Origin of the sequence: Nocardioides sp. SYSU D00065, from assembly GCF_017916425.1 — a bacterium.
Taxonomy (GTDB): Bacteria; Actinomycetota; Actinomycetes; order Propionibacteriales; family Nocardioidaceae; genus Nocardioides.
Genome location: NZ_JAFMSX010000001.1, coordinates 167,745 through 225,415, shown reverse-complemented (window position 1 = coordinate 225,415; position 57,671 = coordinate 167,745). Strand labels below are relative to the sequence as shown.

Sequence of the window (57,671 nt, the reverse complement as noted above, 5' to 3'; positions counted from 1 at the left end):
TGGCGCCGCAGCACCGTGACGCCGTTGCGGTCGACGTCCTCGGGCAGGAACGGGTCCGAGCCCACGAGCTCGCGGTGCCCGAGCAGTCGCATGTGCACCAGGTTCTCCCCGATGCCCGAGCCGATGTCGATGACCGACTCCCGAGGCGAGATGCCGGCGTCGCGCACGAAGCGCAGCCCGAGGCCGCGGCCGGTGCGCCGGTGCACCGCACCCATCGTACGAAGAAGGGCGCGCGAGAGCGGGTTCTGCACGAGGGGCCGGTCGACCAGCGACGTCTTCACGGCGAAGCTGCTGTAGCTGGAGGCGTCGTAGTACCGGCCGAGGTCGTCGGGGACCTCGTCGATCTGGAGCGAGCCGCACCCCTGGCACAGCCGGTAGACGAAGGTCTCCCCGGTCATGTCCTGGGTCTCCCGCGCCACCAGCCGCGGCGCGTCGCGCCCGTCGGTGCCGCACGCCACGCAGTCGTCGGTCAGCTCGTTCACTGCACGCCTTCCTGTTCCGGCCGCCCCCGTGCGGCGTCGGGAGCGTAGCGGCCCGATCGCTCCGGCTGCTGCAGGCTCGTCGTCGAACGGTAGCCTGCGGCCGTGCTCGACAGGTTCAAGCAGTTCTGGCAGGGCGTGGTGCTCGCCCCCTTCGTCAACCTCTTCCTCCGCCTGGGGATCAGCCCCGACGTGGTGACGCTGGTCGGCACGCTCGGCGTGAGCTTCGGCGCGCTGTTCTTCTTCCCCCGCGCCATGGTGTGGGAGGGCGTCCTGTTCATCACCGCCTTCGTCTTCAGCGACCTCGTCGACGGGGCGATGGCCCGCAAGAGCGGTCGCACCGACGACTTCGGAGCCTTCTTGGACTCCACCCTCGACCGGATCGCCGACGGCGCCCTGTTCGCCGGGCTGGCGCTCTACTTCGCCTGGCACGCCGAGAGCCGCCTCTACCTCGTGCTGTGCCTGGTCATCCTCGTGATGGGCGCGGTGACGTCGTACGCGCGCGCCAAGGCCGACCACCTCGGCTACGACGCCAAGGTCGGTATCGCCGAGCGCCCCGACCGGCTCGTCGGCATGCTCGTGCCGGCCTTCTTCGCCGACCTGCTGGACCTGTGGATCCTGCTCCACGTCGCCTTGTGGGCGCTCGCGGTCGCGGCCACGGTGACCGTGGCGCAGCGGATCTGGGTCGTGCGCCGCCAAGCGCTGGCCCGGGCCGCCGCCCAGTCCTAGCCGTCGCGGCGGGCGCCCCGCGGGTAGGATCGGCGCGGTCCGTCACGGCCCCCGATGGTCGACCTCGTCCCAACCGAGGTCGGCGTCGGTGCGCTCGGCCTGACGTCCGACACACGCAGCACCGCACCGATCAGCAACGGATAGAGGGACTCATGTCAGGCCACTCCAAGTGGGCAACGACCAAGCACAAGAAGGCCGCGATCGACGCCAAGCGCGGCAAGCTGTTCGCCAAGCTCATCAAGAACATCGAGGTCGCCGCGAAGCAGGGCGGCGGCGACCCGGCCGGCAATCCGACCCTCTACGACGCCATCCAGAAGGCCAAGAAGAGCTCGGTCCCCAACAAGAACATCGACTCGGCGGTCAAGCGCGGCTCCGGCGCCGAGTCCGGCGGCGTCGACTACCAGGGCATCTCCTACGAGGTCTACGGCCCGCAGGGCGTCGCCTTCCTCGTCGAGTGCCTCACCGACAACAAGAACCGCGCCGCGATGGAGGTCCGCACCGCGGTCACCCGCAACGGCGGCACGATGGCCGACCCCGGGTCCGTCTCGCGCCTGTTCACCCGCAAGGGGGTCGTCGTGGTGCCGAAGGCGCAGGAGGGTCGTGAGGTCACCGAGGACGACGTCCTCGAGGCCACGCTCGACGCCGGCGCGGAGGAGGTCAACGACGTCGACGAGGCCTTCGAGGTGCAGAGCGAGGCCACCGACGTGGTCGCCGTACGCTCCGCGCTGCAGGAGGCCGGCATCGATTACGACTCCGCCGACGTGCAGTTCGTCCCGAGCCTGGAGATCCCGGTCGACGCCGAGGGCGCCGGCAAGGTGATGCGCCTCGTCGACGCCCTCGAGGACCTCGACGACGTCCAGGACGTCTACACCAACGTCGACATCCCCGCCGACGTGATGGCCGAGCTCGAGTCCGCCGACGCCTGACCCGCGCCCGCCGCGCCCGCTGCACCCCCACGCGCCTTGTAACGCCGTGTTGGTGCTTGTTCTACCCATCGCGTGCGGGGGTGACCACAAGCATGAACACGGCGTTACATCGCCCGGGCGGCCCCCGCGACCGCCGGCCCGCGCGGGACCGCGCCCACTCCGCGATCCGGCAGCCGCTCAGAGGCGCGCGTGCCGCCTGCTCGCCGGGAGCACGTACGGTCGCAGGTCGTCGAGCGACGTCCCGAACCGCTGGCAGGTGTCGGAGAACTCCCGATGCAGGCGGGCCAGCGCGGCCGAGTGGCCCGCGCCGCAGTCGTACGCCGTGATCCGGGAGACCCCGATCTTGAACCCGCCGATGAAATCCTGGCGCGTCTTCTCCCGACGCAGTGCAGCCCGCGACTCCGCGGCACCCGCCGGGTACTTGTCGAACCCGTCGACCTCGAAGACGTGGCGGTCCACCCGCAGGTCGCACCACACCTCGCGCCGGCCGTCGCTCAGGCCGAACTGGGTCTGCGGCGTGCCGATGCCGAGCTCCAGCACGAGCGCGCGCCCCAGCGACTCCAGGTAGCTCTCGGCGCCGCCGTCGGCGTACTGGGCGCACCAGCGCATGACCTGCGTGCCCGGCCAGCAGTGCATGGTCGCCAGCACGCGGCGCAGGTCGTCGCGGGTGCTGCCCAGCCGCAGCGCGGCGTCGCAGCCCGCCAGGCCCGCGCTGCGGCCGTGCTCGCGCGCCAGGTCGAGAGCCGTACGAGCCGGTGGCAGGACGCGCAGGCCATCGACCTCGCGCACGTCGGCGGGGTCGAAGGGGGCGCGGTGGTGCTTGATGCCGGCCCGCACGGCGTCGCCGTGGACCTTGTGCCGGGTGACGTGCACCAGGGCGGTGGTCGGTGCCGGCGCCCCCATGCTCAGCAGGATCGCGGCCGAGTCGTGGCTGAAGACGTACGCCGTCGAGCGCAGCACCATGGCGGCGGCCCGGATGCGCATCACCGGCTGCCCCCGGTGCGGGTCGGCCGCCCACGCCTCGGCGTCGGCGTAGACGCCGCGACGCACCCGGACCAGCCGGCCGGTGCGGACCAGCCGGTCCACCGTGATCCGGTCGCAGCCGAGGTCGAGCAGCTGCCGGGAGGCCAGCAGTCCGTGCTGCCGGTCGAGAAGGGCAACGGCGGGGAGGTACATGCGAGCACGGTCCCGGCCCCGGCCTCGGGGCGCCGACGAGTGCGAGCGGCCCTGTGGACAAGGCTCGCCGGCGAGTACCTGTGGACGCCGGCCGGTCCGCCTGCGCGGCCGCTCCCAGCCCCGGCATCGGCCGTACGCCCCATGTAACGCCCGGTTAGTGCTTGTTCTACCTACCGTGGGCGGGGGTGCCTACAAGCATCAACACGGCGTTACAAGCCGCGTGCCGCGGGTCGCCCGCTGCCCGGGCCGACCAAGCCGCCGCAGCAGGAGCGGTGGCGGCGGGCCGCGTGTCGTACGCCGACCCGCGTCCGCCGCGGGTAGCGTGGTCGCACGAACAAGTGTTCGGACGGTCCGGTCGGCGAGAGGGAGCAGCGTGCGTGTGCTCGGCATCGACCCCGGCCTCACCCGGTGCGGCGTCGGCGTGGTCGACGGCAGTGTCGGCCGCCCCCTGTCGATGGTCGACGTGGGCGTGGTCCGCACCAGCTCGACGCTACCGGTCGCGGAGCGGCTGGTGACCATCGAGCGTGGCCTGGACGCGTGGATCGAGGAGCACCGGCCCGACGCGGTGGCGGTCGAGCGGGTCTTCGCCCGGTCGGACTCCAGCACCATCATGGGCACCGCCCAGGCCAGCGGGATCGCGCTGGTCGTGGCGGCCCGCCGCGGGCTGCCGATCGCGATGCACACCCCGAGCGAGGTCAAGGCCGCGGTCTCGGGCAGCGGGCGCGCCGACAAGGCCCAGGTCGGTGCCATGGTGGTCCGCATCCTGCGCCTGTCCGAGCTCCCCAAGCCCGCCGACGCCGCCGACGCCCTGGCCCTGGCCATCACCCATGTCTGGCGCGGCTCCGCGCAGAACCGGCTCGAGGCCGCCGTGGCCCAGGCCCGATTCCACCAGCGACACCCCACGAGGTCCTCATGATCGCCTTCGTCCGCGGCGAGGTCGCCGCCGTCACGCTGTCCAGCGCCGTGCTCGAGGTCGGCGGCGTCGGCCTCGAGCTCATGTGCACCCCGGGCACGCTCGCCACCCTCCGCGTCGGCCGGCCCGCCACGCTGCCCACCAGCATGGTCGTGCGCGAGGACAGCCTGACGATCTTCGGCTTCCGCGACGAGGACGAGAAGCAGGTCTTCGAGATCGTGCAGACCGCGTCGGGTGTGGGTCCCAAGGTCGCGCAGGCGATCGTCGCGGTGATGAGCCCCGACGACGTACGCCGCGCCATCACCACCGAGGACGTCAAGGCGCTGACCCGCGTCCCGGGCATCGGCCAGAAGGGCGCACAGCGCATCATCCTCGAGCTGAAGGACCGCATCGGCCCGCCCGTCGGGGCCCACTCCGCGGCAACCGAGGCGTCGACCGCGCCGTGGCGCGACCAGGTGCAGCAGGGGCTGGTCGGGCTCGGCTGGTCGGCCAAGGAGTCGGAGAAGGCGGTCGAGGCGGTCGCCCCCGAGGCCGGCGACACACCCGATGTCGGCGCGCTGCTCCGGGCTGCGCTGCGCACGCTGAGCAAGGCCTGAGCGGACGACCATGGACTGGGACGACACCGACACCGACACCGACGCAGAGGTCGAGCTGACCTCTGCCGAGCTCGGCCACCTCCAGCGGCTGACCGACGCCGAGGCCGACGGCGACGAGCGAGCCGTCGAGGCGGCGCTGCGTCCGAAGACCCTCGACGAGGTGGTCGGGCAGGTGCGCGTCCGCGACCAGCTCGGGCTGGTCCTCGAAGCAGCCCGCCGTCGCGGTCGGGCTCCCGACCACGTCCTGCTCTCCGGTCCGCCCGGGCTCGGCAAGACGACGCTGGCCATGATCATCGCCGCGGAGATGAGCACCCCGCTGCGGCTGACCAGTGGACCGGCCATCACGCACGCCGGCGACCTCGCCGCGATCCTGTCCGGCCTCAACGAGGGCGACGTCCTCTTCGTCGACGAGATCCACCGGATGTCGCGGCCGGCGGAGGAGATGCTCTACATGGCGATGGAGGACTTCCGGGTCGACGTCGTCATCGGCAAGGGCCCGGGCGCCACCGCCATCCCGCTGGAGATCCCGCCGTTCACCCTGGTCGGGGCCACCACCCGCGCCGGGCTGCTGCCGGGACCGCTGCGCGACCGGTTCGGCTTCACCGCCCACCTGGAGTTCTACGAGCCGGAGGAGCTCGACCGGATCGTGCACCGCTCCGCCGGCCTGCTGGGCGTGCACCTCACCGCGGAGGGTTCGAGCGAGATCGCCTCCCGCTCGCGCGGCACGCCGCGCATCGCCAACCGGTTGCTGCGGCGGGTCCGCGACTACGCCCAGGTGCGCGCCGACGGCGTGCTGTCCCTGCCCGTCGCCCAGGCGGCGCTGGAGCTGTTCGAGGTCGACGAGTCGGGCCTCGACCGTCTCGACCGGGCGGTGCTCGACGTGCTGTGCCGCCGCTTCGGCGGGGGACCGGTCGGGATCTCCACCCTGGCGGTGGCGGTGGGCGAGGAGCGGGAGACCGTCGAGGAGGTCGCCGAGCCGTTCCTGGTCCGCAGCGGCCTGCTCGCGCGTACGCCGCGCGGCCGCGTCGCGACGCCGGCGGCGTGGCACCACCTCGGGCTGACGCCACCGGCGCTGCCCACGGTCGACTCCACCCTCTTCGACGATGTCTGAGCCAGGCCGCCGCGCGCGTCCGCGTAGACTCCACGCGCTCGTCACCCCACAGTCCCGAGGAGAACCCCGACCGTGAACGACCTCGCCGCCCTCCTGCCCCTGGTCGCCATCCTGGCCCTGTTCTGGTTCATGGTGGTCCGCCCGCAGCAGCGCCGGCAGAAGGAGGTCGTCGCCCTCCAGCAGAGCATCCAGGTCGGCCAGCGCGTGATGATGTCCTCGGGCGTGTTCGGCACGGTGGTCTCGCTCACCGACGACCGCGCCCGCCTCGAGGTCGCGCCGGGCACGCAGATCGAGATCGCTCGCGCGGCGATCGCCAAGGTGGACTCGCCGGTCGCCGGCGAGCCCGGCGATGCCTGATCGGCGTACCGCCCAGGAGGCGCTCGAGCGGCTGACCGTCGACGTGCCCGACTGGCCCGAGCCGGGCGTCACGTTCAAGGACATCACGCCGGTCCTGGCCGATCACCAGGCGTTCTCAGCGATCATCACCGCCCTCGCGGCGGCCGGCCGCGACGACCACGGTGCCGTCGTGGTGGACAAGGTCGTGGGCATGGAGGCCCGTGGCTTCATCCTCGCCGCCCCGGTGGCGCTCGCGCTCGGCGTCGGCTTCGTGCCGGTGCGCAAGGCCGGCAAGCTGCCCCGCGAGGCGCACGCGGTGACCTACAGCCTGGAGTACGGCCAGGCCACGCTGGAGCTCCACCGCGACGCGATCTCGCCGGGGGAGCGGGTGCTGCTGGTCGACGACGTGCTCGCCACCGGCGGCACCGTCGACGCGACGCGTCGGCTCATCGAGGCGTGCGGAGGCACCGCGACCGGCGCCTCGGTGCTGATGGAGCTCGGCTTCCTGGAGCCGCGCAGGCTCACCGGCGACCTGCCCGTCGCGACGCTGCTGACGATCTGAGCGGGCGGCCGGTGGCATCGGGGTACGGAGGCGCCCGACTCCTCACTAGACTGGGCCAATGACAGAGGAGCAGGCACCCGCGCAGGAGGCCAAGGCCCCCCTGACCGCGCGAGGCATGCGGGCCCGGCTCGCCCGCGTCGGCACGCGGCCGCCCTCGTCCAACCCGGTCCTCGAGCCCCTGTTCCGGGCCGTGCGCGCCAACCACCCCAAGGCCGACCTCGCGCTGCTCGAGCGGGCCTACGCCGTGGCCGACAAGTGGCACACCGGCCAGATGCGCAAGAGCGGCGACCCCTACATCACCCACCCGCTCGCGGTCACCACGATCCTCGCCGACATCGGCATGACCGAGCCCACCCTGGTGGCGGCGCTGCTCCACGACACCGTCGAGGACACGCCGTACACCCTCGACCAGCTGCGCGCCGACTTCGGCGACGAGGTCGCGCTGCTCGTCGACGGCGTCACCAAGCTCGACAAGGTGCAGTACGGCGACTCGGCGCAGGCCGAGACGATCCGCAAGATGATCGTGGCGATGTCGCGCGACATCCGCGTGCTCGTCATCAAGCTCGCCGACCGCCTGCACAACATGCGCACGCTGCGCTACGTCCCCGCCGCCTCGCAGGAGCGCTCCTCGCGCGAGACGCTCGACATCTACGCGCCCCTGGCCCACCGCCTCGGCATGAACACGCTGAAGTGGGAGCTCGAGGACCTCGCCTTCGCGACGCTGCACCCCAAGATCTACGACGAGATCGTGCGGATGGTGGCCGAGCGTGCGCCCTCGCGCGACCAGTTCCTCGCCGAGGTGGTCGCCGAGATCGAGCAGGACCTCAAGGCGGCGCGCATCAACGCCAAGGTCACCGGGCGCCCCAAGCACTACTACTCGATCTACCAGAAGATGATCGTGGGCGGCCGCGACTTCTCCGACATCTACGACCTCGTCGGCATCCGCATCCTCGTCGACGAGGACCGCGACTGCTACAGCGCGCTGGGCGTCATCCACTCGCGGTGGAACCCGGTGCTCGGGCGGTTCAAGGACTACGTCGCGATGCCGAAGTTCAACATGTACCAGTCGCTCCACACGACGGTGATCGGCCCCCAGGGCAAGCCGGTCGAGGTGCAGATCCGCACCTTCGCCCAGCACCGCCGTGCCGAGTACGGCGTCGCGGCGCACTGGAAGTACAAGGAGAACAGCAAGGCCGGCGTCGACACCGACCGGCTCGGCGACAAGGACGACCTGACCTGGCTGCGCCAGCTGCTGGACTGGCAGAGCGAGGTGGAGGACCCGGGCGAGTTCCTGGAGTCGCTGCGCTTCGAGATGAACCAGGCGCAGGTCTACGTCTTCACCCCGCGTGGCGACGTCATCCCGCTGCCGATGGGCTCGACCCCCGTCGACTTCGCGTACGCCGTCCACACCGAGGTCGGGCACCACACGATCGGCTCGCGGGTCAACGGGCGACTCGTGCCGCTGGAGTCGACCCTCGACAACGGCGACGTCGTCGAGGTGTTCACGTCCAAGTCCCCGACCGCCGGCCCCTCGCGCGACTGGCTCAACTTCGTCCAGTCGCCGCGCGCCCGTTCCAAGATCCGCCAGTGGTTCACCAAGGAGCGGCGCGAGGAGGCGATCGAGCAGGGCAAGGACCAGATCGCCAAGCTCATGCGCAAGGAGGGGCTGCCGCTCACCCGGCTGATGAGCCACGACGTGCTGGCGCTCGTGGCCGAGCACTTCCACCACGCCGACGTCTCCGCGCTCTACGCAGCCGTGGGCGAGGGCAACCTCAGCGCACAGGCCGTCGTACGCCGCGTCATCGACCTGCACGGCGGCGACGAGGGCGCCCAGGAGGACCTCTCCGAGGGCGTCACCATCACCGGCCGTCGCTCGCGTGCCAAGCCCGCTCCGACCGACTCCGGCGTCGTCGTGCCCGGTGTCGACGACCTCTGGGTCAAGCTCGCCAAGTGCTGCACACCCGTGCCGCCGGACCCGATCCTGGGCTTCGTCACCAAGGGCGGGGGAGTGTCGGTGCACCGCAGGGACTGCACCAACGCCTCCAGCCTGCTTGGCCAGCCGGAGCGGGTGCTCGAGGTGGAGTGGGCGCCGACCTCGCAGTCGACGTTCCTCGTCAACATCCAGGTGGAGGCCCTCGACCGCGCCCGGCTGCTGTCCGACATCACCATGGCGCTGTCCGACGCCCACGTGAACATCCTCAGCGCGACGCTCTCCACCACGCGCGACCGCGTCGCGAAGAGCCGGTTCTCCTTCGAGATGGCCGACGCCGCCCACCTCGACGGCGTGCTGCGGGCCGTGCGCGCCGTGCCGGGCGTGTTCGACGCCTACCGCGTCACCGCCTGAGCGTCAGCGCCTGAGCGCGCGGCTCAGCTGCCGAAGTCGGCCGAGGCCCGGCGCGCCATCTCGAGGAACGCCTCCTTGTTGGCCAGCTCGCTCTCGAGGTCTGCGACCTTGCGGGCGTCGCCGGCCGCGGTGGCCTTCTCCAGCTTGGCCCGGGTCTCGGCGATGCCGGCCTCGAGCTTGACGATGATGTCGCTGGCGCGGGCGGACTTCTCCGGGTCGCTGCGGCTCCACTGCTCGTCCTCGACGGCGCGGATGGCCTGCTCGACCTTGCGCATCCGTCCCTCGAGCTCCTTCATCCGGTCGCGCGGGACCTTCCCAGCGGCGTCCCACCGGTCGGCCAGCTCGCGGAACGCGCGCTTGGCGGCGTCGAGGTCGGTCACCGGCACCAGGGCCTCGGCCTCGGCCAGGATCTGCTCCTTGACCTCCGCGTTGGCGGCGAACTCCTGGTCGAGGGCGGCGTTGGCGGCGTCGCGGGCGCCGAAGAACGCGTCCTGGGCGCCGCGGAAGCGCTGCCAGAGCTGGTCGTCCACCTCACGCGGCGCGGGCCCGGCGGCCTTCCACTCCCGCATCAGGTCGCGGTAGCGGCCGGCGGTCGGTCCCCACTCGGTCGACGAGGCGAGGGCCTCGGCCTCCTTGGCCAGTCGCTCCTTGATCACGCGCGCGGCGTCACGACGCTCGTGCTCCTCGGCGAAGTGCGCCTTGCGGCGACGGGTGTACGTCGTCCGCGCGGTGGAGAAGCGACGCCACAGGGCGTCGTCGGTGGCCCGGTCCAGCCGGGGCAGCTCCTTCCACGTGGTGAGCAGGTCGCGCAGGCGGTTCGCGCCGTTGCGCCAGTCGGTGCTCTCCGCGAGACGCTCGGCCTCCGCGACGAGCTTCTCCTTCTGCGCCTTGGACTCCGCGGCCTTCTGCGCGCGCTCCTCGCGACGAGCCGCCCGCTGGGCCGCGATGACGGGGGCGAGGGCGTCGAGCCGGCCGGCGAGCGAGACCAGGTCGCCGACTGCGTGCGCGTCCACGACCTGCTCGCGCAGCGCCTTGGCAGAGGTGGCCGCCTCCTCCGGCGAGAGCCGGCCGGAGGCGACGCGCTGCTCGAGCAGGTGCACCTTGCCCTCGAGCTCCTCGAAGCGCTTGGTGAAAAACTCCAGGGCCTCCGCCGGCGTGCCGGCCTCGTAGGACCCGACGGAGCGCTCCCCGTCGGCGGTGCGGACATAGACGGTGCCGTCGTCGGCCACCCGACCCCAGGGGGCCGAGTCGTCCCGTGACTGCTTGTCGGAGCTCATGGTCGCCCATCGTAGTCATGGCGCCGACCGCCCTCGGTAGGCTTCCCTGCGACAACCACCTCTGTGCACCGATGCAAGGACTGACACCTGTGTTCATTGCTGGCTTCCCCGCCGGACCCTGGGGGACCAACTGCTACGTGGTGGCGACGGGTCCGGGGGCCGAGTGCGTGGTGATCGACCCGGGCAAGGACGCCGCCGACGGTGTCGACCAGGTGGTGCGCGAGCACCGGCTCAAACCGGTCAGCGTGCTCGTCACCCACGGGCACGTGGACCACATGTGGTGCGTGGCCCCGGTCGCCGGCAGCTACGACGCGACGGCCTGGATCCACCCCGCCGACCGGCACCTGCTCACCGACCCGATGGCCGGGATGAGCCCCGAGACGACGCAGATGCTGCTGGGCGGCAGCTACGCCTGGGCCGAGCCCGACGACGTGCGCGAGCTGTCGGACCTCGCCGAGCTCGAGCTCGCCGGCCTGCGCTTCGTGGTCGACCACACGCCCGGGCACACCGAGGGCTCGGTGACCTTCCGGACGCCGTACGCGCAACAGGACGTCTCGGAGGTCATGTTCTCCGGCGACCTGCTCTTCGCGGGCTCGATCGGCCGCACCGACCTGCCCGGCGGCGACCACGCCACCATGCTGCGCAGCCTGACCGACAAGGTGCTCCCGCTGGCGGACGATGTCGTCGTCCTGCCGGGCCACGGCGAGCAGACCTCGATCGGTCGCGAGCGCGCCACCAACCCCTACCTCCTCGACCTCACCCAGGACCTGTGATGAGCAAGATCAGCCCGCTGAGCGGGTTCCCCGAGCTGCTGCCCGCCCAGCGTGCCGTCGAGCGGGAGGTCATCGCGTCGCTGTCACGCACCTTCGAGCTCCACGGCTTCGCCAACATCGAGACCCGGGTCGTCGAGCCGATCGAGCGGCTTGCCAAGGGTGGTGAGGTCGACAAGGAGATCTACGTCCTCCAGCGCATCGCCGCCGAGCCGGACGCCCGGGCCGAGCTCGGACTCCACTTCGACCTCACCGTGCCGTTCGCCCGCTACGTCCTCGAGCACGCCGGCCACCTGCAGTTCCCGTTCCGCCGCTACCAGGTCCAGCCGGCCTGGCGGGGCGAGCGTCCGCAGGAGGGGCGCTACCGGCAGTTCACCCAGGCCGACGTCGACGTCGTGGGCCGCGACGAGCTGCCCTTCCACCACGACATCGAGGTGATGGCGGTGATGGTCGACGCCCTCGGGCGGCTGCCGATCCCGCGCGTCAGCTTCCAGTTCAACAACCGCAAGCTCATCCAGGGCTTCTACCGCGGGCTCGGCATCGACGACGTCACCGACGCGATCCGTGTCATCGACAAGCTCGACAAGCTGCCGCCCGACGAGGTGGCCAGGCTGCTGGTCGAGCGGGTCGGCACCACGCCCGAGCAGGCCCAGCGGTGCCTGGAGCTCGCCACGATCCGTGTCGAGGACACCTCCTTCGTGGAGCAGGTGCGCGCCCTGGGCGTCGCCGACGAGCTGCTCGACCAGGGCCTCGAGGAGCTCGCGGCCGTCGTCGAGGGATGCCGTGCCGTCGCCGGCGACCGGGTCGGGGTGGAGGCCAACCTGCGCATCGCCCGCGGCCTGGACTACTACACCGGCACCGTCGTGGAGATCTTCATGGACGGCTACGAGCGCCTGAAGTCGGTCGGCGGGGGAGGGCGCTACGACGCGCTGGCCAGCGACGGCCGTACGACCTACCCCGGCGTCGGGGTCTCGTTCGGGGTCTCCCGCACGCTGCTCCCGCTCCTGGCCGACGGCGTGCTCGCCGGCAGCCGCCCGGTGCCGAGCGTCGTGCTGGTCGCCCTCAACACCGAGGAGGACCGCGCCGCGAGCACCCAGGTCGCCGCCGCCCTCCGGGACCGGGAAATCGCTTGCGAGGTCGCCCCCGCACCGGCCAAGTTCGGCAAGCAGATCCGCTTCGCCGAACGGCGCGGCATCCCCTACGTCTGGTTCGTCCAGGCCGACTCCAGCACCGGAGCGGTCCGCCACCAGGTCAAGGACATCCGCAGTGGCGAGCAGCTCGACGCCGACCCCCAGACGTGGACCCCGCCCGCGGCCGACCTCCGGCCCGGCACCATCAGCAGCTACCCCAAGGAGAACCAGTGATCCGCACCCATGACGCCGGCGCCCTGCGCGTCGAGCACGTCGGCCAGACCGTCACCCTCGCCGGGTGGGTGGCGCGGCGGCGCGATCACGGTGGCGTGGCGTTCCTCGACCTCCGCGAGGCCAGCGGCGTCGTCCAGGTCGTCGTGCGCGACGAGGAGGTCGCGCACAGCCTCCGCAGCGAGTTCTGCCTCAAGGTGACCGGCGAGGTGGTCGCTCGCAAGGAGGGCAACGAGAACCCCAACCTGGCCACCGGCGCGATCGAGGTCGTGGCCAGCGAGGTCGAGGTGCTGTCCACCTCCGACCCGCTGCCGTTCCCGATCGACGACGCCTCCGGTCACAAGGGCGGCGAGGTCGGCGAGGAGGCGCGCCTCAAGCACCGCTACCTCGACCTGCGCCGCTCCGGCCCCAACGCGGCGCTGCGCCTGCGCTCGAAGGTCAACAAGGCGGCTCGCGACGTTCTCGACGAGCGCGGCTTCGTCGAGGTGGAGACGCCGACCCTCACCCGGTCGACCCCCGAGGGCGCGCGCGACTTCCTCGTGCCCGCGCGCCTGGCGCCGGGCAGCTGGTACGCCCTGCCGCAGAGCCCGCAGCTGTTCAAGCAGCTGCTGATGGTCGGCGGCATGGAGCGCTACTACCAGATCGCGCGCTGCTACCGCGACGAGGACTTCCGCGCCGACCGCCAGCCGGAGTTCACCCAGCTCGACATCGAGATGAGCTTCGTGGACCAGGAGGACGTGATCGAGCTGATGGAGGACGTGCTCGAGGCGATGTGGGCGCAGGCCGGCCACACGATCCCGCGACCGATCCCGCGGATGACGTACGCCGAGGCGATGGCGCGCTACGGCTCGGACAAGCCCGACCTGCGCATGGGCCTCGAGCTGGTCGACTGCACCGACTACTTCAAGGACACCCCGTTCCGGGTGTTCTCGCCGGAGAACGCCGCCTACGTCGGTGCCGTCGTCATGCCCGGCGGCGGCAGCCAGCCGCGCCGGCAGTTCGACGCGTGGCAGGACTGGGCCAAGCAGCGCGGCGCCAAGGGCCTGGCGTACGTCACCATCGGTGAGGACGGCGAGCTCGGCGGTCCGGTCGCGAAGAACCTGAGCGAGAGCGAGCGCGAGGGCCTCGTCGCCCACGTCGGCGCGTCGCCCGGCGACTGCGTCTTCTTCGCCGCCGGTGCGGTCAAGAGCAGCCGCGCTCTGCTCGGTGCCGCCCGCCTGGAGATCGGCCGTCGCGGCGGCATGCTCGACGACTCGCAGTTCGCCTTCACCTGGGTCGTCGACGCGCCCCTGTTCGAGCCGAGCTCCGACGCCGTCGCCAGCGGTGACGTCGCCGTGGGCGCCGGCGCCTGGACGGCGGTGCACCACGCCTTCACCAGCCCCAAGGCCGAATTCCTCGACACCTTCGACACCGACCCGGGCAGCGCGCTGGCCTACGCCTACGACATCGTCTGCAACGGCAACGAGCTCGGCGGCGGGTCCATCCGTATCCACCGCGGCGACATCCAGAAGCGCGTCTTCGCGGTGATGGGCCTGGGCGAGGAGGAGGCGCAGGAGAAGTTCGGCTTCCTGCTCGACGCCTTCAAGTACGGCGCGCCCCCGCACGGCGGGATCGCGGTCGGGATGGACCGCATCGTCGCGCTGCTGGCCGGCACCGACTCGATCCGCGACGTCATCGCCTTCCCCAAGTCCGGCGGCGGCTACGACCCGCTCACGGCGGCCCCTGCGCCGATCACCGCGGAGCAGCGCAAGGAAGCCGGTGTGGACGCCCGGCCCGCGGAGGAAGTGCCGTCCGCCGACTGATCGCCGGGAGGTTCGGCAGGGCTGTCGGGTGAATGGGTCGTAACTGGATCGTTACGCGCCAGTGATCGTCCCTGCGTCGCGGGTCACATAGAGTCCCGTCTCGGCGCAGGCCCCCGGGGACACCCCGGGACCGCGCCGGACAGGTCCCGAACCCAGATGGGGAGAGCATGTCGGCACAGACCGCAGGCCCGGAGACGCTCGGCTCGCTGAGCACCGAGCCGGACCCGCAGGATCCCACGAGCCAGCAGGCCAAGGAGATCGCGGGCAAGTCGCCGATGCGCATCGCGCTCGGGCGCCTGGCCCGCGACAAGATCGCGGTGGTCTGCGCGCTGGTCGTGCTCTTCTTCATCATCTGCGCCGTCTTCGCGGGTCCGATCTCGAGCCTCTTCGGGGTCAGCCTCGACACGCCGCTGGCCAGCGAGCGGGTCGACGGGCTCAACAACGGCCTGCCCAAGCCGGAGATGGGGCCGCCCAACGGGCCCTTCACGTGGGAGCACCCGATGGGCGTGGCCCCCCGGACCGGGCAGGACAACCTGGCCTACTGGCTCCACGGCTGCCGCGTCTCCCTCCTGATCGCCACGGTCGCGGCCGTCTTCGCGTCGGTGGTGGGCGTCGTGGTCGGTCTGCTCAGCGGGTTCCTCGGCGGTGCGGTCGACAAGGTGCTGTCGTTCTTCATCGACATGTTCCTCACGATCCCGTTCCTGCTGGCCGCGCTGACGCTGGCGCCGATCCTCAACGAGCGGTTCAACACCTCCGACAACTACGGCACCATCCAGAAGATCAGCCTGATCTGCGTCCTGGCGCTGTTCGGGTGGATGGGCACGGCACGACTGATCCGCGGTGAGGTCCTCTCGCTGCGCGAGCGGGAGTTCGTGCAGGCGGCGCGCGTGATGGGCATGCCGACCCGGCGCATCCTGTTCAAGGAGCTGCTGCCCAACCTGGCCGCGCCGATCATCATCAGCATCTCGCTGATGCTGCCGGCCTTCGTCGCCCTCGAGGCGGGTCTGGCGTTCCTCGGCATCGGCGTGACCGACGGCGTGTCGTGGGGCCAGATGATCCTCGACGCCGCGTCGCCGGTCTACTTCCGCGACTACCCGCAGTACCTGTGGCAGCCGATGGTCGGCGTCGTCGCGCTGGTGCTCTCCCTCAACCTCCTGGGCGACGCGATCCGCGACGCCCTCGACCCCAAGACGCGACGCTGAGGCGTCACGGTCCCACGCACGTCGCCGGAGACGCCGTCCTCGGTGAGAACAAAAAGGAAAGGCTGGACAGCATGAAGCGGAACAAGCCGCTCGCGCTCGTCGCTGGTGCCGCTCTTCTGACGCTCGCTGCCTGTGGCGGCGGTTCGTCGGACGACGGTGGCAACGGCGGCGAAGGCACGGAACGTGAGTTCGGTGAGCAGGGGGGAGGGACCAAGGACGCGGAGCGTCAGGGCCCGGCTCCTGAGATCGAGGGCGCCAGCACCGGCGGCACCATCACGGTGTACCTCCCCGGCGACCCGGGTCCCGACACCCTCGACCCGACCGGTGGCTGGTCGGTGACGGGCAACTCGATCCAGCAGGCGCTCACGAGCCGCTCGCTGACCCAGTACGCCCGTGACGAGAACGGCCAGCCCGTGCTGGTGCCGGACCTCGCCACCGACCTCGGCACGCCCAACGAGGACTACACCGAGTGGACCTTCACCATTCGTGACGACGCCACGTGGGAGGACGGCAAGCCCGTCACCGCCGAAGAGGTCGCGTTCGGCATCTGCCGCTCGCTCGACTCCGAGGCCTTCCCGTCCGGCCCGGGCACCGAGTACTCCAAGCACTACTTCGCCGGCGCCGAGGAGTACGAGGGCCCCTACACCGGCAAGGACCCCAACTGCGAGAAGTGGGACGGCGTCACGGTCGACGGCCAGGACATCACCATCAAGATGTCCACCCCGTTCCCGGACATGGACTACTGGGGCGCCTTCATGGCGATGGGCCCGGCCCCGCTCGGCAACGCCTCCAAGCCGCCGAACTACGGCCAGAAGCCGCTGGCCAACGGCCCTTACAAGATCGAGAGCTACAAGCCCAACGAGGAGCTCGTCCTCGTCAAGAACGACCAGTGGTCCGCTGACTCCGACCCGGCCCGTCACCAGTACGCCGACGGCTTCGTGTTCAAGTTCAACCAGGACCAGGCCAAGGTCGACGAGATCATGCTCTCGGACAACTCCGACAGCCAGACCGCCGTCGCCACCTCGCTGGGCTCGGGCAACTACAACGACGCCAACAGCCAGCTCGGCGAGCGGCTCGTCCAGCAGACCTCGCAGTGCGTGTCCACGCTGACGCCGGACTACGAGAAGATCGACGACATCAACGTCCGCAAGGCCCTGGCCTACGCCTACCCCTACGAGGACGCGTGGATCGCCGGCGGCGAGGTCCCCGGCGTGACGCGCATCCCGGCCAACTCGGTCATGCCTCCCGGCATGGCGGGCAAGCGGGACTTCCAGGTCGACGGTGAGCAGATCACCTACGACCCGGAGAAGGCCAAGGAGCTCCTCACGGAGGCCGGCTACGGCGACAAGCCGTACCCGATCACCATGGTCTACTACGAGGTCGACCCGCTGGCCGTCGACGTGCAGGACCAGGTCACCAAGGGCTTCGAGGCCGCTGGCTTCTCCGTGAAGGCCATCCCGGTCCAGGAGTCGCCGTACAACGTCTTCTTCGACCCGGACAGCAAGGTCAACAAGCAGCTCAACCTGCGTCTGGTGAACTGGTGCTCGGACTGGCCGTCGGGCTCCACCATGATCCCGGCCCTGCTCAAGACCGGTGCGGTGTACAACACCGCCGGGTTCTCCGAGCCGGAGATCGACGAGGAGATGGACGCCATCTCCACGCTCCCGCTCGAGGAGCAGCCGGACGCCTGGGGCGCGCTGGACGAGAAGATCATGACGGAGTACTTCCCGATCATCCCGACCGCGTTCCGCAACGACCTGTTCGTGTTCGGCTCCAAGATCGGCAACCCGACCGGCGACGGATCCATCGGCGCGCCGAACTACAAGGATCTCTACGTCATGCAGTGATCCCGGTGCTCGCTCGTTCCTGAGCACCACGTAGCTCCCCAGCAGTACTGACGGGTGGGGGCCCTCGCGACACGAGGGCCCCCACTCGCCAGCCCGGCCCCAGTAAGCTTCTCGCCCCAGGGTCCGACTCATCCACCATCCCGGAAGTGACCTGCGATGTTCGCCTATGTCGTCAAGCGGCTGATCTCGGGAGTCCTCGTCGTGACCTTGGTCTCGATGGCGATCTTCCTGCTGTTCTGGTACGGCCCGTCGAGTCCTGCCCAGCCGATCTGTGACCGCGAGACCAGCAACCGCTGCGGCAACAAGATCGAGATCTACGAGAAGACGCTGGGCTACAACAACCCGGTCCACGAGGAGTACGCCAAGTTCGTCAAGGGCGTGTTCGTCGGGCGCACCCTCACCATCGCCTCCAACGACTACGAGTGCAGCGCACCGTGCCTCGGGGTCAGCTTCCGCACCAAGGAGCCGGTCAAGGAGGAGCTGCTCTCGCGGGTGCCGGCGACCTTCTCCGTGGCCATCGGCGGCGCGTTCCTCTACCTCCTCTTCGGGATCCCGATCGGGGTCGCCGCCGCGCGGCGCCGCGGCTCCGTGGCCGACAAGGCCTTGGTCTCGAGCTTCCTGTTCATCAGCTCGATCCCCTACTACCTCTTCGCCCTGCTGACCTGGCTCTACCTCACCGTCACGTTCGAGATCCCCCTCTTCAGCAACACCGGGTACTTCTCACCGATCACGGAGGGGCCGTGGGCCTGGTTCAGTGGGCTCTTCCTCGCCTGGGTCGCGCTCGGCATCTTCGGCTGCACGCAGTACACGCGATTCACCCGCGGCGCCATGGTCGAGGCGCTGAGCGAGGACTACATCCGCACCGCCAAGGCCAAGGGCCTGCCGTCGCGTACGATCGTCTACAAGCACGGTCTGCGTGCCGCCCTGGTGCCGGTCGTCACCATCTTCGGCATCGACTTCGGCACCCTTCTGGCCGGCACGATCTTCACCGAGCGGATCTTCGAGATCCAGGGCATCGGCTGGTGGAGCCTGCAGGCCGTGCAGGGCATGGACCTGCCCGTGGTCCAGGCGACCGCGATCTTCAGCGCGGTGATCCTGATCATCTCCAACCTGCTCGTGGACATCGTCTACAGCGTGCTCGACCCGAGGGTGAGGCTTTCGTGACCAGTGTTCCCGTGACCCAGTCGGCTGCCACCGCGGCGGAGGTCGTCGACGGTCCCTACCTGCAGGTCGAGGACCTGCAGGTGACCTTCCCGACCGAGGACGGCCCCCTCACCGCCGTCAAGGGACTGTCCTACTCGGTGGAGAAGGGCAAGACCCTGGGCATCGTGGGCGAGTCCGGGTCGGGCAAGTCCGTGTCCAGCATGGCCGTGATGGGCCTGCACGACCCGAAGTCGGCCCAGATCTCCGGATCGATCCGCGTGGGCGGCACCGAGGTCGTCGGGCTGAGCGAGGCACGCATGCGCAGCCTGCGCGGCAACTCGATGGCGATGATCTTCCAAGACGCCCTCGCCGCGCTGCACCCGTTCTACAAGATCGGCGCGCAGCTGGAGGAGGCCTACCTCGTCCACCACTCCGGTGCCTCCAAGCGCGACGCCCGCCGCAAGGCCATCGAGATGCTCGACCGTGTCGGCATCCCGCAGCCCGACCGCCGGGTGGACGACTTCCCGCACCAGTTCTCCGGCGGCATGCGCCAGCGCGCGATGATCGCGATGGGACTGGTCAACGACCCGTCGCTGCTGATCGCTGACGAGCCCACGACCGCGCTCGACGTGACGGTCCAGGCGCAGATCCTCGACCTCCTGCAGGACCTGCAGCGCGAGTTCAACTCCGCCGTCATCATCATCACCCACGACCTCGGCGTCATCGCCGAGATGGCCGACGACGTGCTCGTGATGTACGCCGGGCGCTGCGTCGAGTACGGCACGACCAAGCAGATCTTGACCTCGCCGGAGATGCCGTACACGTGGGGCCTGCTCTCGAGCATCCCCGACGTCACCGCGTCCACCGACGCGCGCCTCATCCCCATCCCCGGCAACCCGCCGAGCCTGCTGAACCCGCCGACGGGCTGCCCGTTCCACCCGCGGTGCGTGCACTCCGACAAGGTTCCCGGCGACCTCTGCGTCACCGAGCTGCCGGCCCTGACCCCCGCGACCGGTCCCGGCCACCTCAAGCGCTGCCACATCGCGGACCCGTCCGCGGTGTACCGGACCGAGGTGCTGCCCGAGATCGCCCCCGAGCTCCTCGAGGAGACCCGATGACCCAGGACCCCAACGCCGAGGCGCTCACCCAGCCGACCGAGGTGGGCGCCAACGCCGCCGAGACGGGGGACCGGCGCCTGACCCAGGAGGCCAGCGACGCCTACGGTCAGCACGAGGCCGGAGTCGAGGACCTCGACTTCGCCACGGTCGCCGAGCACGGGCACACGGCGAGCGAGCTCGACCCCGAGGCCCCGGCCGTCCTGACCGTGGACAACCTCAAGATGTACTTCCCGGTGCGGTCCACCGGGCTCGTGCGGCGCACGATCGGTCACGTCCAGGCGGTCGACGGCATCTCGTTCGAGGTGCCCAAGGGCGGTTCGCTGGGCCTGGTCGGGGAGTCCGGCTGTGGCAAGTCGACCACCGGTCGCCTGATCACCCGGCTCTACAAGCCGACCGGCGGCTCGATGATGTTCGACGGGCACGACCTGGCCAAGCTGTCCAACCGTGAGATGAAGCCGCTGCGCCGCGACGTGCAGATGATCTTCCAGGACCCCTACACCTCGCTCAACCCGCGCCACACCGTCGGCGCGATCGTCGGCGCGCCGCTCGAGGTGCACAACATCGTGCCCAAGAACAAGGTGCTGCCGCGCGTGCAGGAGCTCCTCGAGATCGTCGGTCTCAACCCCGAGCACTACAACCGCTACCCCAACGAGTTCTCCGGCGGCCAGCGCCAGCGCATCGGCATCGCTCGCGCCCTCACCCTGAACCCGAAGGTGCTGGTGGCCGACGAGCCGGTCTCGGCCCTCGACGTGTCCATCCAGGCGCAGGTCGTCAACCTGCTCCAGGACATCCAGCGCGAGTTCGACGTGGCGTTCCTCTTCATCGCCCACGACCTGGCCATCGTCCGCCACTTCTGCCCCGAGGTCGCGGTGATGTACCTCGGCAAGATCGTGGAGATCGGCGACCGCGAGACGATCTACTCCCGCCCGCACCACCCCTACACCCAGGCGCTGCTGTCCGCGGTGCCCGACGTGAAGCAGGCGGCGGTCGGGGGTCGTCGCGAGCGCATCCGCCTCGAGGGCGACGTGCCGAGCCCGATCAACCCCCCGTCGGGGTGCCGGTTCCGCACCCGCTGCCAGTTCGCGCAGGAGATCTGCGCCAAGGTCGAGCCGCCGCTGCTGCAGATCGGCAAGCGCCACAAGGTCGCCTGCCACTTCGCCGGCGAGCTGGGCGAGCACCCGGCCACTCCGGTGACGACCGAGCTGCTCGGTGTCGACGACCAGGGGAGCCCCGTCCCGGGCGCCACGCCCACCAACACCCAGTTGACCATCCCGGGCTACGAGAACACCTGGTACGACCTGCGCACCAAGCAGACCACCGGGGTGTGAGCGGACCTCCGCGGCTGGCGGGGGATACTTCCGACGTGGACGGCTTGTTCGAGATCCCGGGCGCGGAACCGTCCGCGCCCGGGATCGCGCCCCAGGGCGGCGCGACCCCGGGAGCGGGGTCGCTGGGCGCCAACACGCACGCCTCGGCGCCGCTGGCGGTGCGGATGCGTCCGCGCACCATCGACGAGCTGGTCGGTCAGCAGCAGCTGCGCGCCGCCGGGTCCCCGCTGCGACGCCTCATCGAGGGCGACCAGTCGATGTCGCTCCTGCTCTGGGGTCCGCCCGGCACCGGCAAGACGACGATCGCCGCGATCGTCAGCCAGCAGACCCGACGGCGCTTCGTCGAGGTCTCCGCCGTCGCGGCCGGCGTCAAGGAGGTCCGCGCCGCGATCGACGGTGCCCGCGCCGAGCTCGCCCGGGGTGGTCAGGAGACGGTGCTGTTCGTCGACGAGGTGCACCGCTTCACCAAGGCGCAGCAGGACGCGCTGCTGCCCGGTGTGGAGAACCGCTGGGTGACCCTGATCGCGGCGACCACCGAGAACCCGTTCTTCTCGGTGATCAGCCCGCTGATGTCCCGCAGCCTCCTGCTGCGCCTGCAGTCGCTCACCGACGACGACATCGGCGAGGTGATCGACCAGGCGCTGGCCGACGAGCGCGGCCTGGGCGGTGCCACGCGGCTCGACGACGACGCCCGCGCCCACCTCGTACGCCTCGCCGGCGGTGACGCCCGTCGGGCGCTGACCTACCTCGAGGCGGCTGCAGGTGCCGCGGCCAGCAACGGGCTGGACGCCATCGACCTCGCCACGGCGGAGACCGCGGTCGACGTGGCAGCCGTGCGCTACGACCGCCAGGGCGACCAGCACTACGACGTGATCTCGGCCTTCATCAAGTCGATCCGCGGCTCCGACGTGGACGCCGCGCTGCACTACCTCGCGCGGATGATCGAGGCGGGGGAGGACCCCCGCTTCATCGCCCGCCGGCTGGTGATCAGCGCCAGCGAGGACATCGGCCTGGCCGACCCCACCGCCCTGCAGACCGCCGTCGCGGCCGCGCAGGCGGTCCAGCTCATCGGGATGCCGGAGGCACGGCTCAACCTCGCCCAGGCCACCATCGCGCTGGCCGTGGCGGCCAAGTCCAACGCGGTCATCACGGCGATCGACGCCGCTCAGGCCGACGTGCGGGCGGGCCGGATCGGCGCGGTCCCGCCCCACCTTCGCGACGGCCACTACGCCGGCGCCGCGAAGCTGGGCCACAACTCCGGCGCGCCCACGCCCTACGTCTACAGCCACGACGCCCCCTACGGCATCGCCGAGCAGCAGTACGCCCCCGACGAGCTCCTCGACGCGACCTACTACCGACCGACCTCGCTCGGCGCCGAGGCAGCCGTCAAGGAGCGCTGGGAGCGGGTGCGCCGCATCGTGCGCGGGCGCGGCTGAGCGCATGGTCGCGCGCCTATAGGGTGTCCCGGTGACGACGGAGCAGGTGTGGCTGGGCGCGACGGCCGCCGCCGCGGTGGTGCTGGCGCTCGTGGCGCTCGTGCTCGCCCAGCGTGCACGCCGGCGCGCGGCCCGCGCGGAGGCGCTGTCGGTCACCCTCGCGGGGCGCCTCGACGCCCTCGCGGCTCCCGCCGCGGACGCGCCCCGTGCCCCGTCGCCGGTGTCGTCCGCGACGGAGGACGCCGACGCCTACGTCATCACCCACCTCGATCCGGCCGACCGGCTGGCCGATCCCGCGCCTGAACCCGTGGCCGCGCCCGTGGACGGTCGCCTGTTCGTCGACCTCCTGGCTCGCGAGAGCGTGGTCAAGGCGGCTGCGTGGAGCCACGGGCTGCGTCGCGCCCTGTCGCCCGATAGCCGCAACCGCATCCGGTTCGAGGTGCGCCAGCAGACCCGCCGCGCCGGTCGCGACCGACGCGCGGAGATGAAGCAGGCCCTGCGCGAGTACCGCTCGCGCGAGCGCGCCGACGTACGGGCCGCCGACGTACGGGGTGCCGACGTACGAGGTGCCGGGGAGGACGTCGCCTGATGGGTCGCCCACTCTGGTTCGTCGCCGGGGCGGGGGTCGGGGTGTACGCCGCCGCCCGGGCCCGCCGCGTCGCCGAGAGCCTGACCCCCGACGGTCTGCGCGACCGGCTGCGGGGGTGGCAGGCCGGCGCCCGACTCTTCGCCGAGGAGGTCCAGCAGGGCCGCACCGAGCGCGAGGCCGAGCTGCGTGAGCAGCTCGGCCTCAGACCACCCGCACGTGCCGAGCTGACCAGCAGCCCGAGCCGAACCACCGAGCAGCAGGAGGACCCCCGCTGATGGACACCGCCGAGATCCGCCGCCGCTTCCTCGCACACTTCAAGGCCGCCGGACACGCCGTGGTGCCCTCCGCCTCGCTGCTCGCCGACGACCCCAACCTGCTCTTCGTGCCGGCCGGCATGGTGCCCTTCAAGCCCTACTTCCTGGGCCAGGAGACGCCGCCGTTCGACCGGGCGACCAGCATCCAGAAGTGCGTGCGCACTCCCGACATCGAGGACGTCGGGCGGACCACCCGGCACGGCACGTTCTTCGAGATGTGCGGCAACTTCTCCTTCGGCGACTACTTCAAGCAGGGCGCGATCGAGCTGGCGTGGGACCTGATCACCAAGCCGGTCGCCGACGGCGGCTACGGCCTCGACGCGTCGCGGCTCTACCCGTCGGTGCTGGTGGGCGACGAGGAGGCCATCGGCTACTGGATGCAGGCCACCGGGCTGCCGCGCGAGCGCATCGTGCAGCTGGGGCCGAAGGAGAACTACTGGTCGATGGGTGTCCCCGGACCCGGCGGGCCGTGCTCGGAGATCCTCTACGACCGCGGTCCCGAGTGGGGTCCCGACTTCGACCCCGCCACCCTCGGTCCCGACATGCCGGTCGAGCTGGAGGACCGGCTGCTGGAGATCTGGAACCTCGTGTTCATGCAGGACGAGCTGAGCGCCGTGCGCTCCAAGTCCGACTTCGACATCGCCGGCTCCCTGCCGAAGAAGAACATCGACACCGGCATGGGCCTGGACCGCGTCGCGCTGCTGCTGCAGGGCAAGCAGAACATGTACGAGATCGACGTGGTCCACCCGGTGATCGCCAAGGCCGAGGAGCTCACCGGCAAGCGCTACGGCAGCGGCTCGGCCGACGACGACGTCCGCTTCCGCGTCGTCGCCGACCACGTCCGCTCCTCGATGATGCTCATCGGTGACGGCGTCACCCCCGGCAACGACGGTCGCGGCTACGTGCTGCGCCGCCTGCTGCGCCGTGCCGTGCGGTCGATGCGGCTGCTCGGCTGCGAGGACCGCGTGCTGCCCGAGCTGATGCCGGTCTCGCGCGACAAGATGGGCGAGACCTACGACAACCTCCTCACCGACTGGCCGCGCATCTCGCAGGTCGCCTTCGCCGAGGAGGACGCCTTCCGCAAGACGCTGCAGGCCGGCACGCAGATCTTCGACCTCGCCGCCGGCGAGGTGAAGAGGTCGGGCGGTTCGACGCTGTCGGGTGAGCGCGCCTTCGCGCTGCACGACACCTACGGCTTCCCGATCGACCTCACCCTGGAGATGGCCGCCGAGCAGGGCCTCGCGGTCGACGAGCAGGGCTTCCGCGGCCTGATGGCCGAGCAGCGCGAGCGCGCCAAGGCCGACGCCCGTGCCAAGAAGGGCGCGCACGGCGACACCGCGGTCTACCGCGGGATCTTCGACGAGCACGGGCCGACCGAGTGGTTGGCCTACGAGACGCTGGAGACCGAGTCCCGCCCGCTGGCGCTGCTCAGCGGCGGCGCAACCGTGCCCCGGCTCGCGGAGGGCGAGATCGGCGAGCTGGTGCTCGACCGCACCCCGTTCTACGCCGAGTCCGGCGGCCAGGTGGCCGACGCCGGCACCATCGTCTTCGACGGCGGCCGGCTCGAGGTGCTCGACGTCCAGCGCCCGATCAAGGGCCTCGTCGTGCACCAGGTGCGCGTCCTGGAGGGCGAGCTCGACCCCGCCCGCGAGGTGCACGCCCGGGTCGACCCCGAGTGGCGCATCGGCGCCCGCCAGGCCCACTCGGGCACTCACGTCGTCCACGCCGCGCTGCGCGAGGTGCTCGGCCCGACCGCGCTGCAGTCCGGGTCCTACAACCGGCCCGGCTACCTCCGCCTCGACTTCGGCTGGACCCAGGCGCTGAGCCCCGAGCAGGTCCGCGACATCGAGCTCGTCTCGCAGCAGGCGCTGCGCGCCGACCTCCCGGTCTCGTGGGACTACATGACGCTGGAGCAGGCCAAGGAGTGGGGCGCGATCGCTCTGTTCGGCGAGACCTACGACAACACCAAGGTGCGCGTCGTCGAGATCGGCGGCCCCTGGTCGCGCGAGCTCTGCGGCGGCACGCACGTCGACCACTCCTCGCAGATCGGCACCGTCGTGGTCACCGGCGAGACCAGCGTCGGCTCGGGCAACCGGCGCATCGAGGCGCTCACCGGCGTGGAGGGGTTCGGCTACCTCGCCCGCGAGCGCGACGTCGTCGCGCAGCTGACCGGCCTGCTCAAGACGCAGCCCGACGACCTGGTCAGCCGCGTCCAGGCCCTGACCGAGCGCCTGCGCTCGGCGGAGAAGGAGCTCGAGAAGGCCCGCCTGGCGCAGCTGCTCGGCGCGAGCGCCGAGCTGGCGGCCGGGGCGATGCAGATCGGCTCGGTCAAGGTCGTGGCGCACCGGGCCGACGGCGCGGCCGCCGGCGACGTGCGCAACCTCGCGATGGACGTGCGGGGCCGGCTGCCGCAGGGCGAGCCGGGCGTCGTGGTGATCATCGGCTATGCTGCCGGCAAGGTCTCCGTCGTCGCCGCGACCAACGACGAGGCGCGTGCCCGCGGCCTGTCGGCCGGCGAGCTGGTGCGCGCCGTCGGGCCGCTGCTGGGCGGCAAGGGCGGCGGCAAGGACGACGTGGCCCAGGGCGGCGGCACGGATGCCTCGCGCATCGACGAGGCGCTGGACCTGGTGGCCAGCGAGGTCGCCGGTCGAGCGGGCCAGGGCTGAGCGTGCGGCCCGGAGTGCGGCTGGGCGTCGACCCGGGGGACGCCCGGATCGGCGTCGCGAGCAGCGACCCGTCGGGTTTCCTCGCCACCCCGGTGGAGACGGTGCGGCGCGGTGGCGGCGACGTACGCCGTCTCGCGCAGCTCGTCGCCGAGCTCGGGGCGGTCGAGGTGGTCGTCGGGCTGCCGCGATCGCTCGACGGCTCGGAGGGTCCCGCCGCCGCGAAGGCGCGGCAGCTGGCGGGACGGCTGGCGCGCCGGGTTGCACCCGTGCCCGTCAGGATGTGTGATGAGCGACTGACCACGGTGTCGGCCGAGTCGATCCTGCGCGAGCAGGGCCGCCACGGTGCCAAGCGACGCGCCGTGGTGGACCAGGCCGCCGCTGTGCTGATCCTGCAGACTGCCCTCGACACGGAGCGGTCGAGCGGACAGGCACCGGGAGAGATCGTCGAGGTGACAGATGAGTGAGCACGAGGGCCGGCCCGACGTGGCGGCTCCCGACGCGGGAGTCGAGCGGGACGAGGCCTACGAGTACGTGCCCGGGGGCAAGCGGCGCAAGGGCCGCGGGTCGAAGGGCTGCCTCGCCGTGCTCGTGGCGCTGGCCGTGCTCCTCGGCGGCTTCTACGTCGCGCTGACCCAGGGCGTGTCCTGGGTCTCCGAGCAGTTCCAGGGTCCGGACGACTACCCGGGCCCCGGCACCGGCTCGGTCGAGTTCACCGTCAACGAGGGCGACACGACGGCCCAGATCGGCCGCAACCTCAAGGCCGAGGGCGTCACCAAGTCCGTGCAGGCCTTCATCGACGCCTGCCAGGAGGACTGCACCGGCATCCAGGTCGGCGCCTACGAGCTCCAGAAGCAGATGAGGGCCGCCGACGCGCGCGAGGTGCTGGTCGACCCCGCGAACCTCATCGGCTTCCCGACGGTGACCATCCCCGAGGGACTCCGCCTCGTCGACATCGTGGCGACGCTGGCCGAGAACACCGACTTCCCCGAGGCCGCCTGGAACCGCGCCCTGGACCAGCCGGACAAGCTGGGTCTGCCCGACTACGCCGAGGGCAACGCCGAGGGCTACCTCTTCCCGGCCACCTACGAGATCAAGCCGGGCATGAAGCCCGTCGGCATCCTCAAGATGATGGTCGACCGGTGGCGGCAGGCCGCCGAGGAGGCCGGCCTGGAGGAGAGGGCGGCCGAGCTCGGTCGCACGCCCGCCGAGCTGATGATCATCGCCTCGCTGGTGGAGGCCGAGGGCCGGGGCGAGGACATGTACAAGATCTCCCGCGCCATCTACAACCGCCTCGACAACCCCGACAACGGGATCACCAACGGCCTGCTGCAGATCGACGCGTCGGTGAACTACGGGCTCAACCAGGACCTGGGCGTCGGGCTCACCTCCGAGCAGCTCCAGCAGGACACGCCCTACAACACCTACACGCGCCCGGGCCTGCCGCCGACGCCGATCGAGGCGCCGGGGGAGCAGGCGATCGACGCCGCGGCGAACCCGGCGGAGGGGCCCTGGCTGTTCTGGGTCACGGTGGATCTCGAGACGGGGGAGACGAAGTTCACCGACTCCTACGACGAGTTCCTCGAGTTCGACGAGGAACTGTGCCAGAACGCGCCCGAGACCTGCTGAGACCCGTGCGCTGCGGGGTGCTGGGCGACCCGGTCGCCCACTCGCTGTCGCCGGTCCTGCACCGCGCGGCGTACGCCGAGCTGGGGCTGGACTGGACGTACGACGCCCACCGGGTCCCGGCGGGCGGGCTGCGGGACTTCGTCGACGGGCTGGGACCGGAGTGGCGGGGGCTGTCGCTGACCATGCCCCTGAAGCGCGAGGCCCTGCCGCTGGTCGACCGGCTCACCGACCGGGCACGCCTGGCCGGCGCGGTCAACACGCTCGTCCTGCACGAGGGTGAGCGCGTCGGGGACAACACGGACCTGCCGGGGGCGGCCGCCGCGATCCGCGAGCGCACGTCGGCGCCCCTCGCCTCGGCGGCGGTCCTCGGCGGCGGTGCCACGGCGAGCTCGGCGGGACTGGCGCTGGCCGACCTCGGAGTGACCTCGATCGAGGTGCTGGTGCGCGACGAGTCGAGGGCGGCGGAGACGGTGGCCGCGCTGCGTGCCCACCCGGCGGGGGTCGACGTGCGCACGGGGCCGCTCGACGCCCCCGCTCCCGTGGTGGCCGACATCGTGGTGTCCACCGTCCCGGCCGGCGCCCAGACCTTCAGCCTGGTGGCCCGGTGCGCGGGGGTGCCGGTCGTCTTCGACGTGCTCTACGACCCGTGGCCGACGCCGCTGGCCGCCGCGGCGGGCGAGCGCGTCCTCGTCGGAGGGCTGGACCTGCTCGTCCACCAGGCCGCGCTGCAGCTGCACCTCTTCACCGGTCGCCCGGCGCCGCTGGAGGCGATGCGCTCGGCCGGCCTGCGGGCGCTCGCCTCCCGGAGCCGCGCGTGAGCGACACCCTCCCCGCGGCGATGCTCGCCGCCGTGCTCACCGCGCTCGGCGGGCTGCTGGTGCCCGGGCTGATCGGCCGCGTGCCGGAGCCGGAGCCCGCTGCGGACAGCGACGAGCCGCCGAAGCGGACGTACGCCGACATCGCCGCGCAGCCGGGGCTGCGGTGGCGCAGCGCCGCGATCTCCGCGGTGTGCGGCGCCCTGCTCGGTGCCGCCACCGGGCTCGACTGGCCACTGCTCTGGCTGGTGCCGCTCGTCCCGGTGGCCGTCGCCCTGTCCGTCATCGACTGGCACACCCGCCTGCTGCCGCGGGTCGTCGTCGTGCCCGTGAGCCTCGCGGCGATCGCGGTGGTCACGCTGGTGGGGCTGGCGACGGGGGAGCGCGAGGCGCTGGTCCGGGCGCTGCTTGGCATGGTGGTGGCGCGCTCGTTCTTCTGGGTGCTGTGGTTCGTCCGCTCCGCGGGCATGGGGTTCGGCGACGTGCGCCTGGCCGCGCCGGTGGGGCTGGTCCTGGGCTGGGTGGGCTGGGAGGCGCTGGCCCTGGGTCTGTGGGTCGGCTTCGTCTCCTTCGCGGTGCCCGCGGTGCTGCTCGCGCTGGTGCGCCGGGATCGGACGATGATGAAGAGGTCGTTCCCGTTCGGGCCGTTCATGGTGCTCGGTGCGCTGGTGGGTCTCGTCTGGGGGACTGCGCTCGCCGGGCGCATCTGGGGCTGAGAGACTTCGGCCATGCTCCGATGGCTGACAGCAGGCGAGTCCCACGGTCCCTCGCTGGTGGCGATCCTCGAGGGCCTACCCGCGCACGTCCGGGTGACGACCGACGACCTGGCCGACTCGCTGGCCCGGCGCCGGCTCGGCTACGGCCGCGGCGCGCGGATGAAGTTCGAGCAGGACCAGGTCCGCGTGCTCGGCGGTGTGCGCCACGGCGAGACCCAGGGCGGCCCCGTCGCCATCGAGGTCGGCAACACCGAGTGGCCCAAGTGGGAGAAGGTGATGTCGGCCGACCCCGTGGACCCGGTGGAGCTCGAGGCGCTGGCCCGCAACGCCCCGCTCACGCGCCCGCGGCCCGGGCACGCCGACCTGGTCGGCATGCAGAAGTACGACTTCGACGAGGCCCGCCCCATCCTCGAGCGCGCGTCCGCCCGCGAGACCGCGGCACGCGTGGCCCTGGGGCGGGTCGCGTCCAACTTCCTCGATCAGGCCGTCGGCGCGCGCATCGTGTCGCACGTGGTGTCGATCGGCGGCGTGCGGGCGCCGGCCGGCGTCGTACCGGGGCCCGACGACGTCGCGCGTCTCGACGCCGACGAGGTGCGGTGCCTCGACCCGGAGGCCAGCGCCGCGATGGTCGCTCGCATCGACCAGGCCCACAAGGACGGCGACACCCTCGGCGGGGTGGTCGAGGTGGTCGTGCATGGCCTCCCGCCCGGGCTCGGGTCGCACGTCCACTGGGACCGTCGCCTCGACGCGCGGCTCGCCGGCGCGCTGATGGGCATCCAGGCGATCAAGGGCGTGGAGGTCGGCGACGGCTTCGGGCTCGCGGACACGCCGGGGTCCCTGGCCCACGACGAGATCGTGGCGACGGACGACGGGCTGCGGCGCACCTCGGGCCGCTCCGGCGGCACCGAGGGCGGCATGTCCACCGGCGAGGTCCTCCGCGTGCGCGCGGCGATGAAGCCGATCGCGACCGTGCCCAAGGCGCTGCGCACCGTCGACGTCGCGACCGGGGAGGCGACGGTCGCGCACCACCAGCGCTCCGACGTGTGCGCGGTCCCGGCCGCCGGCATCGTCGCGGAGGCGATGGTGGCGCTGGTGCTCGCCGACGCGGTCGTCGAGAAGTTCGGCGGCGACTCCGTGCAGGAGACGCGCCGCAACGCCGAGTCCTACCTCGACACGCTGCGGTTCCGCTGATGGCGCCGCGGGTGGTGCTGGTCGGTCCGATGGGGGCCGGCAAGACGACCGTCGCCGGCCTGCTCGGCGAGGCCTGGGGCGTGCCGGTGCGCGACACGGACGCCGACATCGTCGCCACCACCGGACGCGAGGTCGCCGACATCTTCGTCGAGTCCGGCGAGGACCACTTCCGCGACCTCGAGGCCGCTGCGGTCGCCGCGGCGCTCGCGGAGCACGACGGCGTGCTCGCCCTCGGCGGGGGCGCGGTCCTGCGCGAGGAGACCCGCGCGCTGCTGCGCGACGTGCCCGTGGTCTTCCTGCGCGTCGGTCTGTCCGACGCGGTCAAGCGGGTGGGCCTCGGCGTCGGCCGGCCGCTGCTGCTCGGCAACGTCCGCGCGCGCGTCAAGGCTCTGCTCGACGAGCGCACCCCGGTCTACGAGGCCGTGGCGACCCACGTCGTCGACACCGACGACCGCACGCCGCTCGAGGTCGCCGCGCAGATCCAGGAGGCGCTCGGATGAGCGACACGGTCCTGTCCGTCGCAGGCGCGGCCCCCTACGACGTCGTGGTGGGTCACGGGCTGTCCGCGCGGCTGCCGCACCTGCTCGGCGAGTCGGTCGAGCGGGTGGCGGTGCTCTACGCCGGTCCGCTGGGCGCGCTCGCCGACCCGATCGTCGACACGCTGGTCGAGCACTACGACGTCCTCGCTCTGGGCCTGCCCGAGGGAGAGCGGGCGAAGACCGCCCCCGTCGCAGCCGACTGCTGGGAGGCGCTGGGCGAGGCGGGGTTCACCCGCTCCGACGCCGTCGTCACCATCGGGGGAGGAGCCACCACCGACCTGGGCGGCTTCGTGGCAGCGACCTGGCTGCGCGGCGTACGCGTCGTCCACGTCCCCACGACACTGCTGGCCATGGTCGATGCGGCGGTGGGGGGCAAGACCGGCATCAACACCGGCGCCGGCAAGAACCTGGTCGGTGCCTTCCACGAGCCGGCCGGGGTGCTGTGCGACCTGGCCCTGCTGGAGTCCCTGCCGCACGACGAGCTGGTCGCGGGCCTGGGGGAGGTCGTGAAGTGCGGCTTCATCGCCGACCCTCAGATCCTCGACCTCGTCGAGCGCACCGACCCCGCTGCCCTCACCGCCGGCTCCGCGGAGCTGCGTGAGCTGGTCGAGCGGGCGATCCGGGTCAAGGTGGACGTCGTGGTCGGCGACCTGCGCGAGACCGGCGGTGCCGACGGCCACCCCGGCCGCGAGGTCCTCAACTACGGGCACACCCTCGCGCACGCGATCGAGCGCACCAGCGACTACACCGTGCGCCACGGCGAGGCCGTCGCCATCGGCTGCGTCTTCGTCGCCGAGCTGGCCGCCCGCGCCGGCTCGCTCGACCCCGCGGTCGTCGAGCGCCACCGGACCGCGCTGTCGCGGCTCGGGCTCCCGACGACGTACGACGCGGCGTCCTTCGACGAGCTGCACGCCGCGATGCGGGTCGACAAGAAGGCGCGGGGCTCGCAGCTGCGGTTCGTGGTGCTCGACGACCTCGCCGCGCCGCGGATCCTCGCCGGCCCGGGCGAGGCGGACCTCCGAGCGGCGTACGCGGCGATCGGCGGGCCGGCGTGACGCGGATCCTGGTGCTCAACGGCCCGAACCTCGGGCGGCTCGGGCGACGGCAGCCGGAGATCTACGGGTCCACCACGCACGCCGAGCTGGCCCACCTGTGCGTGGAGTGGGGTCGCGGGCTGGACCTCGAGGTCGAGGTGCGCCAGACCAACCACGAGGGCGAGCTGCTCGACTGGCTCAACGGCGCGGCCGATGACGAGGTGCCCGTCGTGCTCAACGCCGGCGCCTGGACCCACTACTCGCTCGCCCTGTACGACGCCTGCGCCCAGCTGACCGCGCCGCTGGTCGAGGTGCACATCTCCGACCCCAAGCAGCGCCCCGAGACGTTCCGCCACACCTCGCTGGTCGAGCCGCACGCCCTCGAGACCGTCGCCGGCGAGGGGGTCGACGGATACCGCCGGGCGTTGGAGATCCTCGCCCACCGGCGCTGACACCCTGCCAGGATGGTGTCGTGGACGAGTCCCCGGTCGACGTCACTGCCCTGGCCATCAACGTGGTCGTTCCCGAGGAGCTGCGGTGGCGTGACACCCGCCGTGACGAGGAGTTCGAGCTCCAGTCGCTGACGATCCGGATGCTGCCCGACGGCTCGCTCGCCGCCAAGGCCTACGGCCGTCCGGTCGCCGGTGGCCGCGGGGCCTACGTCTCGTTCCCCGTGCCGGACCGGCCCGAGCTGGCGGCACTCATGTCGGCCGCCGCCGACGAGGCGGCCCGGCGCTGGGCGGCGCACGGCTGAGCCGTGCTTGGATTCCTCGCGTGCTGCCCTTCCGACAGGTCGACGTGTTCAGTGCCGAGCCGTGGCTCGGCAATCCCCTCGCGGTGGTGCATGACGCCGACGGGGTGAGCGACGAGGAGATGGCGCGGTTCGCCCGGTGGACCAACCTGTCCGAGACGACGTTCCTGTGCGCGCCCACCGACGCGCGCGCCGACTACCGGGTGCGGATCTGGACACCGGCCGGCGAGCTGCCCTTCGCCGGGCACCCGACGCTCGGCAGTGCCCACGCCTGGCTCGAGGCCGGCGGGGTGCCGCGCGGGGACGTGCTCGTGCAGGAGTGCGGCGCCGGCCTCGTCGAGGTACGTCGTGCGCCGCGGCTGGGCTTCGCGGCGCCGCCGCTGCGCCGCTCCGGGCCCGTCGAGGACGACCTCCGGGCGCGGGTGCTGGCCGGTCTCGCCCTCGACGAGGCTGCCGTGCGCGACATGGCGTGGATCGACAACGGCCCGGGCTGGGTCGGCGTCGACCTTGGCACGGCGCGGGCCGTCCTCGACGTGGTGCCCGACGTCGCCGCCTTCACCGACCTCAAGGTCACGGTGCTCGGGCGCTGGGAGGCCGGCGAGGCCGCCGACCTGGGGGCCGACGTGGAGGTGCGCGCCTTCTTCGCCGACGGTCGCGACTTCGTCGAGGACCCGGTCACCGGCAGCGCCAACGCGGGCCTGGCCCAGTGGCTGATGGCCGCGGGAGCGCTGCCGGGGTCCTACACGGCGCGCCAGGGCAGCGCGATCGGCCGGGAGGGTCGCGTCGGGCTCCAGTCCGAGGGGGAGCGGCTGTGGGTCTCCGGCGACGCGGTCACCCGGATCACGGGCGAGGTCGACCTGCCTGGCCCCTCTCCCGCGTACGGCACGGGCCCCGTCAGCTGATCTCGGGCAGCTCCTGGGCCGCGCCGAGGAGCGCACGGAACGGGTCCCCGCGCTCGGACACCCGGTCCAGGACCGTGCGGATCGTCCAGCGGTCCGGGCGCAGGTCCGGGTCGTCGAGCTCGTCCCACGCGATCGGGACCGAAACCGGTGCCTCCGGCCCCGGCCGCGGCGAGTACGGCGCGACGAGGGTCTTGTTGATGGCGTTCTGGGTGTAGTCGAGCCGCGCGAGGCCCTTGCGCGCCCGCACCTCCCACTTCCAGCTGACGAGCTCCGGCACGACCTTGCCGACGGTGCGCGACAGCTTCTCGACCCAGGCCCGGGTGTCCTCGAAGGTGTAGCCCTCCACCACCGGCACCCAGACCTGGATGCCGCGCCGGCCGGTCACCTTCGCCCGCGCCGTGACGCCCAGGTGGTCCAGCGCCGTGCGGTGCAGCCGCGCCAGCACCAGCAGGTCGTCCCAGCTCGTCGAGGTGCCGGGGTCGAGGTCGATGAGGGCGTACGTCGGCTCGTGCGGGGCGCTGGTCCGCGACGTCCACGGGTGCCACTCGAGGGCGCCGAAGTTGGCGGCCCAGACGAGCGCAGCCGGCTCGTCGGCGACGACGTACGTCTCGGTCTCGCCCTCGTCGGCCTCCTCGTTGTCCCACGCGCCGAGCCACTCCGGCGCGTGGCGGGGACGCTCCTTGTGCCAGAAGCCCTTCGACTCCGCGCCGTCGGGATAGCGGTGGAGGTTCAGCGCGCGGCCCTCGAGGTAGGGCAGGGCCGTCGGCGCGATCCGCGCGGTGTAGGCGAGCAGCTCGCGCTTGGTCACCGGCGGGTCGCCGGGGAAGAGCACCTTGTCGAGGTTGGTCACCTTGAGCCGGCGGCCGAAGACGTCCCACGTGCCCTGCGTCCCCAGCGAGGCCAGCTCGTCGATCGCGCTGTCGGGGAGCGCCTCGGGGAGCAGCGACACCGCCGCCTCGGCCGCCGGGGCGTCGGAGCGCCACAGGCGGTGCGGGTCGGCGAGCACCTCGTCGTTGGTCCGACCGCTCAGCACGGACCGCGGATGGTCCTCGGGGTCCCATCCCTCGACCGCGTGCTCGTCGCGCTTGTGCAGCATCATCCAGGGCTCGCCGCTCCCACCGTCGTCGCCTCGGCGCACCAGCACGAAGCGGCCGCGCAGCTTCCGGCCGTGGACCTCGGCGTGCAGCTCCCCGCCGTCGACCGCGGCACGTGCGTCGTCGGTCTTCACCGGCTCCCAGGTGCCGATGTCCCACACGATGACGTCGCCGCCGCCGTACTCGCCCGACGGGATGACTCCCTCGAAGTCGAGGTACTCGATCGGGTGGTCCTCCACGTGCATCGCCAGCCGTCGCGCTGACGGGTCGAGCGTCGGCCCCTTCGGCACCGCCCAGCTCACGAGCACGCCGTCGATCTCGAACCGCACGTCGTAGTGCAGCCGGCTGGCCCGGTGCCGCTGCACCACGAACCGAGGCGCCCCCTCCCGCTCGCCGACCTCGCCCGCCGGCTCGGGGGTGCGACCGAAGTCGCGCATCCGGCGGTAGGTCTCGAGTGGGTCGCCCATGCGCCCATGGTTCCCTAGAGCCGCGCGCCCATGCAGGGCGTGCATCCACGCGTCCGGCGCGGGGTAACGGGCCGGACCGAGGCGTACGACGACGAAGGAGGAGCCGTGGGCGTGACCGCTGTGCTGATGGGCCGGCGCGGACCCGACGAGCTGGTGCTGGTGCGGCACGGACAGAGCGTCGGCAACATCGCCGACTCTGAGGCCCGCGACGCCGACGCCGACCGGCTCGAGCTGTCCGCTCGTGACGCCGACGTCGAGCTGTCGCCCAACGGGCAGGAGCAGGCGCGCACGCTGGGACGCTGGGTGGCCGGACTCGCCGAGGAGCAGCGTCCGGACGTCGTCGTCAGCTCGCCCTACCGGCGCGCCGCGGACACCGCACGGGCGGCGCTCGGCGACCTCGGCATCGAGCTGCTGCTCGACGAGCGGCTGCGCGAGCGGGACCTGGGGCTGTTCGACGGGCTGACCGGCAAGGGCATCCGCTCGCGCTACCCCGAGGAGGCGCAGCGGCGCTCCCACGTCGGCAAGTTCTACTACCAGCCCCCGTCGGGGGAGAGCTGGGCCGACGTGGTGCTGCGGGTGCGCAGCCTGCTGGCCGACCTGCGTGAGGGGTACGACGGCCAGCGCGTGTGGCTGTTCACCCACCAGGCGGTCATCATGTCGTTCCGCTACGCCCTCGAGGGCCTCGACGAGGAGCACCTGCTCGACATCGACCGCACGACGCCCATCCCCAACGCGTCGATGACGCGCTACCGCAAGGAGGACGGCGGGTTCGTGCTGCAGGGCTTCGCCGACGACAGCCACCTCACGACGGGACCTGCGGAGAAGACGGACGAGAGCGACCTCGGTGGGGAGGCCCCCGATGCCTGACAGCACCCTCGTCGACGCCGCGCTGCTCGCGGACTGGCCGCTGCCCGAGCCGGGATCCGACAAGGAGGAGCGCGGCCGGCTGGTCGCGGTGGCCGGCGGCCGCGACACACCGGGCGCGGCCCTGCTCGCGGTGGACGCGGCGTTCCGCGTGGGTGCCGGCAAGGTGCGGCTGGCCACGGCCCGCTCGTGCGCGACCGCGCTCGCGGTCGCGGCGCCGGAGCTGATGGTCACCGGGCTGGCCGAACACGACTCCGGGATCGCCGATCCCGCGCAGGCCGCTCGCGTGCTCGCGCTCGCGGAGGGCAGCAGCGCGGTGCTGATGGGGTCCGGCTTCACCGACCCCGAAGCGTCCGCCGCACTGGTCGGCGCCGTCGTGCCACACCTGGGTGCGACCGTGGTCCTCGACGCCATCGCCTCGGCGTACGTCACCGAGGACCCCGAGCGGTTGGCGACGCTCGACGCGACGTTCGTGCTGACCGTCAACCCCTCCGAGCTCGCGCACTGCCTCGACCTGGACCAGGACGAGGTCGAGTCGGACCTGGCGGGCCATGCGGCGTTGCTCGCCCGGCGCACCTCGGCGACCGTGCTGTGCGGCGGCCCGGTCAAGGTCGTCGCCCACGGGGACGACCTGTGGCGCGTCGAGGCGGGCAACCCCGGTCTCGGCACCGCGGGGTCCGGCGATGTCCAGGCGGGTCTCGTCACGGGCCTGCTGGCGCGCGGCGCCGACCCCGCCCAGGCCGCGGTGTGGGGTGCCTTCCTGCACGGCACGGCCGGCGACCGGCTCGCCGAGCGCATCGGACCGGTCGGCTACCTCGCGCGCGAGCTGGCCGGTGAGGTGCCGGGACTGCTGGCCGAGCTCAGTCGCTGAGCCGTCGGGCGCGAGCCCCCGGCGCGAGCGGTCGGCAGGCATCAGGGTCTTCTCAGGGTCGACATCGGTAGAAATGCGGATGCGCCTCGTCCTCCTCGGCAGCCACACTCGACGAAGACGTCAGTCGGGGAGGGAACACCATGCGAACCATCGTGAGCAGGAGCGCACACGCGGACCAGCTGGAGGCGGAGGTACGTGACGCGCTGTGCTGCGTGGCCACGGCCCGCTGCCTCAGCTGCCACCGCAAGCTGGCCGAGGTCCGCGCCGCCCGTCGCGACGCGGTCCTGCACGCCGTCGCCGTGAGGCCGCGCCGCTCGGTGTGGTGACGGTCCGGCGCGTGCCGGCGCCGCGCCGCCCGGTCCTGTCCCGATCAGGGGGCGAAGCGGGTCGGGCAGCGCGCTCGTGCCCTACGTGGGCACGCGGACGGTGCCGTGTGGGGTGACGAGGACGGTGAGGTGGGCGGGTCCGGTCCACAGGTAGGTGCCGGGGTTGGTGCGTTCGTAGGTCCAACGGCGGGGCTGTCTTGGCGCGGTGGTGTCGTCGGCACAGCGGAGCGAGGGTCGCGGGTGCGGTCTGGCCGGGTGGTCCGCCGTCGTCGGGGTCGAGGTAGGGGTGGCGGTGGTCGAGGTCGCACTGGCGTGAGGGTCGGGTGCACCAGGGGAACACGCAGGTCTCGTCGCGCAGGCGGACCTGCTCGGCCATCCGCGGTGGCGGGTCGTGCCGGTCGGTCGACCAGCGGTCGTCGGCAGCGACATGGAGCACCGGCTGGATCGTCACCCGCGAACGCCCGGCCCAGTCGCGGATCCGGTCCAGGGTCACCGGGCCCAGCGACTCCACCGTCCCGACCGCCGGTCCGGAACACGTGTCGGTGGTGAGGACGTCGGCGAGGACGTCGGCGAGGGAGGCGTGGAGGTAGAGCCGGACCTTGGCGTCGCGGCGCTCCATCGCCCGGCGGCGGGCCTCCTGGTGCCGTGCGGCATGGTGCCTGGCCTGCTCGTGAGTCACCGGGTCGAGCGTGGTGTCGGTGTCGGTGTCGGGCAGGAGGCTGGGCAGGAGGGTGGTGAGGTCGAGGCGGGCCTGGGTGTCGGCGATGACGCCGAGGGCCTTGGCCTTGCGGGCGCCGAGGTCGTCGGTGTCGCCGAGCGCGGCCAGAGCGTCTGCTTCGGCGCACACGACGTCGTGGAACCGGGTCAGGTCGAGAGTGTCGCCGACCGCGTGCAGCTGCGAGGTGCCCGCACAGCGGTGGGGGTCGGGGTGGACCAGCACCACGTCCCACCCCGCCCGGGCGCGGTCCTCACGCTCGGCGAGGTCGGAGTGGTCGGAGTGGTTGTCGTTGTCGCAGCGGGCGGCGGCCTCGGCGACCAGCCGGTCCAGCGCCGCCACCCCCAGCGACGACACCCGCCCCGCGACCTGCCGGTCCACCCACCCTGCAGCGGGCAGGGACAGGTGGCGGGTCCGGGCCGCGACCCGGCGGGCCTTCCACACCGGCACCAGCTGCGCGCGGGTCTGGTCCCACAGCAGCGGCAGCCGGTGGTGCAGGTCGAGCGTGTCGGCCAGCAACGATGCCGCCGCTGCCGGCGAGCAGCCCAACGCCACCGCCAACGGCTCCGGGGTGAACGCCGCCACCGCCGGCGTACCCGCACCGCCCAGGGTCTCCGGCTGCTCCAGCACCGCCGGCAGCACCGCACCGGTCGGGGTCTCGCAGCCGTCCAGGGTGGGATGCGCGACCGCCCACTGGTAGGCGATGCGGAGCTTGTGGACCTCGGCCTCCCGCAGCACCGACTCCACCTCAACCGCCTCCGCCAGGAGCGCACCCTCAGCCAAAACGGTGAGGTCCGGCAGGTCGATGACCTGCGGATCTGCGGCGGTGGTGGGCTCCATGGACCAACTCAACCAGAGCCCACCGACACCCGAACCCCACCAACCAGCCGCCCTGTGGACGACGCCACGGACGCCGTCCCTGCACGCCGTTGACGTGGCGAGCGCTCAGTCAGAGCGAGGCGAGCCAGTCCTCGATCGCGACGTCGCCGTCGCCGAACACGAGCGTCTGCCGCGAGGCGCGGGGGTCCTGCAGCACCGCGAGGGCGACCTGCGCGACGAGCTCGCGCGAGGTGACGTCGCCGTCGTTGAACCCGGCCTGCGGGTTGACCGACGCGGTGCCCGGCTCGAGGGTGAGGGTGCCGGGGCCCAGGATCGTCCAGTCGAGCCCGGTGCCGCGCAGGTGCTCGTCGGCGGCGATCTTGGCGTCCTGGTAGTGCCGGAACGGGTTGTCCTCGGGCACCAGCACGTCGGTCGTCGCGCCGGAGAACGACACCATGACGTAGCGCTCGACGCCTGCCGCCTCCGCCGCGTCCATCGAGCGGATCGCTGCGTCGCGGTCGACGGCGTACGTCCGCGACGGGTTGCCGCCGCCGGCGCCGGCGGACCAGACGACCGCGTCCTGACCGCTGAGCAGCTCGGTGAGGGCGGCGAGGTCGGCGTCCTCGACGGAGGAGACGACCGCGGTCGCGCCGGTCGCCTCCACGTCGGCTACGTGGTCGGGGTTGCGGACGACGGAGGTGACCTCGTGCCCGGCCTCGACCAACATCGGGGCGAGGAGGAGCGCGATCTTGCCGTGTCCGCCGAAGATGGTGACTCGCATGCCTCGACGCTACCGGGTGCGGGATCGTGGCCCAGGTCGACGCCCGCACCGGCGGCCGCGGTCTGCCCGGCCAGCACCGCCTGGCACCGCAACCCGCCGGGCACCACCGAGGCGCACGCCGTGCATTTCATGGCACTCGCGCACCGCCACTAGACTTGCGCGTCGGCGCAGCGGCCCCGGTCCGGCGCCCGCGCATCCTTGACAACTCGACGGACTCGACGAAGGCGGACAGAGAGCACATGGCAACCACCAACGACCTCAAGAACGGCATGGTCCTCAACCTCGAGGGTCAGCTCTGGTCCGTCGTCGAGTTCCAGCACGTCAAGCCCGGCAAGGGCCCGGCGTTCGTCCGCACCAAGCTGAAGAACGTCGAGTCGGGCAAGAACGTCGACAAGACCTTCAACGCCGGCACCAAGGTCGAGACGGCCAACGTCGACAAGCGCACCATGCAGTACCTCTACAACGACGGCTCGTCGTACGTCTTCATGGACACCAGCACCTACGAGCAGCTCGAGGTCGCGCCCGAGGTGGTCGGCGACGCCAAGAACTTCATGCTGGAGAACCAGGAGGCGATCGTCGCCACCAACGAGGGCCGCGTGCTGTTCATCGAGCTGCCGGCCTCCGTCGAGCTGCTGATCGCCGAGACCGAGCCGGGCCTGCAGGGCGACCGCTCCACCGGCGGCACCAAGCCCGCCACGCTCGAGACCGGCCACACCATCCAGGTGCCGCTGTTCATCACCACCGGCGAGAAGGTCAAGGTCGACACCCGCGACTCGTCCTACCTCGGCCGCGTCAAGGGCTGAGCGCACCACGTGGCTGCTCGTTCCAAGGCCCGCAAGCGCGCGCTGGACATCCTGTTCGCCTCCGAGCTCCGCTCCGAGGACCCCGTCCTCGCGCTGGAGCGCGCCATCGAGGCCGGCGAGGGACCGACCAACGACTACACCAGCACGCTGGTGCGCGGCGTGGTCGAGCACCGGGACCGCATCGACGAGGTGCTGACGACCTACAGCAAGGGCTGGACGCTCACCCGGATGCCGGCGGTGGACCGCAACGTGCTGCGCATCGGTGTCTACGAGCTGCTGTGGGGCGACGCGGACGTGCCGGAGACGGTCGCCGTCAGCGAGGCGCTGCACCTGGTCCAGGACCTGTCGACGGACGACTCGCCGGCCTTCGTCAACGGGCTGCTCGGCTCGGTCATGCGCGACCGCGCCAGCCTGGTCTGATCCGCTCCACCCCCAGGTGTGGCCACGGCTCGCCGGTGGTCACGGCGACGCCCTAGGTTGACGCCATGAACGCCGCCGACACCGCCGAGCAGGTCCGCGACAGCGACTGGCTCGACCACGCGATCCGAGCCGGGCTGGTGGCGTACGGCGTGGTGCACCTGCTGGTCGCGTGGCTCGCGGTCCAGCTCGCGCTGGGCGAGAAGGAGGAGAGCGCCTCCAACAGCGGCGCCATGCACTACCTCGCCGAGCAGCCGCTCGGCGGCGTGCTGGTGTGGCTGGTGGCGCTCGGCATGTTCCTGCTGGTCCTGTGGCGCCTGCTGGAGGCCGGCTTCGGGCACCGCGAGGAGTCCGACGACACCGTGCGGTGGCGCAAGCGCGCCACGTCGCTCGGCAAGGCGATCATCTACGGCGCCATCGGCTGGAGCGCGGTGCGCACCGCCACCGGCAGCGGCTCCGGGGGTGGCACCGACTCGACCACCGCCAAGCTCATGGACCTGCCGGCCGGGCAGTGGATCGTGGGCGTCGTCGGCCTGGCCGTCGTCGCGTACGGCGGGTCGCTGGTGTGGCGCGGCTGGTCGGAGAAGTTCACCGAGCACCTCGACGCGCAGGGGAAGTCCGGTACCGACGGCTCGGCGTACGTGCTGCTGGGCAAGATCGGCTACATCGCCAAGGGCGTCGCGATCGGCATCGTCGGCGGGCTGTTCTGCTACGCCGCGCTGACGCACCGGGCGAAGGAGTCCGGTGGCCTCGACCAGGCGCTGCAGACCGTCCTCGAACAGCCCTTCGGGCAGGTGCTGCTGGTCGCGATCGGCGTCGGGATCGCCGGCTACGGCGTGTTCTGCTTCGCCCGCGCGCGGCACCTGTCGCGCTGAGCCCGGCGCACCTCCGCATGGCCCGTACGGGTCAGCGGGCGGCCGGTGCGCCGGACGCGACCGCCAGCGCGGAGGCGACCATGTGGTCGCGCACCTGCGCGGCGGTGACGCGACTGATCTGGGGTACGCCGGGCGCCTGCTCCGAGACGAGCATCGCCACGCGACCGAGCTGGAGCGTGCCCAACCCGCTGGCATAGAGCATGTTGGCAAGCAGGCCGGGGTCCTCGACGTGGAACTCGCCGGCGTCGACGCCGGCCTCGATGGTGTGGGTGAGCACCGACAGGCACCCGCCGATCGCCTGGCCGAGGCGGTACATCGCGCTCTCGCTGACCTCCTCGAGCAGGTCGCCGCCGGGACGCCGCATGATCGCCTGGGCGCAGTCGACGAACGCCGGGTGGGCCAGGCCGTAGTCGACGAACGCCTCGACGAGCCGCTGCAGCTGGGCACGGGGCTCGGCGGCGGTCACGGCGGCTTCGGACAGAGCCACCCGGAGCTCGTCGAGGTACTGCACCAGGGTGAGGCTGAACAGCTCCTCCTTGCCGGTGAAGTGGCGGTAGATGATCGCCCGGTTGATGCCCACGGCCCTCGCGATGTCCTCGATCTGGGCGTCGCGGACCCCGCGCTCGTCGAAGAGGCGGCGGGTCGCGGAGATGATCTCGGCCTCCCGCAGGCGCCGCCGGGCGGTCGCGGTGCCGGCGCGTCCGGGCGTCGGTGCGGACGACGGATCCGGGCTCATGCGGGTCAGTCTAGGGAGCAGCCGACGCAGCGTCGGCTGTGGTTCGATGCCGCCATGGCTCCCCGCGCTCGCCGTCTCGCCGGCCTGGTCCTCGCCGCTCTCGTCGGTCTCGCCGGCGGGCTGCCACCGGCCTCGGCCACACCGGCGAAGTCGTCGGCGGCCGCCGACCCGCAGCGCTTCGCCGGCACCGCTCGGCTGCCCGGCTGCTCGGGCGCCGTCGTGCGCTGGCCCGCCGCCCTGGACACCGATCGAGCCGTGGTCCTCACCAACGGCCACTGCGTGCGGGTCCCCTTCCTGGGCGCGCGGGAGACCCTGGTCGACCGGAGGACGGGGACGAAGGTCGAGCTGCTCGACGGGCGCGGGGACGTCGCCGTGACCGCGCGGGCGGTCCGCCTCGCCTACGCCACCATGTACCGCACCGACCTGGCCGTGCTCGAGCTGCGCGAGACGTACGCCGACCTCGTCGCCGGCGGCGTCACGCCGTTCGGACTGGCGGTCGAGGGACCGTCGCGCGGGGACCGGATCCGCATCCCGTCCGGCTACTGGACCGAGCAGCGTGCGTGCGCGACCGCCGGGACGGCGCACCGCGTCCACGAGCGCTCCTGGGACTGGTGGGACTCCATCCGGCTGCCGGCCCGGGCGGGCTGCGGGATCCGCGGCGGCTACTCCGGCTCGCCGATCGTCGACCGGGAGACCGGCGAGGTGGTCGGCCTCGCCAACACCGCCTACGTCGGCGGTCGCCGGTGCGTCGACTCGGCCTGTGAGGAGGACCGCCGCGGTCGCGTGCGGATGGTCCGCGACATGAACTACGGGCAGCAGACCTGGTGGCTGCACACCTGCCTCGACTCGGGACGCGTCCTCGACCTGGGCACGCCGGGTTGCCGGCTGGCGAAGCCGCGCCGCTGACGGTCAGCCGGCGGCCAGGGAGCGCACCGTCTCGATGGTGTCGGCCTCGTCGGGGCGCTTGTCGTCGCGGTAGCGCAGCACCCGCGCGAAGCGCAGCGCGACGCCGCCAGGGTAGCGGGTGGAGCGCTGCAGCCCGTCGAAGGCGATCTCCACGACCTGCTCCGGGCGGACCTCGACGACGTAGCCGTCCCGGACCGTGCCGGGGGACACCGCCAGCTCGGTGAACCGCTCGGTCTGCCACGCCAGCATCTCGTCGGTCATCCCCTTGAACGTCTTGCCCAGCATCACGAAGCCCGTCGACGAGGACTCGTCACGAGCGCCGAGGTGGATGTTGGACAGCCATCCCTCGCGGCGCCCGGAGCCCCACTCGACCGCCAGCACCACGAGGTCGAGCGTGTGCCTCGGCTTGACCTTGACCCAGGCGGAGCCGCGACGGCCGGCGGCGTAGGGCGCGGACAGGTCCTTGAGGACGACCCCCTCGTGGCCGGCGGCGACGGTCTCGCGGGCGAAGGCGTCGGCCGCCTGCGGGTCTGAGGTGACGAGGCGGCGTACGCGGTGCTGCTCGGGCACGAGCGCGTCGAGGGCGGCGAGCCGCTCGTGGCCGGGGGAGTCGAGCAGGTCGCGGCCGTCGAGGTGGAGCAGGTCGAAGAAGTGGGGCGTCACCGCGACGCCGGTGTCCTGCGCGGTGCGGCTCGCGGTGTCCTGGAACGCCATCGGGCGGCCGTCGTCGGACAGTGCGAGCGCCTCGCCGTCCAGCACGACGCGCTCGGCCGGCAGCGACCGCGCCACCGCGACCACCTCGGGCAGCCGGGCGGTGATGTCGTCCAGGCTGCGCGTCACGACGAGCACGTCGGCGCCGTCGCGGTGCACCTGGATGCGGATGCCGTCGAGCTTGGCATCGATCGCGACCTCGGTGGCGCCGTCGGGAGAGAGGCCGGCCATCGCCGTGGACACGTCGGGAGCGCTGGAGGCGAGCATCGGCATGACCGGGCGGCCCACCTCGAGGTGGATCGCGGCGAGCGCACCCTCGCCCTCGAACGCCGCCCGGGCGGCCGCGACGGTCGAGCCGGCGAGCATCGCCGCACGGCGCACGGCCGGGAGCGGCACCTGCGCGACCTGCGCGACGGCCTCCTGGGTCACCGCGTCGAGGGCACCCTGGCGGACGTTGCCGGTGACGATGGCGCGCAGCCACGCCTGCTCGGGCGCGGTCGCCCGCCCGAACAGCTCGGTGACGGCCTGCTTGCGGGCGAGCTGCGAGCCGGCGCCGGCGAGCCGCGACATGGCCTCGAACGCCTCGTGGACCTCGAGCACCGACAGCGACGGCTCGTCGGCGGGCGGCGGCAGGTCGCTCACGCCGCGCCAGCCCAGGCCCGTACGCCGCTGGCGCAGCGCGCCACCGAGGTAGGACACGACCACCTCCAGCTCGTCGGGCTCCACCCGCCCGAGCAGCTCGGCGAGCGCGACCACCTTCGCCTTGCGGGACCGGGTGGCGGCCACCGCGGCGGAGGTGGCGACGAGCTCGGCGAGCAGCATGCGCCCATCCTGCCGCCTGCCGCCGACACCGCCTCCGCCCGAAGGGGCAGGATGGGGCCATGCCCGACGCCCAGCTCTACGTGCCGGCCTTCAACGTGATGGACCCCGAGGACGTACGCCCCTTCGTCGATGCGGTCGGCACCGCGCAGCTGGTGACCGTGGGCGACGACGGGCTGCCCGACGCCACCTTCCTGCCGCTGCTGTGGGAGGGCGACCGCCTCGTCGGTCACCTCGCCCGGGCCAACGCGCACTGGAGGCGCGTCGTGCAGGACTCGCCGGCGCTGGCGATCGTGACCGGTCCGGACGCGTACGTCAGCCCGTCGTGGTACGCGGCCAAGCGCGAGCACGGCAAGGTCGTGCCGACGTGGAACTACTCCGTCGTCCACCTCCGCGGGAGCGTACGGATCCACGACGACGCCGAGTGGGTGCGCGGCCTCGTCACCCGGCTCACCGACCGCCACGAGGAGCCGCGGGACGAGCCGTGGGCCGTCACCGACGCCCCGTCCGACTACCTCGACAAGAACCTCCGGCCGATCGTCGGCGTCGAGCTCGTGGTGGAGTCGGTCGAGGCGAAGGCCAAGCTCAGCCAGAACCGTTCCGAGAAGGACCGCGCGGGTGTCGCCGAGGGGCTGCGTGCCGACGGCCGCGAGCCCGCCGACCTGGTGCAGCCGTGAGAGCGGGACGCGTCCGCGAGCGCTTCACCGGCCGGATCGCCGGCGTCGGCAGCACCAGCGGCGTCCGCGTCGTCGTCGGCCGCTGGGACGACTCACCCTGGGGCCCGTTCGCCGACGTCATGGTCGAGGACGCTGCGGGCCACCGGGTCCTGCTGGCCCCCGACCAACGGGTCCGGGAGTTCGTCGCCTCGACCTACGCCTTCGACGAGCACGCGATCGAGCCGGTGACCGTCGCGGACACCGCCGACGGCTGGCGGGTGAGCACGCCGTCGCTGACCCTGCGCCTGGTGCTCGGGACCCGCACGCCGCTCGGTCGCCTGCTGGGCCTCGTGCCGGCACGCGTCGCCACGGCACCCTGGTTCTGTGCGCTGGCCGACCCGGTCGCACGGGTCGTGATGCGGGGCGTGCGGACCCGGGGGACGGCAGGCAACGACCGGCGGGAGTGGTACGGCGCGACCTCGGTCCTGTCCGTCACCGGCATCTCCGGGGAGTGGCGGGGGACCGACGTGGGCGCACTCGCGCCCGTCGACCCGCCCTGCCGGTTCGGCTTCTCGAGCACCCCGCAGCGGCCGTCGGTGACCAGCGTCGTGACGACCATCGAGCGAGCCGCCTAGGTGGCTGGCCGCACTTCTGTGAAGTCGTGCGGCAACTTCTGCCGATATGTCGTGAGAAGTGGGCGACTTGTGCATTGACGCCGACGAATCGCGGTGCCTAGTGTGACGAGCGTCACGGCGGCCGTCGGTCGCCGCTCGGGAGAGGGGCGACCCACGGATGGGAACACCCGCTCTGCTGCAGTCGCTGACGCGCCGCGGGTCCGCGCGCGTCCCCGCCCACCCCGCGTCACGAGAAGGCAGGACAGCATGAGCAGGTTTCGGTCACCCTCGGCACGTGTCAGGACATCCGTCGCGGGGCTGGTCGCAGCCGCGGTAGCCGGCGGTGGCGTGTCACTCGCGCCGGTCGCCGCGTCTGTCGGGGAGCCCGACCCGGGCGCCGCGCCTGCCGCGGCCGAGGCCCTGGCGGCGCCGACGTACGACGTCCTGGTCTTCAGCAAGACAGCCGGCTTCCGGCACAGCTCGATCGGGGCGGGGATCCGTGCCATCGAGCGCCTCGGCGCGCAGTACGGCTTCAACGTCGACGCCACCGAGGACGCCGCGCAGTTCACCACGGAGAACCTCGAGCAGTACGAAGCCGTGGTGTGGCTCTCCACCACCAGCGACGTGCTCAACGCCAGCCAGCAGACGGCGTTCGAGGACTACATCCAGGCCGGCGGCGGCTACGTCGGCGTCCACGCCGCCTCGGACACCGAGTACACGTGGCCGTGGTACGGCCAGCTGGTCGGCGCCTACTTCCAGAGTCACCCGGCCGGCACGCCGACCGCCACCATCGACGTGGAGGACCAGGTCCACCCCTCCTCGTGCGCGCTGCCGGAGAAGTGGACCCGCACCGACGAGTGGTACAACTTCCAGGGCCCGGAGAACCCGGTTGTCAACGGCGGCGGACCGGACTACAGCCCGCGGGTGGACCCCGACATCAAGGTCCTCGCGACGCTCGACGAGTCGACGTACGTCGAGAACGACGGCAACACCACCGACGACGACCACCCGATCGCGTGGTACCAGGAGTTCCAAGGCGGCCGCAGCTTCTACACCGGCGGCGGGCACACCGACGCCTCCTTCTCCGAGCCGCTCTTCCGCCTCCACCTGCTCGGCGGCATCCAGTACGCCGCCGGCCAGGCGCCCGACGCCTGCACCCCGGTGCCGCCCGGCGACGCCTCCTTCGAGCAGGTCACCCTCGCCAAGGGCGTCGACAAGGTCGGGGAGCCGATGAGCATCTCGGTGCTGCCGGACGGCCGGGTGCTGCACAACGCCCGCGACGGCCGCATCTTCCTCACCGACCTCGAGGGCAACACCACCCTCCTCCACGACGTCCCGATCTACTCCCACGACGAGGACGGGCTGCAGAGCATCACGGTCAGCCCGGACTTCGAGGAGGACGGCTGGGTCTACCTCTACTACGCCCCGCCGCTGGACACCCCGGCCGGCGACGCCCCCAACGACGGCACCGCCGAGGACTTCGAGGTGTGGAAGGGCTACAACGTCCTGACCCGGATGAAGATGGTCGACGACGACCTCGACCCGTCGACCGAGCAGGAGCTGCTGCGCGTCGAGGCCGACCGCGGCATCTGCTGCCACGCGGGCGGCGCGATCGACTTCGACGCCGACGGCAACCTCTACCTGTCCACCGGCGACGACTCCAACCCGTTCGCCTCCGACGGCTACGCGCCGCTCGACGAGCGCGCGACCCGCAACCCGGCGTACGACGCCCAACGCAGCTCCGCCAACACCAACGACCTGCGCGGCAAGGTGCTGCGCATCACGCCGGACCCCACCGAGGCGAGCTACACGGTGCCCGAGGGCAACCTCTTCGACGAGGCGGCCGACCCCGGAGACAAGACCCGTCCCGAGATCTACGCGATGGGCTTCCGCAACCCGTTCCGCATGACCGTCGACAAGGAGACGGGCTACGTCTACCTCGGCGAGTACGGTCCGGACGCCGGCGGTGCCAACCCCAACCGGGGTCCCGGCGGCATCGTGGAGTTCAACCAGATCCGCGAGGCGGGCAACTTCGGGTGGCCCTACTGCGCGGGCACCAACACGCAGGCCGAGACCTACAACGAGTGGGACTTCGCCACCGGCACGACCGGCCCGAAGTTCGACTGCACCGCGCCGGTCAACAACAGCCCCCGCAACACCGGCCTCACCACCCTGCCGCCGGCCCAGCCGGCCTGGATCAAGTACGACGGCGGCAACGTCACCTACAACGGCGTGACGACCAACGAGTTCGGCGGGGGCGGCGAGGGCCCGATGGCCGGCCCGGTCTACAACTTCGACCCCGAGCTGGACTCGGACGTGAAGTTCCCCGAGTACTTCGACAACCACTTCTTCGCCGGTGAGTGGACCCGCGGCTGGATCCGCGACGTCGCGATGGACGCCGAGGGAGACGTGGCCGGCATCGACCCGTTCTTCGACTCGATGACGCTCTACGCCGCCATGGACATGGAGTTCGGTCCGGACGGTTCCCTCTACGTCCTCGACTACGGCAACGGCGGCTACTTCACCGGCAACGAGAACTCGGCGGTCTACAAGATCAACGCCATCAACGACGGCGCCCGCTCGCCCTCGGCGTCCGCCACCGCCACGCCCGACTCCGGCTCGGCGCCGCTGGAGGTGCAGTTCTCCAGCGAGGGGTCGAGCGACCCCGACACCGGTGACGCCATCACCGGCTACGCCTGGGACTTCGACAACGACGGCACGGTCGACTCCACCGAGGCCAACCCGACCCACGTCTACACCGAGGTCGGCGTGTACGACGCGCGCCTCACCGTCACCGACTCCACCGGCCGCACCGGCGTCGCCACCGCGGTCGTCACGGTCGGCAACACCCGGCCGACCGTCGAGATCGAGCTGCCGCCCGACGGCGGGTTCTTCGAGTTCGGCGACTCCGTCCGGGTCAAGGTCAACGTGACCGACCCCGAGGACGGGGAGATCGACTGCTCCAAGGTCGAGATCGACTACATCCTGGGCCACGACTCGCACGGCCACCCGCTCAGCTCGCGCACCGGCTGCGACGTCGTCCTGCCGACCGTGCGGGACGAGGGCCACGACGCCTCGGCGGACATCTTCGGGGTGATCAACGCCAGCTACACCGACGAGGGCGCCGCCGGCGTCCGCGCCCTGACGGGTGAGGACGAGGTCGTCCTGCAGCCCAAGCGCAAGCAGGCCGAGCACTTCGACAGCCAGCAGGGCGTCCTCACCGAGGCCACGACCGATCCGCTCGGCGGCTCGCGCAACCTGTCCAACATCGACGCCGGCGACCACGTGTCGTACGCACCCGTCAGCCTGTCCCAGGTGCCGCGCCTGCGCTTCCGGGTCGCCTCGGCCGGCGCCGGCGGCACCATCGAGGCCCGCCTCGACAGCCCCACCGGCCCACTGGCGGGCTCCGTCGCCGTCCCGGTGACGGGCGGCTGGCAGCAGTGGCAATTCGTCGACATGGACATCGCCGAGTCGGCGCAGCAGGGATCGCACGAGCTGTTCCTGGTGTTCACGAACGCCAACCCCGCCGCGACCGGTCTGTTCAACGTCAACTTCTTCGACGCAGCCGGCAAGGGCGTCTCGGTCAACTCGCGGCCGCAGGTGGGTGCGCACGGCACCCCCACCCAGGGCAGCGCGCCGCTGACAGTCGACTTCACCGGCTCGGCGTCGGACTTCGACGGCGACGAGCTGACGTACCGCTGGGACTTCGGCGTCCCCGGTGACGACGACACCGCCACCAGCCTGAACGCGCAGTACACCTACACCCAGCCGGGCACCTACACGGCTCGCCTGACCGCGACCGACACGTCCGGGGCCAGCGGATACTCCACGGTCCCGATCAGGGTGCTCAACGCGTGCGGCGTCCAGCAGTCCGACGAGTTCGACGGGACGTCGCTGGACGGCAAGTGGGACGTCATCCGCGACAGCGGCGAGTGGCGCGTGGCGGACGGCGGCCTGCAGCTGCCGATCGGCAGCGGCAGCCTCTACGGCATCGGCGGCAACGCCGAGGACATCATCGTGCAGGAGGCCCCCGACGGGGCGTTCGAGGTGACGGCCAAGGTCACCGCCGACGTCACCGAGAACTACCACCAGGCCGGCCTGCGGGTCTACTCCGACGACGAGAACTGGGCCTCGGTCCACCTCATCTCGGCCGGCGGCAACCGCGACGTCGAGTTCATCTACGAGGCCCAGGGCGTGCCGCGCAACAACGCCGAGGACAAGCTGGGCGGCGTCCCGGACGGGTTCCCGACGACGTACTACGTGCGGCTGACCTCCGACGGCACCGACCTGCGGGCGTCGTACTCCACCGACGGCGAGACGTTCGACCCCGTCGGGCGACCGGCGCCGATGAACACCTTCGCCTCGCCGAAGATCGGTCCGGCCGCGGTGTCGGGCGGGGCGACGTCCACCCCGACGGCGACGTTCGACTGGATCCGCTTCGAGCCGGACGGCACGAGCGGGGCCGCCGACCCGTCCGACGAGTTCGCCGGCGCCGGCCTGGACACCTGCCGCTGGAACGCCATCGTGCGCGAGGACCCCTCGCTGTACGACGTCGAGAACGGTGCGCTGACGATCTCCGCCACCACGGGCGACCTCTACCAGACGTCCGACTCGTCAGGCACGAGGAACATCGTCCTGCAGTCCGCCGCCAACACGACCGAGGACTACTCGATCGAGACGCGGATGTCGACGACGTTCACCGACGGCTACGCCCAGGGCGGGCTGATCATCTACGGCGACGACGACAACTACGTGAAGCTGGACCCGATCGCCGACACCAACGCGGGTCGGATCAACCGGATCGAGCTCCGCTCGGAGTCGAACGCCGCGATCCTCAACCCGCAGCCGGAGCTCGCGGCACCGGCCAACGTCACGTCGTACCGGCTGCGGCTGACCAAGACCGGCAACAGCTACACCGGTGAGGCGGCGTTCGACGGCGGGGAGTGGCAGACCATCGGCACCGTCCCCAACCCGACGGCCGACATGGACTTCGGGCTGTTCGCCCTCGGAGTCCAGCAGGCCGACCGGACCGCGACGTTCGACTACTTCCGCGTCGTGCCGAGCACCCAGAACCGCGCGCCCGTGGCCGACGACGACTCCGCCACGACGCTGGAGGACACACCTGTCGACGTGCCGGTGCTGGTGGGCGACACCGATCCCGACGGCGACGACCTGACCGTTGCCGGCGCCACCGACCCGGCGCACGGCACGACCGCGGTCAACCCCGACGGCACCGTCCGCTACACCCCGGACAGCGGCTTCTCCGGGACCGACACGTTCGACTACACGGTCGAGGACGGCAAGGGCGGCAGCGACACCGCACGGGTCACCGTCACCGTCTTCGAGGACTGCGGGCTCGACAGCGCCGACGACACCTTCGAGGGCACCGCTCTCGACGAGTGCCGGTGGAACGCGATCGTGGCCGAGGACCCCGACCTGCTCGAGGTGGCCGACGGGCGCCTGTACCTGACCACCACGACCGGCGAGATCTACCAGACCGGTACGAGCAAGTCGAACCTCGTCCTGCAGTCGCCCGACCACGCCGGCGACGACTGGACGATCGAGACGCACGCAGACGTGACGGGTCTCGACGGTGGCTGGAGCCAGGCCGGCCTGATGGCCTACTCCGACGACGCGAACTACATCAAGCTCGTGGCCATCTCCGACGACGGGCGCTCCGCGCCGAACCGGTTCGAGCTGCGCTCCGAGGTCGACAACGCGATCGTGGGGTCCGACCCGCAGCCCGAGATCGTGGTGCCGGCCGGCGCCGACCTCAGAGACGTGCGGCTGCGCTTGGTCAAGGCCGGGAGCACCTACACCGGCTCGGTCTCGTTCGACGACGGAGCGACGTGGGTGGACATGCCCCGGACGGTCAGCAACCCGATGGTGGCGCCGCGGTTCGGCGTCTTCGCCGCGGGGGTGAACCAGAGTGGCGACGAGGTCTCCTTCGACACCTTCCTGGTCGACGGCGAGGACCCCGTCGAGCCGGTCAACACGGCGCCCGAGGCGGTCGACGACCGGGCCACCACGCGGCAGGGCACCGCGGTCGAGGTCGACGTGCTGGCCAACGACACCGACGCCGACCAGGGCGACGAGCTGTCCGTGCAGTCGGTGACGAAGCCGGCGCACGGCACGGCGGTCACGGCCGCCGACGGCACCGTCACCTACACCCCCGATCCCGGGTACGCCGGTGACGACACGTTCGACTACGTGGTGACGGACGGCACCGACACCGACACCGGGACCGTGACGTTGACCGTCACCAAGGCCGACCCGCCTGTGGACGAGCCCGTGCCGGACACGCGGATCACGGCCGCTCCGCGCGACCTCACCCGGTCCCGGACGGCGAGCGTCGGGTTCACCGCGACCGGCCCGGGGGCGGCGAGGGCGAGGTTCGAGTGCTCCCTCGACGGGTCCGCCTTCCAGGCCTGCGTCTCCCCGCAGACCTATCGCGACCTCGCCGACGGTGCGCACGAGGTGCGGGTCCGCGCGGTCAGCGCCGGTGGCGTGGACGCCACGCCTGCGGTGGTCGCGTGGACGGTCGACCGCAGCGGTCCGCGGATCCGGAAGGTCACGCCGACGGGGACGACCCGGGATCGCACGCCGACGGTGGGCGCGCTCGTCACGGACGCGCATGCCGGGGTGCGCCGGTCCGGGCTGAAGGTCTTCGTCGACGGCGGCGAGGTGCGCGGCCTGCGCTACGACGCGCGACGCGACCGCGTGAGCTGGACGCCGAAGCGCGCCCTCGCCCCGGGGCGGTACACCGTGCGCCTCGTCGCGAAGGACGCGCTCGGCAACCGGAGCGTCGACACGTGGAGGTTCACCGTCCGCCGCTGACGGATCGACGCCGCGACCGCGCGACGACGTCCCCGGCCATCCAGGTGGCCCGGGGACGTCGTCCTGCGCCCGGCGGTCCTCGAGGCCGCCGGACCCGCTAGCTCGTGGTCTTCCACACGCGCACGTAGTCGACCTTCATCGTCGCGGGCACCTTGAGGTCGGGACCGCTGATCCCGTTGTTGAGGATGAGGTAGTGGGGCGACCCCGTGACGCCGGCCGTCTGGGTGCCGACGCGGCGGCCGTCGTAGTAGAACGTCAGGCGGTCGCGCTCCCAGTTCACGCCGAACGTGTGCCAGCCGCCCCCGCCGGGCATCCGGCCGCTCCAGTGTCGGGGGTAGCCGCCGGCGCTTCCCTCCGCCCAGTGGTAGTGCCACGCGACGTCGTCGTCGCTGAGACACTCCATGACGTCGATCTCCCCGTCCTCTGGGTGGTCCTCGCCGTTCAGCCAGAAGGCCGGCCAGTTGGGCCCGCAGCTGCCGACGCCCGCCAGCGAGGGGTCGGTGTTGGCCTCGAGGAAGATCCGCGCCTCGGCGTAGCCGTAGCGGAACTGGTAGTCGTGGGCCGACTCCACCAGCCCGGAGGCATAGCGGTACCGCCTGCCCTGGTTGTCGGTGGTGTCGCGCCGCACCGCACGCAGGCGCAGGGACCCCTGAGCCACGCGTACCTGCCGGGGGTCGTACGCCGCCAGCTCGGCGCTGTTGACGGGCTTGGTGACCTCGCGGTCCGATCCCGCCAGCCAGTTGGGCCGCCACGCGTCGAGGTCGAGGCGGGTCCCGGTGAACTCGTCGCTGAAGACCAGCCGCCAGCCGCCCGGCACCCCCAACGGCCGCATCGTCGCCGGGCTGCTGTCCCGGGCGGCGGGGGACTCCGCGGGCACGCCCTGCGCGGACGACCCGACGCCGGTGGCGGCCAGGAGGAGGCCGGCGACCACGAGGGCCGGACGGCGGTACGGGCGGCGAGCAGCCACGAGAGATCAACCCACTCGATCGACACAGCAGGGACGGGCCCGACGGGCCTCGTCCCAGGCTACCCGGCGCCCTGGTCAGGGCCGGGTGAGGTCGAGCACCTGGCTCAGCGCCAGGACGAGGACGACGAGCCCCTGGGCCGCCGCCACCACCGCCAGTGCCCGGTCGGCCTCCCTGGCCTCCCACGGGTGGTGGGCCTGGAGCATGGCCAGCACGCCCAGGAGGGCGATCAGGCACACGAGCGGAACGGCAGGACTCATCGGCTCTCGCCCCTCGCGGACGTCGAGGCGAGCCGTCGTGCCCGGCGTCGCAGTCCCAGCTCCGTCGCCGCCCCCACGACCGTGATCTCCGCCAGGCCGATCAGGCCGATCAGCGGGTCCCAGACACCCGCGAAGAGCATCGCCTGGGCGACGACGGCCGCCAGCGCGCAGCTGGTCGAGATCGACAGCGTGAGCGCGAACGACAGGGACGGGGCCGGCACGAGACCGACGAACGACATCCCGGGACAGACGAGCACGAACCACAGGACGAGCGCCGGCTGGACCGGCGCGCCGACGTCGCCCAGCACGGCGGCGACGGCGGCCAGGGCGGAACCGGTCGCCACCGCCGCGCGGAGCGTCGCAGAGTCCTCCAGACGGTTCACGGGGTGTCGTCCTCCGGTGCGGTGGCCAGCTCGAACACGGTGGCGTCGCGGTTCTCGAACGCCACGCGGAACCGGGGCGAGGACCTCAGCGCCTCCTCGATCGCGACGAGCCCGTCGCCCGGGATCTCTCCCCGTGCGGTGGTGGCGGCGATCTGCGACCGGGTGATGATCAGGTAGGAGGCCCGGTAGGTGTCGGTGTCGCCCAGCCAGCGCGCCATCGTCCCCACGGGGTCGCGAAGGATGCGTGCGATGTCCTCGGGGTCCTCCCGCGAGATCGGGACGTAGGTGAAGCGCTCGTAGTTGCGGAACTGGCTCGGGTAGTTCCTGGATCCCTCGACCAGCAGGGTGCCGGGCGGCGCGTTGTCGTAGACGTACTCGGCGGCGGCGACCTCCTCGTCGGTGAAGTGGTACTGCCGGTCGTTGCCGAACTGGGCGACGAGCGACCCCAGCGCCAGGTACACCGAGAGCAGGCCCACCAGTACGGCTCGGTGCCGCCACGCCGTGCTCCCGGGTGGCCACAGCAGGACCGCCCCGAAGTAGGCCAACCCGGGCAGGGCGAACAGGTACGACCGGAACAGGACCTCGCTGCCGTACGTGCTGAACCCCACCAGCAGGAACGGCACGAGGGCCAGCACGAGTGCCGGCGTGCTGCGGCGCCCCGACCGCCAGGAGGCGAGGATGCCGCAACCGGCCAGGAGGCAGAAGCCGATCGTGAACGCTCGCGTGACCAGGGAGACGAGGATCTGTCCGTCGCTGGCGGTCCCGTAGCCGATGAGGGTGTCCTCGAGGTTGGAGGTCACCGCGCCGACCTCGCTGAGGGCTTCGCGGAGCGTGGTGCGGGTGAACGGCTCAGCGACGTACAGCACCCACGCGGCCACCACCACCGCCATGACGAAGGGCAGGCTGCGCAGGCTGGTCTGCCGGAGGACCGCCAGCGCGGACAGCGTCAGCACCATGACCACCGGGGTGAGCTGATGGGTGCCGGCGATGCTGACCAGGAGCAGCAGGACCACCGCACACAGGCCGACCCGTCCCGCGGGGCCCGGCTCCGACGAGGGGGAGTACGCGGACCGCGCCGCGATCCGGGCCGGGAACCACCGGAGCAGGATGGCGAGCACGAGCAGGTACCACACGTAGTTGATGCCCTGCGGGGAGAAGTACCCCTGGCCGACCCAGTTGCCCAGGACGAACAACCAGGCACCGACCGCGGTCGTGCGGACGTCGCCGGTGAGCGCGTGCAGGATGGCCAGGACGGCCCCGAGCGCCAGGAGGTTGAACAGCAGCTCGGCCCAGGCGGCGTAGCTCAGGCTGGTGTCGAACCCGGCGAGGTCGGTGAGCATCGCGTTGGCGGCGAAGAACCCGGCCCAGCTGTGGTAGATGGGGAGCACGTCGATGTGGGGGTCCACCGCGCCGGTGCGGTCGATGTAGTCGACGATGCCGGCGTGCTTCCATGCCCACGAGTAGCGGGGCGTCCCGTAGAGGACCAGCGGCGTGGTGAAGAGGAGGGTCGACAGGGTCACGGGGTACGCCGTCAGCAACCAGGCGGGCGTCGCGGACCGCGCGAGCGCGCGGGCGAAGCCGAGCACGAGCAGGGCCGCGGCGCACCACGCCGCCCAGGGCAGCACCGAGATGAGGCCGAGGTCGGTCATCGCGCGGACGTCGACCCGCGTCAGCGCGAAGCCCCAGAGGGCGACCACGGCGCCGAGTCCGGCGAGCGAGCCGATCTCTCCGGTCTGGATGCGGCGTCGCGTCCGTACGAGGGTCGGCGAGCCGGCCTCGCTCCTCAGCGTGGTGCTCATGTGCCGCTCCTCAGCCGTCGCAGCACGGGGTGCACGTTGCGAGCGGCCCAGTAGCCGCCGGGGGAGTAGCGCCCGGTCTTGGTGACGATGCCGCCGACGTGGTGCAGCCAGGCGAGCAGGACCAGCGTGGGGTCGCCCAGCACGCCGCCGTGGCCGGGGCGGCGTAGGAGGTCGCACACCACGTCGCCGAGCTCGCGGTCCTCGCCGAGCATCCGGACGGTCAACAGGAAGTGCACGGTGTCGACGACGGTCAGTCCGTCTGCGCGGGCGTGCTCCCAGTCGACGAGAGCCACGACGCGTCGGCCCGCAGCGTCGAAGACCACGTTGCCGGGAGCCAGGTCACCGTGGGTCCAGCCGAGCGTCAGCGCCCGGTTCCGGAGCCCGTCGCGCAGCCGCTCGCGCAGGTCGCCGGTCGCTCCGGCCGACGACGCCTGGGCGAGCCAGCACTCGAGTGCGGCGACCGGCTCGTCCACCCAGACCCGCTGGAGGCGCGCGTCCATCACCGCGGGGCGGCCGGTGCGCCGGTGCAGCGACCCGACGTGGTCGAGCACCGCGAGCACCGGGGCGTCGCCTGGGGCGGAGGCGATCACGTCACGTCCGTCCCGGCCGGCGACGTGCCGCTCGAGGACGGCCGACCGACCGTCGGAGGTTCGCCCGATCGCGAGCGTCCGGGGGAGCAGCGCCCAGCCGTCGAGCCGAGGGTCCGCGGACAGCGAGTCCAGCGCGCGGCACGATCTCAGCAGTGCCTCGCTCCCGCTGTTGGTGAGCGCCAGCTTGAGGACCGCCTCCGGAGTCGCGTCCCCCACCTCGGCGACCACCACGTCCCCGACCGTGGTGAGCACCCGCCGGACGCGCCAGCGGGGATCGAGCCCGAGGGTGGCCGCGAGGTGCGGGTACTCCCGTGCCAGGAGCCGCCGCTGCCGTCGCCGGCGGGCGGCGGCCAGGACGCCGCTGGTCACCGCGACCAGTCGTGACGCCGCCCGGCCGTCGAGATGGGGCAGCCACACCGGGCGCAGGGTGGTGCCCAGCAGGATCGCCGCGGTCACCGACTGCGTGGCCAGCCAGACCAGGCCCAGACCGGGCAGCCCGTGGCTGCGCAGCAGCACCCAGCCGAGCGCCAAGGCGGTCGCGTTGACGGTGACGGTCACCAGGACGAGCCGGAGCATCCGCTTGCGGACGCGCTCCACGGCGCTGTAAACCACGACGACGGCCGATGGCAGGGCCGACAGCGCCAGCAGGCGCAGCACGGTGCTGCCCTCGGCGGCGTACTCTGCCCCGAACATCCGCATGAGCACCGGAGCCGCCAGGACCGTCCCCGCCACGAGTGGGGCCAGGATCCAGGTGATGTGCACGA

The 57,671-nt window shown here is 72.1% G+C and carries 52 protein-coding genes (2 of these 52 cut by a window edge); 39 read left to right on the top strand and 13 right to left on the bottom strand.

Annotated features, from left to right (window positions below; genetic code table 11):
- A protein-coding gene (locus tag J3P41_RS01125) for a class I SAM-dependent methyltransferase (protein ID WP_210443377.1) crosses the window boundary here: on the bottom strand, positions 1 to 482 show its 5' portion. 466 nt of this gene lie to the left of the window's left edge; only the first 482 of its 948 coding nucleotides appear in the window; the start codon lies at positions 480 to 482; the stop codon falls past the left edge of the window.
- A 102-nt stretch (positions 483 to 584) separates the two neighbouring features.
- Here J3P41_RS01125 and pgsA point away from each other — a divergent pair, with 102 nt between their 5' ends.
- Positions 585 to 1,208: a phosphatidylinositol phosphate synthase gene (pgsA, locus tag J3P41_RS01120; protein WP_210443376.1), complete on the top strand. Its 624-nt coding sequence runs from the start codon at positions 585 to 587 to the stop codon at positions 1,206 to 1,208.
- Between the two features lie 152 nt (positions 1,209 to 1,360).
- On the top strand, positions 1,361 to 2,134 hold the full coding sequence (locus tag J3P41_RS01115; protein WP_210443375.1) for a YebC/PmpR family DNA-binding transcriptional regulator: 774 nt from the start codon (positions 1,361 to 1,363) through the stop codon (positions 2,132 to 2,134).
- 177 nt (positions 2,135 to 2,311) lie between these two features.
- Here the strand turns inward: J3P41_RS01115 and J3P41_RS01110 are convergent, their stop codons facing one another.
- Entirely contained in the window at positions 2,312 to 3,310 is a 999-nt protein-coding gene (locus J3P41_RS01110; protein WP_210443374.1) for a type IV toxin-antitoxin system AbiEi family antitoxin domain-containing protein, read from the bottom strand.
- 373 nt (positions 3,311 to 3,683) lie between these two features.
- On the opposite strand from J3P41_RS01110, the gene ruvC reads away from it, so the two are divergent.
- From ruvC to J3P41_RS01080, 6 genes are all read left to right on the top strand, one after another.
- Entirely contained in the window at positions 3,684 to 4,226 is a 543-nt protein-coding gene (gene ruvC / locus J3P41_RS01105) for a crossover junction endodeoxyribonuclease RuvC (RefSeq protein ID WP_210443373.1), read from the top strand.
- Positions 4,223 to 4,819 (top strand): Holliday junction branch migration protein RuvA, encoded by a 597-nt coding sequence (gene ruvA, locus J3P41_RS01100; RefSeq protein WP_210443372.1) that lies wholly within the window; start codon positions 4,223 to 4,225, stop codon positions 4,817 to 4,819. Before ruvC ends, ruvA begins: the two co-directional genes overlap by 4 nt.
- Positions 4,820 to 4,829: 10 nt before the next feature.
- On the top strand, positions 4,830 to 5,930 hold the full coding sequence (ruvB, locus tag J3P41_RS01095; RefSeq protein ID WP_210443371.1) for a Holliday junction branch migration DNA helicase RuvB: 1,101 nt from the start codon (positions 4,830 to 4,832) through the stop codon (positions 5,928 to 5,930).
- Between the two features lie 72 nt (positions 5,931 to 6,002).
- Positions 6,003 to 6,287 carry a preprotein translocase subunit YajC gene (yajC, locus tag J3P41_RS01090; protein ID WP_210443370.1) on the top strand — a complete coding sequence of 95 codons (285 nt, stop codon included), beginning with the start codon at positions 6,003 to 6,005 and terminating at the stop codon, positions 6,285 to 6,287.
- On the top strand, positions 6,280 to 6,828 hold the full coding sequence (locus J3P41_RS01085; protein ID WP_210443369.1) for an adenine phosphoribosyltransferase: 549 nt from the start codon (positions 6,280 to 6,282) through the stop codon (positions 6,826 to 6,828). Before yajC ends, J3P41_RS01085 begins: the two co-directional genes overlap by 8 nt.
- Before the next feature lie 58 nt (positions 6,829 to 6,886).
- Positions 6,887 to 9,172: a bifunctional (p)ppGpp synthetase/guanosine-3',5'-bis(diphosphate) 3'-pyrophosphohydrolase gene (locus J3P41_RS01080; RefSeq protein ID WP_246861417.1), complete on the top strand. Its 2,286-nt coding sequence runs from the start codon at positions 6,887 to 6,889 to the stop codon at positions 9,170 to 9,172.
- A 23-nt stretch (positions 9,173 to 9,195) separates the two neighbouring features.
- On the opposite strand, the gene J3P41_RS01075 is transcribed toward J3P41_RS01080, so the two are convergent.
- Entirely contained in the window at positions 9,196 to 10,449 is a 1,254-nt protein-coding gene (locus J3P41_RS01075) for a DUF349 domain-containing protein (RefSeq protein ID WP_210443368.1), read from the bottom strand.
- Positions 10,450 to 10,538: 89 nt separating this feature from the next.
- Here J3P41_RS01075 and J3P41_RS01070 point away from each other — a divergent pair, with 89 nt between their 5' ends.
- The 22 genes from J3P41_RS01070 to J3P41_RS00965 all read left to right on the top strand — a co-directional run bounded on the left by J3P41_RS01070 (position 10,539) and on the right by J3P41_RS00965 (position 33,599).
- Entirely contained in the window at positions 10,539 to 11,222 is a 684-nt protein-coding gene (locus tag J3P41_RS01070) for an MBL fold metallo-hydrolase (protein WP_210443367.1), read from the top strand.
- Positions 11,222 to 12,583: a histidine--tRNA ligase gene (gene hisS / locus J3P41_RS01065; protein WP_210443366.1), complete on the top strand. Its 1,362-nt coding sequence runs from the start codon at positions 11,222 to 11,224 to the stop codon at positions 12,581 to 12,583. Before J3P41_RS01070 ends, hisS begins: the two co-directional genes overlap by 1 nt.
- Entirely contained in the window at positions 12,580 to 14,382 is a 1,803-nt protein-coding gene (gene aspS, locus J3P41_RS01060; protein WP_210443365.1) for an aspartate--tRNA ligase, read from the top strand. Before hisS ends, aspS begins: the two co-directional genes overlap by 4 nt.
- A gap of 167 nt (positions 14,383 to 14,549) precedes the next feature.
- Entirely contained in the window at positions 14,550 to 15,584 is a 1,035-nt protein-coding gene (locus J3P41_RS01055) for an ABC transporter permease (protein ID WP_210443364.1), read from the top strand.
- Between the two features lie 71 nt (positions 15,585 to 15,655).
- Complete coding sequence (locus J3P41_RS01050; protein WP_210443363.1) at positions 15,656 to 17,431, top strand: ABC transporter substrate-binding protein; 1,776 nt, start codon at positions 15,656 to 15,658, stop codon at positions 17,429 to 17,431.
- Between the two features lie 156 nt (positions 17,432 to 17,587).
- Positions 17,588 to 18,595, top strand: coding sequence for an ABC transporter permease (locus J3P41_RS01045; RefSeq protein ID WP_210443362.1), 1,008 nt, complete (start codon positions 17,588 to 17,590; stop codon positions 18,593 to 18,595).
- A complete protein-coding gene (locus J3P41_RS01040; RefSeq protein ID WP_307861772.1) occupies positions 18,592 to 19,692 on the top strand; it encodes an ABC transporter ATP-binding protein in 1,101 nt (366 codons plus the stop codon). Before J3P41_RS01045 ends, J3P41_RS01040 begins: the two co-directional genes overlap by 4 nt.
- A 221-nt stretch (positions 19,693 to 19,913) precedes the next feature.
- Complete coding sequence (locus J3P41_RS01035; RefSeq protein ID WP_210649670.1) at positions 19,914 to 21,020, top strand: dipeptide ABC transporter ATP-binding protein; 1,107 nt, start codon at positions 19,914 to 19,916, stop codon at positions 21,018 to 21,020.
- Positions 21,021 to 21,055: 35 nt separating this feature from the next.
- Positions 21,056 to 22,456, top strand: a complete 1,401-nt coding sequence (locus J3P41_RS01030) for a replication-associated recombination protein A (protein WP_374192854.1) — start codon at positions 21,056 to 21,058, stop codon at positions 22,454 to 22,456.
- A 31-nt stretch (positions 22,457 to 22,487) separates the two neighbouring features.
- Complete coding sequence (locus J3P41_RS01025) at positions 22,488 to 23,045, top strand: hypothetical protein (protein WP_210443361.1); 558 nt, start codon at positions 22,488 to 22,490, stop codon at positions 23,043 to 23,045.
- Entirely contained in the window at positions 23,045 to 23,320 is a 276-nt protein-coding gene (locus J3P41_RS01020; RefSeq protein ID WP_210443360.1) for a DUF6167 family protein, read from the top strand. Before J3P41_RS01025 ends, J3P41_RS01020 begins: the two co-directional genes overlap by 1 nt.
- Positions 23,320 to 26,025, top strand: coding sequence for an alanine--tRNA ligase (gene alaS, locus J3P41_RS01015; protein WP_210443359.1), 2,706 nt, complete (start codon positions 23,320 to 23,322; stop codon positions 26,023 to 26,025). The genes J3P41_RS01020 and alaS overlap by 1 nt, the downstream gene beginning before the upstream one ends.
- A gap of 2 nt (positions 26,026 to 26,027) precedes the next feature.
- Positions 26,028 to 26,489, top strand: coding sequence for a Holliday junction resolvase RuvX (gene ruvX / locus J3P41_RS01010; RefSeq protein WP_210443358.1), 462 nt, complete (start codon positions 26,028 to 26,030; stop codon positions 26,487 to 26,489).
- Positions 26,482 to 27,651, top strand: coding sequence for an endolytic transglycosylase MltG (gene mltG, locus J3P41_RS01005; protein ID WP_210443357.1), 1,170 nt, complete (start codon positions 26,482 to 26,484; stop codon positions 27,649 to 27,651). Before ruvX ends, mltG begins: the two co-directional genes overlap by 8 nt.
- On the top strand, positions 27,624 to 28,469 hold the full coding sequence (locus J3P41_RS01000) for a shikimate dehydrogenase (RefSeq protein WP_307861771.1): 846 nt from the start codon (positions 27,624 to 27,626) through the stop codon (positions 28,467 to 28,469). The genes mltG and J3P41_RS01000 overlap by 28 nt, the downstream gene beginning before the upstream one ends.
- Positions 28,466 to 29,182, top strand: coding sequence for an A24 family peptidase (locus J3P41_RS00995; protein ID WP_210443356.1), 717 nt, complete (start codon positions 28,466 to 28,468; stop codon positions 29,180 to 29,182). Before J3P41_RS01000 ends, J3P41_RS00995 begins: the two co-directional genes overlap by 4 nt.
- A 12-nt stretch (positions 29,183 to 29,194) precedes the next feature.
- A complete protein-coding gene (gene aroC, locus J3P41_RS00990; protein ID WP_210443355.1) occupies positions 29,195 to 30,373 on the top strand; it encodes a chorismate synthase in 1,179 nt (392 codons plus the stop codon).
- Positions 30,373 to 30,873, top strand: coding sequence for a shikimate kinase (locus J3P41_RS00985; protein WP_210443354.1), 501 nt, complete (start codon positions 30,373 to 30,375; stop codon positions 30,871 to 30,873). The genes aroC and J3P41_RS00985 overlap by 1 nt, the downstream gene beginning before the upstream one ends.
- Positions 30,870 to 31,967: a 3-dehydroquinate synthase gene (gene aroB, locus J3P41_RS00980; protein ID WP_210443353.1), complete on the top strand. Its 1,098-nt coding sequence runs from the start codon at positions 30,870 to 30,872 to the stop codon at positions 31,965 to 31,967. The genes J3P41_RS00985 and aroB overlap by 4 nt, the downstream gene beginning before the upstream one ends.
- A complete protein-coding gene (locus J3P41_RS00975; RefSeq protein ID WP_307861770.1) occupies positions 31,964 to 32,398 on the top strand; it encodes a type II 3-dehydroquinate dehydratase in 435 nt (144 codons plus the stop codon). Before aroB ends, J3P41_RS00975 begins: the two co-directional genes overlap by 4 nt.
- 20 nt (positions 32,399 to 32,418) lie before the next feature.
- Positions 32,419 to 32,700: a hypothetical protein gene (locus J3P41_RS00970; RefSeq protein ID WP_210443352.1), complete on the top strand. Its 282-nt coding sequence runs from the start codon at positions 32,419 to 32,421 to the stop codon at positions 32,698 to 32,700.
- Between the two features lie 20 nt (positions 32,701 to 32,720).
- Positions 32,721 to 33,599, top strand: coding sequence for a PhzF family phenazine biosynthesis protein (locus J3P41_RS00965; protein ID WP_307861769.1), 879 nt, complete (start codon positions 32,721 to 32,723; stop codon positions 33,597 to 33,599).
- Here J3P41_RS00965 and J3P41_RS00960 read toward each other — a convergent pair.
- Positions 33,592 to 35,160: a DNA polymerase ligase N-terminal domain-containing protein gene (locus J3P41_RS00960; RefSeq protein WP_210443351.1), complete on the bottom strand. Its 1,569-nt coding sequence runs from the start codon at positions 35,158 to 35,160 to the stop codon at positions 33,592 to 33,594. The two genes, J3P41_RS00965 and J3P41_RS00960, sit on opposite strands and share 8 nt — an antisense overlap.
- Before the next feature lie 111 nt (positions 35,161 to 35,271).
- On the opposite strand from J3P41_RS00960, the gene J3P41_RS00955 reads away from it, so the two are divergent.
- Positions 35,272 to 36,027: a histidine phosphatase family protein gene (locus J3P41_RS00955; protein ID WP_210443350.1), complete on the top strand. Its 756-nt coding sequence runs from the start codon at positions 35,272 to 35,274 to the stop codon at positions 36,025 to 36,027.
- Positions 36,020 to 36,895, top strand: a complete 876-nt coding sequence (locus J3P41_RS00950; protein ID WP_210443349.1) for an NAD(P)H-hydrate dehydratase — start codon at positions 36,020 to 36,022, stop codon at positions 36,893 to 36,895. The genes J3P41_RS00955 and J3P41_RS00950 overlap by 8 nt, the downstream gene beginning before the upstream one ends.
- A gap of 231 nt (positions 36,896 to 37,126) precedes the next feature.
- Here J3P41_RS00950 and J3P41_RS00945 read toward each other — a convergent pair whose 3' ends face one another.
- Both J3P41_RS00945 and J3P41_RS00940 read right to left on the bottom strand, forming a co-directional pair.
- A complete protein-coding gene (locus J3P41_RS00945; RefSeq protein WP_210443348.1) occupies positions 37,127 to 38,776 on the bottom strand; it encodes an HNH endonuclease signature motif containing protein in 1,650 nt (549 codons plus the stop codon).
- 109 nt (positions 38,777 to 38,885) lie between these two features.
- Positions 38,886 to 39,536: an SDR family oxidoreductase gene (locus J3P41_RS00940; protein ID WP_210443347.1), complete on the bottom strand. Its 651-nt coding sequence runs from the start codon at positions 39,534 to 39,536 to the stop codon at positions 38,886 to 38,888.
- Between the two features lie 239 nt (positions 39,537 to 39,775).
- Between J3P41_RS00940 and efp the strand changes: the two genes are divergently transcribed.
- The 3 genes from efp (at position 39,776) to J3P41_RS00925 (ending at position 41,631) form a co-directional block, all read left to right on the top strand.
- Complete coding sequence (gene efp, locus J3P41_RS00935) at positions 39,776 to 40,339, top strand: elongation factor P (protein ID WP_210443346.1); 564 nt, start codon at positions 39,776 to 39,778, stop codon at positions 40,337 to 40,339.
- Between the two features lie 9 nt (positions 40,340 to 40,348).
- The gene (gene nusB, locus J3P41_RS00930; RefSeq protein ID WP_210443345.1) at positions 40,349 to 40,759 is read left to right on the top strand and encodes a transcription antitermination factor NusB; all 411 of its coding nucleotides are present in this window, start codon (positions 40,349 to 40,351) and stop codon (positions 40,757 to 40,759) included.
- Positions 40,760 to 40,824: 65 nt separating this feature from the next.
- Positions 40,825 to 41,631 (top strand): DUF1206 domain-containing protein, encoded by an 807-nt coding sequence (locus J3P41_RS00925; RefSeq protein WP_210443344.1) that lies wholly within the window; start codon positions 40,825 to 40,827, stop codon positions 41,629 to 41,631.
- 31 nt (positions 41,632 to 41,662) lie between these two features.
- Here J3P41_RS00925 and J3P41_RS00920 read toward each other — a convergent pair whose 3' ends face one another.
- Entirely contained in the window at positions 41,663 to 42,367 is a 705-nt protein-coding gene (locus J3P41_RS00920; RefSeq protein ID WP_210443343.1) for a TetR/AcrR family transcriptional regulator, read from the bottom strand.
- 54 nt (positions 42,368 to 42,421) lie between these two features.
- On the opposite strand from J3P41_RS00920, the gene J3P41_RS00915 reads away from it, so the two are divergent.
- Positions 42,422 to 43,273 (top strand): serine protease, encoded by an 852-nt coding sequence (locus J3P41_RS00915; protein WP_210443342.1) that lies wholly within the window; start codon positions 42,422 to 42,424, stop codon positions 43,271 to 43,273.
- Between the two features lie 3 nt (positions 43,274 to 43,276).
- Here J3P41_RS00915 and J3P41_RS00910 read toward each other — a convergent pair whose 3' ends face one another.
- On the bottom strand, positions 43,277 to 44,806 hold the full coding sequence (locus J3P41_RS00910) for an ATP-dependent DNA ligase (protein WP_210443341.1): 1,530 nt from the start codon (positions 44,804 to 44,806) through the stop codon (positions 43,277 to 43,279).
- Between the two features lie 59 nt (positions 44,807 to 44,865).
- Between J3P41_RS00910 and J3P41_RS00905 the strand changes: the two genes are divergently transcribed.
- The 3 genes from J3P41_RS00905 (at position 44,866) to J3P41_RS00895 (ending at position 52,910) form a co-directional block, all read left to right on the top strand.
- Complete coding sequence (locus J3P41_RS00905; protein ID WP_210443340.1) at positions 44,866 to 45,480, top strand: FMN-binding negative transcriptional regulator; 615 nt, start codon at positions 44,866 to 44,868, stop codon at positions 45,478 to 45,480.
- Positions 45,477 to 46,094, top strand: coding sequence for a hypothetical protein (locus J3P41_RS00900; protein WP_210443339.1), 618 nt, complete (start codon positions 45,477 to 45,479; stop codon positions 46,092 to 46,094). The genes J3P41_RS00905 and J3P41_RS00900 overlap by 4 nt, the downstream gene beginning before the upstream one ends.
- A gap of 327 nt (positions 46,095 to 46,421) precedes the next feature.
- Positions 46,422 to 52,910 carry a ThuA domain-containing protein gene (locus J3P41_RS00895; protein ID WP_307861768.1) on the top strand — a complete coding sequence of 2,163 codons (6,489 nt, stop codon included), beginning with the start codon at positions 46,422 to 46,424 and terminating at the stop codon, positions 52,908 to 52,910.
- A gap of 97 nt (positions 52,911 to 53,007) precedes the next feature.
- On the opposite strand, the gene J3P41_RS00890 is transcribed toward J3P41_RS00895, so the two are convergent.
- The 5 genes from J3P41_RS00890 to J3P41_RS00870 form a co-directional block, all read right to left on the bottom strand.
- On the bottom strand, positions 53,008 to 53,877 hold the full coding sequence (locus tag J3P41_RS00890) for a family 16 glycosylhydrolase (protein WP_210443337.1): 870 nt from the start codon (positions 53,875 to 53,877) through the stop codon (positions 53,008 to 53,010).
- 75 nt (positions 53,878 to 53,952) lie between these two features.
- A complete protein-coding gene (locus J3P41_RS00885; protein WP_210443336.1) occupies positions 53,953 to 54,135 on the bottom strand; it encodes a hypothetical protein in 183 nt (60 codons plus the stop codon).
- Complete coding sequence (locus tag J3P41_RS00880; RefSeq protein ID WP_210443335.1) at positions 54,132 to 54,518, bottom strand: hypothetical protein; 387 nt, start codon at positions 54,516 to 54,518, stop codon at positions 54,132 to 54,134. Before J3P41_RS00880 ends, J3P41_RS00885 begins: the two co-directional genes overlap by 4 nt.
- On the bottom strand, positions 54,515 to 56,317 hold the full coding sequence (locus J3P41_RS00875) for a hypothetical protein (protein WP_210443334.1): 1,803 nt from the start codon (positions 56,315 to 56,317) through the stop codon (positions 54,515 to 54,517). Before J3P41_RS00875 ends, J3P41_RS00880 begins: the two co-directional genes overlap by 4 nt.
- On the bottom strand, positions 56,314 to 57,671 hold the 3' portion of the coding sequence (locus tag J3P41_RS00870; protein ID WP_210443333.1) for a phosphotransferase. Its footprint extends 940 nt past the window's final position; the window shows 1,358 of its 2,298 coding nt (coding positions 941-2,298); its start codon lies beyond the right edge, outside the window; the stop codon is at positions 56,314 to 56,316. Before J3P41_RS00870 ends, J3P41_RS00875 begins: the two co-directional genes overlap by 4 nt.

Excerpts from the sequence above, each read along its gene's own strand:
- J3P41_RS01115 (WP_210443375.1), top strand. The coding sequence starts at position 1,361 with ATGTCAGGCCACTCCAAGTGGGCAACGACCAAGCACAAGAAGGCCGCG.
- J3P41_RS01110 (WP_210443374.1), bottom strand. The coding sequence starts at position 3,310 with ATGTACCTCCCCGCCGTTGCCCTTCTCGACCGGCAGCACGGACTGCTG.
- ruvA (WP_210443372.1), top strand. The coding sequence starts at position 4,223 with ATGATCGCCTTCGTCCGCGGCGAGGTCGCCGCCGTCACGCTGTCCAGC.
- ruvB (WP_210443371.1), top strand. The coding sequence starts at position 4,830 with ATGGACTGGGACGACACCGACACCGACACCGACGCAGAGGTCGAGCTG.
- J3P41_RS01085 (WP_210443369.1), top strand. The coding sequence starts at position 6,280 with ATGCCTGATCGGCGTACCGCCCAGGAGGCGCTCGAGCGGCTGACCGTC.
- J3P41_RS01080 (WP_246861417.1), top strand. The coding sequence starts at position 6,887 with ATGACAGAGGAGCAGGCACCCGCGCAGGAGGCCAAGGCCCCCCTGACC.
- J3P41_RS01075 (WP_210443368.1), bottom strand. The coding sequence starts at position 10,449 with ATGAGCTCCGACAAGCAGTCACGGGACGACTCGGCCCCCTGGGGTCGG.
- hisS (WP_210443366.1), top strand. The coding sequence starts at position 11,222 with ATGAGCAAGATCAGCCCGCTGAGCGGGTTCCCCGAGCTGCTGCCCGCC.
- J3P41_RS01055 (WP_210443364.1), top strand. The coding sequence starts at position 14,550 with ATGTCGGCACAGACCGCAGGCCCGGAGACGCTCGGCTCGCTGAGCACC.
- J3P41_RS01050 (WP_210443363.1), top strand. The coding sequence starts at position 15,656 with ATGAAGCGGAACAAGCCGCTCGCGCTCGTCGCTGGTGCCGCTCTTCTG.
- J3P41_RS01045 (WP_210443362.1), top strand. The coding sequence starts at position 17,588 with ATGTTCGCCTATGTCGTCAAGCGGCTGATCTCGGGAGTCCTCGTCGTG.
- J3P41_RS01035 (WP_210649670.1), top strand. The coding sequence starts at position 19,914 with ATGTACTTCCCGGTGCGGTCCACCGGGCTCGTGCGGCGCACGATCGGT.
- J3P41_RS01020 (WP_210443360.1), top strand. The coding sequence starts at position 23,045 with ATGGGTCGCCCACTCTGGTTCGTCGCCGGGGCGGGGGTCGGGGTGTAC.
- alaS (WP_210443359.1), top strand. The coding sequence starts at position 23,320 with ATGGACACCGCCGAGATCCGCCGCCGCTTCCTCGCACACTTCAAGGCC.
- mltG (WP_210443357.1), top strand. The coding sequence starts at position 26,482 with ATGAGTGAGCACGAGGGCCGGCCCGACGTGGCGGCTCCCGACGCGGGA.
- aroC (WP_210443355.1), top strand. The coding sequence starts at position 29,195 with ATGCTCCGATGGCTGACAGCAGGCGAGTCCCACGGTCCCTCGCTGGTG.
- J3P41_RS00985 (WP_210443354.1), top strand. The coding sequence starts at position 30,373 with ATGGCGCCGCGGGTGGTGCTGGTCGGTCCGATGGGGGCCGGCAAGACG.
- aroB (WP_210443353.1), top strand. The coding sequence starts at position 30,870 with ATGAGCGACACGGTCCTGTCCGTCGCAGGCGCGGCCCCCTACGACGTC.
- J3P41_RS00960 (WP_210443351.1), bottom strand. The coding sequence starts at position 35,160 with ATGGGCGACCCACTCGAGACCTACCGCCGGATGCGCGACTTCGGTCGC.
- J3P41_RS00950 (WP_210443349.1), top strand. The coding sequence starts at position 36,020 with ATGCCTGACAGCACCCTCGTCGACGCCGCGCTGCTCGCGGACTGGCCG.
- J3P41_RS00945 (WP_210443348.1), bottom strand. The coding sequence starts at position 38,776 with ATGGAGCCCACCACCGCCGCAGATCCGCAGGTCATCGACCTGCCGGAC.
- J3P41_RS00940 (WP_210443347.1), bottom strand. The coding sequence starts at position 39,536 with ATGCGAGTCACCATCTTCGGCGGACACGGCAAGATCGCGCTCCTCCTC.
- efp (WP_210443346.1), top strand. The coding sequence starts at position 39,776 with ATGGCAACCACCAACGACCTCAAGAACGGCATGGTCCTCAACCTCGAG.
- J3P41_RS00925 (WP_210443344.1), top strand. The coding sequence starts at position 40,825 with ATGAACGCCGCCGACACCGCCGAGCAGGTCCGCGACAGCGACTGGCTC.
- J3P41_RS00920 (WP_210443343.1), bottom strand. The coding sequence starts at position 42,367 with ATGAGCCCGGATCCGTCGTCCGCACCGACGCCCGGACGCGCCGGCACC.
- J3P41_RS00915 (WP_210443342.1), top strand. The coding sequence starts at position 42,422 with ATGGCTCCCCGCGCTCGCCGTCTCGCCGGCCTGGTCCTCGCCGCTCTC.
- J3P41_RS00910 (WP_210443341.1), bottom strand. The coding sequence starts at position 44,806 with ATGCTGCTCGCCGAGCTCGTCGCCACCTCCGCCGCGGTGGCCGCCACC.
- J3P41_RS00905 (WP_210443340.1), top strand. The coding sequence starts at position 44,866 with ATGCCCGACGCCCAGCTCTACGTGCCGGCCTTCAACGTGATGGACCCC.
- J3P41_RS00885 (WP_210443336.1), bottom strand. The coding sequence starts at position 54,135 with ATGAGTCCTGCCGTTCCGCTCGTGTGCCTGATCGCCCTCCTGGGCGTG.
- J3P41_RS00875 (WP_210443334.1), bottom strand. The coding sequence starts at position 56,317 with ATGAGCACCACGCTGAGGAGCGAGGCCGGCTCGCCGACCCTCGTACGG.